The organism is Nitratireductor sp. XY-223, from assembly GCF_004959855.1.
Lineage (GTDB): Bacteria > Pseudomonadota > Alphaproteobacteria > Rhizobiales > Rhizobiaceae > Hoeflea_A.
Map to the genome: position 1 here is coordinate 113,870 of NZ_SPNT01000005.1, position 54,897 is coordinate 168,766.

Genomic DNA, 54,897 nt, shown 5'->3' on the forward strand with positions numbered 1-54,897 from the left:
GGGCTGACGACATCGAACGGCGTTCGGCTGTCGACAAGTTCACCGCCGATATACATTTTCTTAGACAGCATGACGCGGCTCCTCAAAACGGTCTTTCATCGCTGCGCAGATCGAGCCAGTCGCGCTCGAGCGGCGTGAGCTGCAGCGCGCCGGCTCTCGCCGAAGATGCAACCTGTTCCGGCGTCTCCGCTCCGTTGAGCGCGACCACCGGAAACGCCTGGCTGATCACATAGGCGAGCGCGATCTCGAACATGTTCATTCCACGCGCGGCACCGAACGCCTCGGCGCGCTTCTTGCGCTCGAAATTCGCATCCGAATAAAAGACCCGCACCAGATCCGCGTCACTCGTGTCCGCCCGATCGGCCCTGGCGAAAAAGCCACGACCGAGCGCAGACCACGCCACCAGGAGGAAGTTGCTGGCTGTGAACCAGTCGCGGTCTGCGTCATCGGTGACCACGGTATCCGGCCAGAAAGGCTCGTTGGCACGGGCAAGGGAGAAATTCGGTGAGGAGCTCATCATCGCGGCCTTGCCGTTTTCACGGGCGTAGTCGACGGCCTCCTGGATGCGGGCGGTCGTCCAGTTGGACGCGCCGTAGGCCTTCAGCCGGCCGGCACGCACCTCTTCGTCAAGCGCGTCGACCAGGGGGCCGACGGGACAGGACGGATCGTCCCTGTGAAACATCCAGATATCGAGATGGTCGGTCTTCAGACGTTCGAGCGAGCCGTCGATCGCCTTGTGCACCGATTCCGGATCGATCCTGGCGCCGCCCGCATGTAATGGCGCGCAATAACCGGGGATCAGACCTTTCGATGCGAGCACAATGCGTTCGCGGATGCCTGGACGGTCGGCGAGCCAGTCGCCGATCACCATTTCGGAGTAGCCGTGTTCCTCAACCGCGCCGTAGACCTCGGCCGTGTCCACATAGGTCCCGCCGTGCTCGACGAACGCATCCAGCAGACCGAAGTCCCTTTCCCTTGTATCGGGGTGGAAGATCATCGTGCCCATGCCGATCGCCGAGACCGGCTTGTTCAGGGATTTGATTTCGTAAGTCTTCATCAGAGCATCTCTCGACTAGCGGGAATGGCCGGAGCCGGCCCGCGAAATTGCATCTATGGAAACCGCCAGCAGCAGGATCGCACCGGAGAACATCAGCTTGTCGGCGGCACTTGCGCCGGAAAGATCGAGCCCGTTTCCGAGCGAGCCGATCACCAGCGCACCCAAAAGCGCGTTCCAGACACTACCGCGGCCGCCGAACAGGGATGTGCCGCCTATGACCGCGGCGCCGATCGCTTCGAGTAGCAGCGGACCGCCGGCAAAGGCGTTGAAAGAGACGGACGCATAGCGCGACGCGCCGACAATGCCGCCGACTGCCGCCATCAGCCCGACGATGGCAAACGCCGCAACGCGTATCTTCTGCACGGACATGCCGACCCGGCGGGCCGATTCCGTGTTGCCGCCGACGGCAAACAGGGAACGGCCGAACGGCGTCGAGGTGGTGATCCAGGCAAGGAGCGCGGTGAGACCCACCAGCAGGACGACGAGCAGCGGCACGCCGCGATAGGCGTTGAGCGTCGCGACCGCGGCGAATGCGAGGAGCGCAAAGAAAGCCACGCGGCTGACGGTCGCGGCGACCGGATCCAGCTCGAGCCCCATGGATTTGCGCCGGTTGTGACGGCGCCAGGCGATGAACGCGAACGCGGCAACGCACAGCGCGGCGAGCAGCCATCCGATCTCCGGCGGCAGGTTGATGGTGGTGATTCCGCGGACGAAGGGATCGCGCACGTTGATCGCGCCCTGGATGCCAAGGATCTTGAGCATCAGACCCTGAAAGCCCAGAAGGCCGGCCAGCGTGACAACGAAGGAGGGTATCCCGACATAGGCGACGAGCAGGCCCTGCAGGGAACTCAGCGTAATGCCCGCCGCGATCGCGACAAGGCAGGCCAGCGGCGCCGGAATGCCGGCGCTTGCGATGAGGACCGCCATCAGCGCGGCGCAGACACCGGATGTCGCCGCCACCGACAGGTCGATATCGCCAAGCAGCAGCACGACGGTGATGCCGACGGCCAGCGTACCGACGACGGCGCTTTGCATGAACAGGAAGTAGAAATTGCGGGCGCTGAGGAATGCCGGTTCGGTCACGCCGAAGTAGATCCAGATCGCGGCGAGCGCCAGCAGCACCGGGATGAAGGCGCCAAAGCGCGACTCCGGCAGTCCGCGGAACCAATCGATCAATCCGGTTGGACGCTCATGCGACACGGTCAGATATCCCATCGAAGCCTCTCGTCATTGCTACTACAATTTCATCGGGATTGGTGTCGGCCGTTTCATAGACCGCCACGTTGGATCCGTGGCGCAGGACCGTGATGCGGTCGCTGACCTCGAAAATGTCCCGCAGGTTATGCGAGATGTAGACGACCGCGTGGTTGGTCTCGCGCAGGCGCTTCACGACGTCCAGAACCTGCTTGGTCTGCGCCACGCCCAGCGCCGCCGTCGGCTCGTCGAGCAGGACCACGGTCGATTCCGCACCGACGGCGCGCGCGATCGCGATCGCCTGGCGCTGACCGCCCGACAGCCCGCCCACCTTCGACCGTATCGACTGCAGGGTCCGCACCTGAAGGCGCGCCACGGCGTCCTGGGCCCGCGCTTCCATCGCCAGGTCGTCGAGCGGGCGCAGCGCCCGGGGCAGGAAATTCCATCCCGGCCGCGTCGGCTCGTGACCGAGGAACAGATTGGCCGATACGTCGAGATTCTCGCACAGCGCCAGATCCTGGTAGACGATCTGGATGCCCAGATCCGTCGCGTCGTGCGGCGTGGCGATGTCCACCTCGGCGCCGTCCAGAAAAAAGTTTCCCTCGTCGGCCCGGATGGCGCCGGCAATGGTCTTCATCAGCGTCGACTTGCCGGCACCGTTGTCGCCGACAAGCGCCATGACCTCGCCGCGCCGGACCTCGAAATCGATGCCCCGTAAAGCCTCGACCCCGCCGAAGCGTTTCTTGATCTTGCGCACACTCAGGTGTGCGGCCTGCGGCGGGGCCGTCGGCCCCGCCCATTCGTTTCCGACTGACATCTTGCCACCTAGCTCTTGCAGAAATCGGTATCCGCAGCGGCACCCTGGCACACGTCATCCTTCGAAATCGAGGTGTCGTGCTCGATCACATAGGCGACGCCTTCCTCGCCGACAGCCGAATAGTGACCGACCGGCACAAACGGAACATCGCCGTCGGCGGCGTTCTTGACGGTGCCCTGGGTCAGGTCATCGACACCTTCGCCCTTGACCAGGCGTACCGTCACGCTCGCGGTCACGCCGGCCATGTCCTTGAACGGCCGCCAGCCGGTCTGCGTCTGCTCGCCAAGCAGGATCAGTTGCAGCGCCTGGACGGTCGCGTCGAGGCCCGAAACCGGCACCTTGCCGGCAAGGCCCTGCTCCGCCAGGGACGCAATCGCGGCGCCGGCATTGCCGTCATTGGACGACACGACGCCCTGTACGTTGTTGTTCAGCTTGGTGAGCGCCTGATCCATCGAGCGGCGCGCAATCGCCGGATCCCAGCCTTGCGTCCAGTTCTCGTAGCCGAGAACGCGTTCGCCGGAATCAAACAGCGGCTGCAGGATCTCAAGCTGGCCGTTATGGATAACAGCCGCGTTCGGGTCCGTGGGCGATCCCTTCAGGAGCACCAGCGTGTCGCCGGACTTGGTGTTCTCGACGACATGCTCGGCCTGGGACTTGCCCATGGCGCCGAGGTCAGCCTGTACCCAGAAACTGGTGTTCTTGGAGTGGATCATGCGATCATAGGCGATCGTCGGCACGCCCGCTTCGGCGGCACTGTCGGCAATAATCGCCGCACTCTCGCCGTCGATGGGAATGACGACAAGCACCTTGGCGCCGCGCGTCAGCGCCTGCTCGGCCTGGCGCTGCTGGGTCGCCGTGTCGTTGTTGGCATTGAAGACCTCGACCTCGATATTCGGCGCCGTCTCCTTCATGGCCTCGACGAAGAATCGCGCGTCCTGGCTCTCCCAGCGCGGGTTGACGTTCTCCGGCAGGAGCATGGCGACGAAATCGCCGGCAAATGCCTGCGCCGACAACGACAGGGCCGCGGCCATGGCCGCCAGTCCCACCCCGTATTTCAACGCTGATCTGCGAGAAGAATTGAGCATATGTACCTCCCTTGGTTGCCCAAAATTTTGGCAAAGCAAAGCCGTCGCCCCCATCCCGCGGGAACGCATTCATATCCTGTTGCTGTGCCGTTCTTCGGCGGGCGCTAGGGCCCGGCCATTGCGTTATGCCTCGTCCAGCATACCTCCCAGGCGGCGGCTGGCATCGCCCAGCAGCCGCTCCATGACACGTTCGGCACGCGCGCCGTCGCGCGCGGCGATCGCTTCGTAGACCTCCCGGTGAAACGGGATCGAATCCTCGTTTTCGCGCGGGTCCTTGTTGGTCAGGCGTATGCTGCTCAGCAGTGCCGAGAAGATCACGCCTTCCATGGCAACCAGAAACTCGTTCTGCGCCGCCCGCAATATCGAGCGGTGGAACAGGGCGTCGGCAATGACGAAATCCTCGGCGGAGCCTTTTTCCGCCTCCATGCGTTCGATGGCGGCCTCGATCTGCGCCAGTTCCTCTTCCGTTGCCCGTTCGGCGGCCCAGCGCGCCGCCTTGGGTTCGAACACCTGGCGTATCTCCATGAGTTGATGGAAAAAGTCGCCATTCGGCGGCGCCGACTGGTACCAGGCGAGCACGTCATCATCCAATAGGCCCCAACTGCTGCGCGCGCGGACCCTCGTGCCGATGCCGCGACGCACCTCAAGCAGGCCCTTGCCCACCAGGATCTTGACGGCATCTCGGATCACCGACCGGCTGACCTGGTAGCGCTCGGCCAGCGTGCCCTCGTCCTCGACCAGGTCGCCGGGGGCGTAGGTCTGCGAGACGATGCGACGCCCGATCTCGCGCGCCACCTGCGTTGAAAGGCTGGGCGCGAGACCCGCCACCTGCTTCAAATCGTAAAAGATCAATTCGCTCATGGGATGTAATCAAACATATGATGTTTACATAGTCAATATGTTTTGATCGGATTTTCACCGACCCGCCGTCAGGGCGGGTCGACCCGGGCGCAGAACCGATCTAGCTTCCGGAGCAAAGGAGGACCCCATGATCATCGTCACAGGAACAATTGAACTGGATCAATCGGACATCGCGCCGGCCGTTGCCGCCGCACGCGATGCCGTGGAAGAGACCGAGGCGGAAGACGGCTGCATCGTCTACCGGTTCTATCAGGACATCGGCGATCCGGCGCTGTTCCGCGTCTATGAGGAGTGGGAGAGCCAGGCGCATCTCGACCGGCACCTGAAAAGCGCGCATGTCGCCGCGTTCAATCAGAAACTGCGCGGGTTGCGCATCAAATCGCTGTCGATCAATGTCGTGGAGCCGAAATCCATCCGCCCGATCTAGCCGTGAAACGGTCTAGCGCACCGCGGCCATGGCCGTGACGGCGCCCTCGTCGAACAGGATGCGCAGCTGCGCCAGAACCGCATCGCGGAAGTTTTCATTTCCGGACAGATCGCCGAACACCGGCCGGAGATCGAGCATCGCATTGCCGAATGCCGGCACGTCCGGCAGTGTCATTTCGGCGATCCTGGAAAGTTCTTCGGCCATCGGGTCCTCGATCGCGTATGGGCTGCCGTCGCCCCTTTCTCCGCTCAGATGGCGGATCCAGGCTGCGACCGCCAGCGTCAGGCGCCCGTGCGGCCGCCCTTCCCCCATCCGGTCGCGGATCGTGCCGAGCAGCCGTTGCGGGATTTTCTGCGAGCCGTCCATGGCGATCTGCAGGGTCCGGTGCTTCAGCGCCGTGTTGGCGAAGCGTTCGAGGAGCGCGCGTGCATAGGCGGCAAGATCGACCCCCGGAACATCGAGCATCGGGGTGATCTCGTCGCGCATCATGGCCTCCAGGTAGGCGGCAAGAACGGGATCGGCGACCGCATCGGCGACCGTCTCGTAGCCGGCCTCGACGCCGAGATAGGCGAGCGCCGAATGGCTGCCGTTGAGCAGCCTGAGCTTCATCGCCTCGAACGGCCCGACATCGTTGGTCATGATCACGCCGGCCAGTTCCAGCGCCGGCCGGCCGGCGACAAACCGGTCCTCGACCACCCACTGGCTGAACGGTTCGGTGACAACGGGCCAGGCGTCCTCGTAGCCGGTCAGGGCGGCGATCTCAGCACGGTCGGCATCGGTCGTCGCCGGCACGATGCGGTCGACCATCGAGGAGGGAAAGGCGATGGTCTCGCCGATCCAGCGGGCGAGCGCCGGGTCGCGGGCCTCGGCAAAACGCGTGACCACGCGGGAAAGCGTGCCGCCATTGTCCGGCAGGTTGTCGCAACTCAGGACCGTGAGCGGCGGCATCCCCCGCTGCCGCCGCACCGAGAGCGCCGTTGCCAGAAGGCCGGGAACCGAGCCCGCGCCCCCGCCGCTCTCCAGGTCCGCGCGGATTTCGGGATGATCAAGATTGAGTTCGCCGGTCGCCGGATTGCGGCAATAGGCCTTCTCGGTGACGGTGAGCGTGACGATGCGGGTCTGCGGCGCTGCGATCGCCTCGATGACGGCAAGGTTGCCGGGTGGTGCGTGCAGAATATCGACGATCGCGCCGATGACGCGCGCACTGATTTCATCTCCCTGTCGGATGGCGAGCGTATAGAGGAAATCCTGCGGTGCCAGCGCCTCGCGCATGTCGCCGCGCCTGAGGCTGGCGCCGATGATCGCCCAGTCCGGCTCCTCGCCGAGCCGGTCGTCGATATAGACCGCCTGGTGGGCGCGATGGAACGCGCCGATGCCGAGGTGAACGATGCCGGGCGAAATCGCGCCGCGGTCGTAGTCGGGGGCCTTCGCCGGCCCCTTGCCGCTCTCGAGGGTCTTTGAGTTCAACCGGCCCATAGCAAATCATCCCCCGCCTTCGGATATCTCAACCGAACCCGTACGCTGCCTTCGGCAGACCATAGGCAAGGTCCCGGGCGATTTCATGGGCCTCATCCTCGCGCAGGCGGTGATCGGCGACACGCTCGGCAAGGAAGGCACAGTCGACGCGGCGCGCCATGTCGTGGCGGGCCGGAATGGAGGGGAACGCGCGGGTATCGTCGTTGAAGCCGACGGTGTTGTAGAAACCGGCTGTTTCCGTGGTCTGCTCGCGGAAGCGCCTCATGCCGTCCGGGCTGTCGAAGAACCACCAGGCCGGACCCAGCTTCAATGCCGGATAGGCGCCGGCAAGCGGCGCAAGCTCACGGCCGTAGGTCGTCTCGTCAAGCGTGAAGACGATCAGCGAAAGACCCGGCTCCATGCCGACGGCGTTGAGCAGCGGCCGCAGGGCCGTCACGTAGTCGGTGCGCGAGGGAATGTCGAACCCCTTGTCCCGGCCATGGCGCTCGAACACGGCGGCATTGTGATTGCGAACGGACCCCGGATGGATCTGCATGACCATGCCGTCCTCGACGCTCATCTTCGCCATTTCGGTCAGGAACTGGGCGCGGAACAGCGCGCGGTCAGCGGCGCTCGCACCGCCGGCGATCACCTTGTCGTAGAGCGCGATGCATTCCGCCGGCGGCAGGTCCGCCGTCTCGGCGCTCGGAAATCCGTGGTCGGTCGCCGTCGCACCGTGGTCTCGAAAAAAGGCGCGGCGCTGCCGGTGCGCATCGAGAAAGCCCTGCCAGCGCGTGATGCCGCTTCCGGTCAGGACGCCGAGCCTCTCGACGTCGCCCAGGAATTGCGGGTGATCGGGATCGCCCGTGCTGTCCGGCCGGTAGGTGGTCACAACCCGGCCGGTCCAGCCGCTCTCGGCAATGGCCCTATGGTGCGCCAGCGGATCGACGGCGCTTTCGGTGGTCGCCAGTACTTCGATCCCGAACCGTTCGAAAAGCGCCCGGGGTCGGAAGTCCTCCTGCGCCAGGCAGTCGCTGATGCGCCGGAAATAGACTTCGGCGCTGCCGGGTCCGAGCGGCTCCTCCATGCCGAAAAGTGTCTCGAATGTGTGGTCCAGCCAGAGCCGTGTCGGCGTGCCACGGAAGAGGTGGTAGTTCGAAGCGAACAGCCGCCACACCGCCTCGGCATCGACAGGCTCACCGGCGGCATCGAGCGGCGGCACGCCGAGGTCATCGAGTGAAATGCCCTGGCTGACGAGCATGCGCAGCACGTAATGATCGGGAATCACCAGCAGGGAAGCAGGATCGGAAAAATTCTCGTTCCCGGCAAACCATTGCGGATCGGTGTGACCGTGCGGACTGATGATCGGCAGATCCCTTACCGAGCCGTAGAGCGCGCGGGCAATGTCGCGGACTTTCGGGTCCGGCGGGAACAGCCGGTCCGGATGGTTGAGCGGCGGTCTCATCATTCGGCCTCGTCTTCCGGCACCCAGTCGGCACAGATCTGCAGCGAGCGGTCAAGCGGGAGCGAGACCCGCTCGCCGGAGCGCGCCGCGTGATAGATCGCGGCGACCAGTTCAATCGACCGCACGCCATCTTCAACCGTAACCAGATCCGCCGGCAGTCCGTTCAGGTGGTTGGACACTTCGAGGAACATTCCGGCAAAGCCCGTGGGACGCCCGGCGATCTCGGCATCGATCTCGGCAAGCGCTGCGTCCACCGCGTCCTGCCGCTGCGGATCGCGCGCCGTGAAGCTCCAGTCCTCCGCTCCGGGCGCGTAGGGATTGCGCCTGCTTTCCGCCGTCAGCGCATCGAAGATCAGACGCAGGCGCGAGGAATCCGTGGCGCCGCCGAGCGTGACCGAGGACGTCACAAGCCCGCCGGAATCCGTTGCCATTGCGATCGCGGCGCAGTCTTCGGTCTCGATATCGTTGACCCGCGTGTCGAGCAGTGACGTCACTTCCGTTACCGGACCGAAAAACCGGGTGACAAGATCGTGGATGTGGATTGCGTGGCCGAGTACTGCGCCGCCGCGCTCGCTTTGCCAGCGGCCGCGCCAGGGCACGGCGTAATATTCGGCGCCGCGGTTCCAATGGGTCTCAAGTGTCGCGACGAGCGGTTTTCCGCAAAGGCCCCTGTCCTGAAGGCCGGCAAGCTGGTAAAGCGCGCGCCCGTAACGGTACTGGAACACCGGCGCGAAGAGCAGTCCGGCCCGCTCCGCGGCCGCCATCAGTTCGTCGGCCTCCGCGACACTCCCGGCCACCGGTTTTTCGCAGATCACGTGCTTGCCGGCGGCCAGCGCCATCAGCGCCACCGGCCCGTGCAGGTGCGGCGGCAGGCAGATGTCGACAATGTCGATCTTCCGGTCGTCCATCACCGCGTCGATCCCGGAAACGGCACCGCAACCGGGTGCGAGCGCCGCGAGCTGCTCGGCCCGTTCCAGTTCCCTGTCGCAGACGGTCTGCACTGTGAACAGCTCAGGCAGCGCGCGGTAGCCCAGCATATGTTCGCGGCCGATGCCGGCGCCGAGGATCGCAACGCTGTGCATCATTCGCCTTCCCGAAGGTGCCCCAGCCGGGCGGCCAAGGCCTGCGCCCTGATCGCCAGCTCCATCACCTTGAAGCAATGCGCCTGGCCCATGGCTGTCTCCGTGCGGTCCCGCACATCATGGGCGAGGTTTCCGAAATAGGGCAACGGCGCGGCGGACGCATCGATGTGCTCGCACGTGGTGCCGTTGACGAGAAAGAGATGATCGGTCCCGGGGCGGCCGGCGACGTCGACATATTTGCGCAGCTCGATATAGCCCTCGGTGCCGAGGATTGTCAGCCGGCCGTCGCCCCAGGTGGGCAGGCCATCGGGCGTATACCAGTCGACACGGATATAGCCCTGCCCCTTGTCGCTGCGCAGCAGGACTTCGCCGAAATCCTGCAGGCCGGGATCGCCCGGATTGGCGAAATTGCCAATGCTCGCCGACACGATCTCGGCGTCGGTCGAACCGGTGAAGAACAGGAACTGATCGATCTGGTGCGAGGCGATGTCGCACAGGATGCCGCCATACTGGCTGTCATCGAAAAACCAGCCGGGCCGTGTCGCCCGGTTGAGCCGGTGCGGACCGAGGCCAACGGTCTGGACCACCGTTCCGATGGCGCCGGCGCTAACAAGCTCTGCCGCTTTGGAAACGGCGGGCACCTCGAACCGCTCGGAAAAGTCGATCGACCAAATCCGGCCCGTTTCGGCCGCGGTTTCACGGATCGCTTCGAGCTGTTCCAGCGTCGTGCAGCCGGGCTTGTCGGTCATCACGTCCTTGCCGGCACGCATGGACTCGATCGCGAGAGCGGCCCGCCGCGCCGGGATGTCGGCGATCAGCACGAGATCGATTTCGGGGTCATCGAGCAGGATGCGGCGATCCTCGGCCCGGGGAATGTCCGGAAACCGCTTGACGAAACCCTCGACCGGCTGCGGATTGCCCTTCGTCCACCAGCCCTTGCAGGTGCAGCCGAGCGCTAGCATGCCTGCGAGTTGGCCGTAGATGTGCCGGTGGTCGACGCCGATGACGGCGAGTTTCAGATCGTGCATCAAAACCTCAGTCAGGAGTGTTTGCGTTGACTTTAACGGCGCGCCCCTCGTGCGACGATTGAATCAGGGCATCGATCAGATAGTGGACGCGCAGCGCATCGCGGCCCGTGACGGCCGGTTCGCGCCCGGATTTTGCCGCCGCGACGAAATCGCGGATGAGATCGCGGTGCCAATCGTGCGGAAACGCCATCGGATCGGCGCCGCCGCCGGTTCCGGCCGCCTCGCCGACGGTCTCGACACGGCCGTCACGCCAATTGAGGGTCAGCGTGCCCGATTGCAGATGGGCGCTCGCCTCCTTGCAATCGATGGTGATCGATTCAGCGCCGCCCGGATAAGCGGCCGTGGTCGCCATGAGCGAACCCGCGGCGCCGTTCTCGAAGCGCATGCCGCCGGCGACGAAATCCTCCGCCTCCATGCTGTGAAACGGGGTCGTTACGGCGACGGCCTGGACCTCATTGACAGGGCCGGCGATGCTCAGCATCAGGTCGAGCGTGTGGATCGCCTGGCTGATGAGGACGCCGCCGCCGTCGCGCGCATAGGTGCCGCGTCCAGGCTCGTCGTAATAGGCCTGCTCGCGCCACCAGGGCACCGATACCCGGACCAGACCGACGGCGCCCAGGACGCCGCTGTCGATCCGCTCCTTCAGGGCGATCGATGCCTGGCGGAAGCGGTGCTGGAAGACAATGCCGAGCCGGACGCCATTTTGCTCGCAGATTGTGACGATCTCCCGTGCCGCCAGGCTCGTCCGCTCCACGGGCTTTTCCATCAGGATGTGCTTGCCGGCTTCCGCAAACCGGCGCACGAGTTCGATCCGTTCGCTTGGCGGTGTGATCAGGATGACCGCGTTGAGCGTCGGGTCGTCGGCGAGCGTGTCCACTGATTCCGCACCCGGAAATCCGTATTCTTCGGCAAAGGCGGCGCGTTTTTCGGGGTTGCGCGAAAAGACGCCGCGCACTTCAAGCGACGGCCGGAGATCGACAAGCGCCCTGGCATGGGGCGCCGCCGCCATGCCCGTGCCGATGACGCCGATGCCGAATGGGTCATCGGTCATTGCGGAATTCCGTTGGCGATCACCCTGCCGTCGCCATCGAACAGGTGCATGGCGGCGCGGTCGAAGCGCAGATGGATCTCCTGACCGCGATGCACCGGAAGCTGACCGAGCTGATGCACCGTCAATTGCGGCATGCCTTCGGGCGTGCAGTAGAGATAGGTCTCGCCGCCGAGCTGCTCGGAAAGATCCACCGTGGCGGCGATGTCGGCATCCTTCTCGTCGACGATCTCGATATGCTCCGGCCGGGCGCCGAAGGTGATCTTGTCGCTCCTGGTGATGCGGATGGACGAGGATATGGCAATCCGCTGCGGCCCGGTCACCAGTTCGATGCGGCCGTCGGACGCCTCGGCCGCCGCGTCGACGAGATTCATGCGCGGCGAGCCGATGAAGCCGGCGACAAAGGTGTTTTGCGGACGGTTGTAGAGGTCGAGCGGCGCGCCGACCTGCTCAATGCGGCCGGCATTGAGCACCACGATCGTATTGGCCAGCGTCATCGCCTCGACCTGGTCGTGCGTCACATAGATCATGGTGCCGCCGAGCTTGGCGTGCAGGCCGGCGAGTTCCTTGCGCATGGCGACGCGCAGTTCCGCGTCGAGATTCGACAGCGGCTCGTCGAACAGGAAGGCCTTGGGATCGCGCACGATGGCGCGGCCGATGGCGACGCGCTGCCGCTGGCCGCCGGAGAGCGCCTTCGGCCGGCGCTTGAGATAGGGCGTGATCTGCAGCATGGACGCCGCATCATTGACGCGCTTTTCTATCTCCTCGCGTGGCATTTTCGAGTTCTCCAGCCCGAAGGCCATGTTCTTGTAGACGCTCATATGCGGGTAAAGCGCGTAGGACTGGAACACCATGGCCAGACCGCGCTCGGAGGCGGGCTGGGCGTTGACGACATCGCCGTCGATCACCACGTCACCGGACGTTACGCCCTCCAGGCCCGCAATGATGCGCAGCAGCGTCGATTTCCCGCAACCGGAGGGGCCGACAAAAACGACGAACTTGCCGCTGTCGATGCTCAGATCGATGCCGTGGATGACCTCGACATCGCCATAGGCCTTGCGGACGTCCTTGAGGATGATTTCGGTCACTTGCCTTCCCTTTCCTCACCGCTATCTGCTGCGTGCCATGGCGGCCTGGCTCGGCTCCGCGCGCTGCAGGCGCTGGGGCGGCAAGCCGCGCAATATCAGTTTTACATCGTCCAGCATCATGTCACGGATGCGCGCGTAGGACGCCTCGAGCCCGCCCGCCAGATGCGCCGAGAACAGGATGTTACCGGCCCGACGCATCGGATCGCCGTCTGCAACAGGCTCCTGCGGGAACACATCGATGGCGGCGCGGAACCGGCCCTTCGACGCCATGTCGACGAAGCCGTCGAATGCGACAACTTCCGCGCGGGACGCAAGGACCACGCTGGCATCCCCTGGTATCAGGGCAAGCTTCGCCTCGTCGAGAAAGCCCTCGTTCTCGCTGGTGACGCCGGCGAGAATGAACAGAAACCGGCTTTCGGAAAGGACGGCATCGAGCCCGACGGGCCGGACGTTCTGCGTTTCCAGGAACCGGTCCGAGAGCCACGGGTCATGCACCGAGATTCGACGGGTGAAGGGCCGCAGGAGCGGCACCAGCGTCCGGCCCAGATTGCCGTAGCCGATAAGCCCCACCGGAGCGTCAAAAAGGCTGTAGGCGGCGCCGTTGCCGGCGATGCCGTACTGCTCGCCGCCCTCGCGGAAGCGCCGGTCTGCCGCCGGCAGGCCGCGAGCCAGCGCGATCGCCTGGCACAGGCAGTACTCGGCCACAGCCGGCGCCATCGCCGGTGCCGCCGACAGCACGTGAATGCCGCGCCGCTGGGCCTCGGCATAGTCGATATTCGGCTCCCAGTTGGCCTTTACGTTGACAATTGCCTTGAGGTTCGGGGCCCGCTCGAGCCGCTCTTTCGGCATGGCCGTCTGGCCGACGATGATCGCGACCTCGCCGAGCACGCTTTCCACCAGATCGTCCGGCGCGCGCGCTCCGAAATGGGTGACGAGGCGCGCCTCGCGCGCCAGTTCCTCGGCGACGTCCCCGGTGAAGACCATGGCCTCGGTGCGCGGATGGGGATCGAACAGGATCAGCGGCTTGCCGGGACTCATTTCATACCCGTCGAAGCAATGCCGGTGGTGATGAAGCGCTGCAGGAAGGCAAAGACGAGCGCCACCGGAATGAGCGTGACGACGGTCATCGCCAGCACGTAGTGCCACTGCACGTCGAGCTCGCCCTGGAAGGCGTTGAGGCCGATCTGCAGCGTATAGACCTCGCTGCGGTTGAGAACGACCAGCGGCCACAGAAAATCGTTCCAGCGCCACATCACGGAGAAGATCGCCAGCACGGCAATCGCCGGCAACGAGAGCGGCAGGACAATGCGCCAGTAGATCGCCCACTCGCTGGCCTTGTCCATGCGCGCCGCCTCGATGAGGTCGCGCGGCAGGGTCAGCATGTACTGGCGCAGCAGGAACACGCCGGTCGGCGTCGCGGCGCCCGGCAGGATGACCGCCCACAGCGTGTTGACCATATTGAGCTGGGTGACGACCAGATAGGCCGGAACCAGGATGATGGTGATCGGGATCATCAGCGTGCCGATGACGAACAGCATGACGGCGTTGCGGCCCTTGAACTCGTAGATGGCCAGCCCGAAGGCGGCCATGGAGTTGATCAGCAGCGTGATCAGCGTCGCGACCACCGTCACGATAACGGAATTGTTGAGATAGGTCAGGAAGTTGAAGCGCTCGAGCGGCTTGGTGTAGTTCTCCCAGGCAACGCGGAACTCGCGGATCGGCTCGCGGCTGGCGATCGGCACCCTTATCGAGGTTTCCGGATCGTTCGGATCGACCATCTGGGCAATGATGCCGATGCGGCGGATCTGCGCCAGTTCACGCACGGTCCCGTCTTCCATCGTCACCTTGTAGAGCGGCAGCGGCTTGTCGTGGCCGTCGACCTCCACCTCAATCTGGCCAAGCGGCAGCAGGGTCGGCGGAAACTCCAGCAGGCCCGCCGGCGTCTTGAAGGAGGACAGCGCCAGCCACAGGACCGGTCCGAACATCAGGCACACACCGAATGCGAGATAGACATAGGTGAAGACGTCGGTCCAGTGCCAGGAAGCACCGCCTCGACGGGCCGTCAGCAAGCCGGCGATCGAGCGTCCAGATGCGGTCTGAGCGTCAGCCATGTCAGCCGTCCTCCTTGCGCCGCGTCACCGCGAGCTGCACCAGCGTCAGGACAAAGAGCACCACCCCGAGCACCACGGACGCCGCGGCGGCCAGCCCGAAATTCTGCACCTGGTTGGCGAAACCGGTGGTGTAGATGTATTGGACGATGAACTGCGTCGCCGTGCCGGGTCCGCCGCCGGTCAGGACGAAGACCTCGTCGAAGATCTGCACCGCCTTGATGAGCGCAAGGACAATGACGACGAGAAGATTGGGCCACAGCAGCGGCAGGGTGATGCGCCAGAACACGCGCTCGCGCTTGGTGCCGTCCATTTCCGCCGCTTCATAGAGATCGGGCGGGATCGCCTGCAGCCCGGCCAGCAAAATGAGCGTGTAGAAGCCCATATGGGCCCAGATCGAAACGAAGATCGCCCAGAACATCGACCAGGTCGGATCGACGAAAAACAGGATGCGCTCGAAGCCGATCGAGGTAAGGCCCGCATTGAGCACGCCGTCACGCAGGAGGATCCATTTCCAGATCAGGGCGACGACGACCGGCGACAGCAGGACCGGGAAGAAGAATGCGGCGCGGAAGAAGCCGCGGCCGCGGATCTCGCGATTGAGGATCAGGGCCGTCACGAGCGAGAACAGCACCATGAAGGCAACCTGGAAGAATACGAAGGTTATTGTGTTGTAGATGCCGCGCCAGAACCGGTCCTCGCGGCAGCTCTGTGGATCCAGGTAGCTGCCGCAATCGGCGAGGTAGGAATATTGCTCGCCGCCGACATAGGGCCGCTCGTTCAGGAAAAGTTCGTCGCCGCCGGTGACCGAGAACGCGAAATTGATGATCAGCGGCACGATGACGAATATGCCGAAGAAGGCGAGGTTCGGCAGCAGGAAAATATAGGGCATGCGGCCAATGCCGAGGATGCGCTGCAGCGCCCTGAACGGTGTCTCGAGCAGTCCGAACAGCACGCGCATCGGCCATGCTGCGACCGCGTTGAATCGTTCGCCGAACGTCGGATTGTCAATTTCGGCCGGAGATTGATGCGCCATGGGACTTGTTCGGAACCGTTGGTATTCTCTTGCCTCCGGGCGCCTGGAGGATGCGCCCGGAGTGCATTGTTCGATCACATATTACACAGTGATCAGCCGCCGCGTTCCTTTTCGGCGATCTGCTGCTCGACATCCTGGGTCATGCGGTCATAGGCCTCGTCAAGTGTCAGCTCGCCGACAATCGCCTCGCCGAGGCGCGAGATCAGCGCGTTGAACATGACGCGGTTGTAGACGTAACCCTGCAGATCGAAGGCGGTCGGGGAAATGCCCGGCACCGCCGCAGCGAAGGTCTCGAGCGCATGCTTGGCGCGCGGATCGTCCGTGTGGAACTCGACGCCGTTGGCGGCAAGGCCGAGATGGCCCGGAATGAACAGCGTCTTGCCGTAGAACTCGTTGAGAACCTCCTCGCTGGAAAGGAAGTCCATCAGCTTGCCGACTTCCTCCGGATGCTCGGATGTCTTCAACGCCACGAGCGCTGCACCGCCAGGCATGCCTGTGCAGGCCGCCGGACCGCAGGGCGCCGGAACCGCCCACCAGTCGAAGGCGTCGCCGATCTTGTCGGCGAATTGCGGAATCTGCCAGGAGCCGCTCATATACATGGCGACCTGGGCGTTGGCGAAGTCTTCGTTGGCGCCGAGATACTGGGAACCCGACACGGAACCCCAGAGCTCCTTGGGCATGGTGCCGTCCTGGTGCCAGTCATAGAGCTTGCCGGCCATGGTTTTCAGCCCGTCGTCCACCAGTGCCGGATTGCCGTCGGCGTCAAACATCTTGGCGCCCATCGAGATCGCCGGCCCGGACACGCGGTGGCCCGAGCGGTCCCACGCCATCGGGATCGGAATCTCCAGCTTGTCCGCCACCTCGCGAACCGCCACGGCCCAGTCGTCCCAGGTCGCGCCGTCGCCCGGCAGTTCGACCCCGGCCTGCTCGAAAAGCGTCTTGTTGACATAAGGCCCGGTCACCGTGAGCTGAGTCATGAAGCCGGAAATGGCACTGTCGTCGCCCGGCTGGCGCAGCCACTTGAGGAACGGGCCGAAATTGGTTTCCCAATAGGCCGGATCGGAGACATGCGGACGCAGGTCCAGGTAGTGCTCGGACAGACCGCCAAGGTCGGTCACGCGAGCCATATCAGGCCCCTCGCCCGCCGCGAGCTGCACCGGCAGACTTTCCAGAATGGCTTTGTAGGGAACGACGTCGAGGGTGACCTTCACATCCGGATTGACGGCCTCGTAGCGGTCGAGGATGCCGCGCATGACCTCGCCCTCATTGCCGTCATTGTACCAGGTTATGCGCAGTTCGGTTTCAGCCAGCGCCGTGCCGACCATCAGCCCCATGGCCGCGGTGCCGAGCACAAGAAGTCTGTTCAGTCTGCTGATCATTTTGATTACCTCCCAATTGCTACTTGTATACTAGTAAACATCACCTGCCTGAGCAAGTTAAATTCTCCCGGTTCAGGATTCCGGCGCGCCCGTTTCCAGGGTTTCGAGAGCAGAATTCACGTGATCGCGCATCACCGCCGCCGCATCGCCCGCGTCACCGCGGCGGATGGCCTCGAGAAGCTGGACATGATCATCGTAGGCGCGCATGGACCGGCCACTGATCGACGACATGAGGTGCAGCCGCTGGCGGTCTATATGGGCCTTGACCGACTGAACCATCTGCCAGGCCTTGGGCACATCCGCCATCTGCGCGAGCATCCGGTGAAACTCCTCGTCATAGCGGAAGAACGTCAGGTAATCGTCGCGCTCGCCGGCCGCTTTCTGCGCGGCGAGAACCGGCGCCAGGGCGGCCTCGTCGATCCCCGTCTCGGCCAGCCGGCGCGCCACGGCCGCCTCGATCGCCGCGCGGATGAAGATCGCCTCGCGAACCCGGGCGGCGTCATGCGGGGCGACGACGGAACCCACCTGCGGCTTGACGATGATCAGCCCTTCGCCGGCAAGGTCCTGGATGGCGGCGCGCAACGGTGTGCGGCTGATGTCGCAGATGCGTGCCACCTCCTTCTCGCTGAGCGCCGTCCCCGGCGGAAAGCGGTTGTCGATAATGCGGCTTCGCAGGGCTTCGTAAATCTGCGGGCCGATGGAGCGCGTGCGGTCGATGACAACGCCCTTCAAGGCCGCCTGGACATCGAAGGCGGAGGCTTCAGGAGTCAAGCGCGGCATGAAGCGCCTCCTGCCTGCCGCCCGCCGAAAATCCATCCGTCGTCCGCCCGTCTGCCGCCTGCTGCGCATAGGTCAGCCCGTGGATGACGCCGCGCAGTTCCGCCAGTCCCTTGAGCCGGCCGATCGCCGGATATCCGGGCTGCGCGCCGCGTTGCAGGTCGTCGAGTATGTCCTGGCCGTGGTCCGGTCGCATCGGGATCCGGTGATCGGAGCGGCCCTCTTCGCGGCGGCGCCTTTCCTCGGCAAGAAGCCCGGAAATCACGGCGACCATGTCGGTATCGCCGGCCAGGTGTTCGTCCTCGAAAAAGGAGCACGGAACACCGTCGGTCTCGCGCGTGACGTTGCGCAGATGCACGAAGTGGATGCGGCGGGCGAACTCCGCCACCATGGCCGCGATGTCGTTGTCGGGACGCGCACCGAGCGAGCCGGTGCAGAAGGTCAGCCCCGCGGCGGGGCTGTCGACGGCGGACAGCAGGGTGCGGAAGTCCCTGGCGGTCGACATCACCCTCGGCAGGCCGAGGAGCGGGAACGGCGGATCGTCCGGATGGCAGCATAGGCGCATGTCGAGGCGTTCCGCCTGCGGCACGATCTCGGACAGGAAATCGATGTGGGTGCGGCGCAACCGCTCCGCGTCGATGGACGCGTAGTCGGCCAGCCGCTCGCGCAGGCTATCGAGCGTCCAGTGCTCGGCCGCGCCCGGCAGGCCGGCAGTCACGTTTGCCGCCAGGCGTCGTTTCTGCGCCTCGGTCATCACCGAAAAGCGCCGTTCCGCCAGTTTCCGCAGCGTTTCCGTGTAGTCGTTTTCGGCCCCGGAACGGCTGAGAATATGAAGGTCGAAGGCGGTGAAGTCGACCAGATCGAAGCGCATGGACGTTCCGCCATGCGCCATCGGTGCGGCGAGATCCGTGCGGGTCCAGTCAAGCACCGGCATGAAATTGTAGCAGACGGTGCGAATGCCGGCTTCCGCGAGATTTGCCAGGCTGGTGCGGTAACGTTCGATATCGCCGCGCCAGTCGCCCGACATCGTCTTGATCGCTTCGGAAACGGGCAGGCTCTCGACGACCTCCCATGAAAGACCGGTGGCGGTGCCGTCAGGGTGGGTCGCCACTTCCCGCTGGCGGGCGGCGATGTCCGCGGCTGGCCATTCAGTGCCCGGAGGAAGGTGGTGCAAGGCCGTGACGATGGCTTCGGCGCCGGCCTGGCGCGCATCGCCGATGGTCACCCTGTCGACCGGTCCGAACCAACGCCACGTCTGCCTCATTTCAATCTCCCAATGGGAGACATATACTAGTATACAAGTAAGCGGGCAAGCCTGATATGGTTCCGGGGGAGACAATAGCTGTGACAAAATCCGGCGTGGATCGCAAGACGATGTGGCGGCTGCTCGGTTACCCGGGCGGCCCGCCGCCCGGCAACGGTGGCCAGACGCGCGACATACGGCATGAACCGGATTTCACGGCCGAGGACATCGTGATCGGGTCCGGCGGTGCTGCCGTTCCCGGCACGCTTTTGCGACCGCGCGACGCCGCCGGACCGCTCCCGGCGGTCCTCTACTGCCACGCCCATGGAAACCGTCACGATATCGGCCGGCACGAACTCACCGAGAGCCGTGCGGCACTTTTGGACGCCTACGGGCCAGTGCTTGCGGCTAACGGCTTTGCCGTTCTTTGCATCGACATGCCGGGATTCGGCAGCCGTCAGGCCGAAGGCACCGAAACCGCGCTTTCCAAGGCCGCGCTCTGGCAGGGCGGGACGCTTCTTGGACGGATGCTCGCCGACCTCAGCACGGCAATCGATTACCTCGCCGCGCGCGCCGACGTGGATGCCGCCCGCATTGCCACGCTCGGCCTTTCGATGGGCGCCACCCATGCCTACCTGCTGGCCGCCCTCGACGAACGGATAGCGGCCTGCGCGCATCTGTGCGCCTTTTCCAACATGCGCCCGCTCATCGAAAGCGGCGCGCACGATCTGCATGGCCCGTACATGACGGTGCCCGGTTTGCTGGAGATCTGCGACCTTGGAGATATCGCAGCCCTTGTCGCCCCGCGTCCGCAACTTGTGTGTTGCGGCAAAGCCGATCCGCTGACCCCGCCCGAGGCGCTCGATCCGGCAATCGACACGCTGCGCCGCGCCTATCTCCAGTCCGATGCTGCGGACCACCTGGAGATCGTCATATCGGAAGAAACCGGCCACACGGAAACCGCCGCCATGCGGGACGCGGTGCTGCGGTTCCTGTTAAAGCGGCTGCAAGATGCATCGATCCGGCGGGATTGACACTGCCGTGCGTTCCGCGCCCGAACGCCCTGCAAGACCGCGCCCAATACTTTGACAAAGCACGAATATCGCTCCAATGTTGCATCATGGGTGACGTATCTTCTCATGATTGCAAGGGAACCCGGCGCAAGACCTCCGTCGGATTCACGCTCGAGACCAGGGGGCCGCAAAGGTTCACGGAACCAGGCTGCCGCAACATCGGCGCCTACCAGGAGGACGGAGCGCTCTTCGAGCTGAACGACGCGTTCGGCTGGATCGAACACAAGCCCGAACCGGGGGACGGCAGCGTATAAACGTCAGCGCACGATCGGCGGGGACATGGCAGACAACGATCAAAGGCAGGTCAATTACCAGCAGCGCTATCCGAAGAGCTGGGCGCTGCTGCAGCTGGTCAATGAATCGGGCAGCCAGTTGCAGAATTACTGGATCGCACTTTTGTCGCTCGGCTCGGTCCTTGTCGCCATGATCGCCGGCATCACCGATCACGACATGTTCCTCGGCTCACCCGTAAAGGTGCCGCTGGTTTCGGCGGAACTGCCGCTCAACGGCTTCGCCATCGCCGCACCGCTGCTGATCCTATTCCTGCATGCCTTCGTGCTGGCGAAATACCGGCTGTTGATGGATACGCTCAACAGGCTGCGCAGCCTCGAGCGGCATCGGGGCAATTACGACGAAGACAAGCACCCCGGCGCGCTCGAGCACTACATGGGCACATCCGTGCTCTTGAGGGGCCTGGCCTATCGCGGCCCGGTGGCCCTGACACCGGCCGGCATAACAAGCTTTATCGCCGGATTCTCGATTTACCTTCTGCCGCTGCTTGTTCTGTTCCTGATTCAGGGGTGGTTCCTGAGGTATCAAAGCACTGTCATCAATTTCTTGTTGTTCGTCATAATCCTTTTGGACGTGTTGCTGTGCATCTACTATTTTTTTTCCGAGCCGGGAAAACGCCTCTACAAAATCGTTTCCTATGTCGTACTGACACTCTCGTTCCTCACGATTCCGGTATTGTATCTGCACATCAACTACACGGGCATGCGGCCTTACGAGTGCGTGCTTGTTTCAAGCGTGAATAACGACACTTCGGGAGGAGGCGTTCCTAAAGGCAAGGTGGCGGACGATAATTCGGACGCCTCTTGGTTATGGAAACAGGCTAATTTTGCCAGATTCTGGCTGATGTCGCTCAATCCGTCGAACCGGAATTTTGTTGACGAAGAGCTACTTAATGATGTGCGGGGATACGATCCACCGTCACTGTTGCTTGGCAGGCGAAACTTTGCCGGCGCAAATCTGTCCTATGCGAATTTGCAGGGTGTCAATCTGCAAAATTCAAACATGAGGGGTGCGTTCCTTTTGCGCGCGCGCCTGGACGATGCAACAACAATAGATGCGGATTTCAGTCACACCTGCCTCAAGGAAGCGACATTTGTACGGTCGCAAATGGATCCCACAGACCTTCAGCACGCACGGCTCATGCGCGCCGATTTAACTGGTGCTGACCTAAAGGAAGCAGATCTCAGCGATGCAGATCTTACCGAGGCTCATCTCGATGGCGCAAATCTCAAGCTTGCGAATTTGTATGATGCCGACCTTTCGAGAACACGCTTGATCGGCGCTTCGCTCAAGGACGCCAATCTGGAAAAGGTAACCGATGACCAGACCTCCTTTCTGGCTGCAGATATTCGTAGGGCAAAGGGCAAGTCAGATTTGAGCAACGGTCTGGGTGAACACGTTGATTACAAGGTTCTCCGACGGCACATGTGCTTATCCGGCACCTATCCGTACGTGGCTTCTCAAATTATTCATAGCGGCCTACTGGAAAGCTCACTCAGTGAAGAATTGAGCAGCAAAACAGCTAAATTCATACTGGAGCACCGTTGTACATCAATATGCCCTGGCGCCCGTCAGTTGGAGCGGACGACACTATCCCACCTCTGGAGAATCGCGTCAAAACGACCGGATAATTTCAGTTATTTGATTAGCTACAGCGACCACGAAATGCCAGACCTCTTCGTCGACTGCAAAGTACTCCGCGCCTATTTCAAACTCGATGCGAAGAAGGATGACAAGGCCACCGAAGAAAAAGGCGACGACTAGGCTGTGAACAGATCGGGCCGACGACGCATTTCCTGCACAAAGGGCGATTGGCACCGGGTTCGCGGCGGTGTAAAAGGCAGCCACCGATAAGGCGGACGCAGCGCTAGCCGGACGCGGACATCGGGCCGTCAGTCACGTTAAACCACAACATCCCGTTCGGACCTGCCGATGAACCAGGGCATAACCGAAAGCAAACCCTCGCCGCTGGGCGGCCTCGGATTCGCCGTGCTGGGCTTCGGGCTTTTCGCCACCCACGACGCGATCATCAAGGCGCTTGGCGAGACCTACCCGGTTTTCCAGATCATCTTCTTCGCCATGCTCTTTGCTTTCGTGCCGATGTCGACGATCATCCTGGCGGACCGGGCGGTCGACAATTTCAGGCCGCACCACCCGTGGCTGATCCTGATGCGCTCGGTGCTGACGATCATCGCCATGTCGAGCGCCTTCTATGCCTTCGTCAACCTGCCTTTGGCCGAGGTCTACGCGCTGCTCTTCGCGGCGCCGCTGCTGATCACCGCCTTTTCGGTGCCGCTGCTCGGCGAAGTGGTGCGGGCGCGGCGCTGGGCCGCGGTCGGGATCGGCCTCATCGGCGTTCTCATCGTGCTGCGCCCGGGCGTCACGGAATTGTCGCCGGGCCACCTGGCGGCGCTGACCGCGGCGGTCGCCTCGGCGCTTGCCGCGATCGTGGTGCGCAAGATCGGCAGCGAGGAACGCTCGGCGGTGCTGATCCTCTATCCCATGCTGGTCTCGCTGATCGCCATGGCCACCACGCTGCCGGCCGTCTACGTGCCGGTGGACCTGCCGGACCTCGGCCTGATGGCCGCCATCGGGCTGATATCGGTGCTGGCGCAGCTGTGCATCATCTCCGCCTATCGCTCGGCGCCGGCAGCAGTGATCGCGCCGACGCAATACAGCCAGATCCTGTGGGCAACGGCCTATGGCGCTTTCTTCTTCCTGGAGCGGCCTGACATGTATGTCGCCATCGGATCGGCCGTCATCATCCTTTCCGGCCTCTTCGTCGTGTGGCGCGAGAGCCGCGAGAACGTCTCGCGGCGCAATCCGGTCCTGAACAACCCCAATCCGCGTTTCGACACCGGCCCCTCGCCCAAGCCGAAAGCCGAAACGGACTGAGGGTCGTTTGACTGGAACGGATATTTGCCGCATAGAGCCGGCCATCCGATCCATCCCGAAACCGCCCGGCAATCGCGCATGAAACCGTTTCTGATCCTGCAACTGCGCCCCGAGGAAGAGGCTTCCGACGACGAGTTCCGCGCCATGCTGGAAAAGGGCGGCCTCGAGGAAGGCCGCACACAAAGGGTGCGCCTGGAGCGGGAGGACCTGCCGGAAACCGACCTTGGTGCCTATGCCGGGGTGATCGTCGGCGGCGGGCCGGGCTGCGTCTCCGATCGGGAAGACCAGAAGTCGGCTGTCGAAAAGCGCATCGAAGACGCGGTGATGTCGCTGATGCCGGCGGTCACGGCCAACGACGTGCCGTTTCTCGGCTGCTGCTACGGCATCGGCATCCTAGCGCACCATCTCGGCGCGCAGGTGTCGAAGGACCGGTACAGCGAGCCGGTCTCGGTGGCGCGCGCGACCCTGACCGAGGCGGGACGCGCCGACCCGCTGCTTGCCGGGATCAGCGAACCGTTCGACGCGTTCGTCGGCCACAAGGAGGCGGTGCAGGAACTGCCGCCGGGCTGCGCCCATCTGGTGACCGGCAAGGCCTGCCCCTTCCAGATGATCCGGTACGGCAAGAACGTCTACGCGACGCAGTTCCATCCGGAAGCCGACGGGGACGTCTTTGCCCTGCGCATCAGGATCTACCGCGACAAGGGCTATTTCGCGCCGCAGGACGCGAAACGCCTGACGGCGGAGGCGCGGCTCGGCAACCCGGGCGCCGGCGCGGCGATCCTCAGGAATTTCGTGCGACGTTACGGGTAGGCATACCGCCTGCCCAGCTTCTCTCTAGATCAGGCTGTTCGCCCAGACCGCGGTGTCGGTGTCGCAGCGCATCTTGGCCAGCAGCCACATGCCGACGGCGGCCATCATGGCCGACAGGCTGTAGGCGGCGGCGATGCCGAGAACGCCGATGACCGGGTAGAGCGCGAAGGCCAGTGCGACCGACAGTGCGACGCCGACCGCCAGCAGCGCCAGGATATCGCCCTGGCGTTCGTGCGAGGCAAGAACGGTAATGGACGGGCCGAATATCGCCCGCACCACGGCAGCCGAGCAGACGACCAAGAGGACCATGCCGTACTGGCTGAAAGCCGGATCGAACAGTCCAAGCAGACGCTCGGCGGCAACGAACAGGCCGGCGATGGCTACAGCGATATAGGCCGTTGCGACACCGTTCAGGCGGCCGATAAGGCGTTTGGCCTGTGTCGTGTCCCGTTTGGCGCAGGCCTGGAATATCTTCGGCTGCAGCACGACATAAAGCGCGCGAATGCCGAAGCCGATCAGCACCCGGATCCGGAAACACACATGCAGCAGCGCGATTTCCAGGGGCGCGGCGAACAGCGCGCAAGCGAGCAGCAAGATCTCGATCTGGTAGTCCCAGCAAAGCGTTATCCCGAGCCACGAGCGCGACCGGCGCGACCACTCGCGGCGGGGTGCTTCTTCCGGTGCGGAATCCTTCGACGGCGCAACCATTTCCGGCCGCAGCGCCCGGAACTGGATCGCCGTCGCCGCAACGGCGCCTATTCCGATGGCGACGAGAATCGGTGCAAAGGACTGGCTCTGGAAGACCGCCACCGATGCAAGCAGCACAGCGAGGGTGACGAACGGCTTGACCAGGCCGTCGGACAGTTGCCCGCTGAACGGCCTTTGCAGACCGATGAGCACGCCACCGTGAAACTTGTTCAATGCCATGACCGGGGCGAGTGCCAGGACCGCTATGGCGGCCGGCCTCGTGTACTCCGATGCGTGCCCCGTCAGATAGGCCGCCACCACGAAGAGCAGGGCGAACAGGGTTGTGAGCACGCAGGATCGCGAGATGACGTGGCGGCCGTGGGCAATGAAGTCTCGGATCGCCGACCGGTTCGGGAAGGCCGACTGCCTGGCGACCTCGACCGGCGCCAGCGACTGCAGGCCAAGAGGAATCGCGACTGCGGCGAGGTTTGCGACCGAAATGCAAACGGCATAGATCGCCAGATTGTCGGTCCCGAATTGCCGCGCGATGACGATCGTCAGGGCAAAGGTCGCCAGTGCGCCCAGCAATCGCGCCACGGTCAGGCCCGAGATCTTTGTCAGCAGTGCAATCATAGGGGCTACTTCGAAAACGCCGGCAGGAACCGATGCAGCTGTTTCTGCGCCTGGAACTTCAGCAGGCGGCTCTTCAGCGCCGCTTTGCCGAAAGTGATCTGCAGGGCGTCCGATCCCTTGCCGAAATAGGGCGGGATATCCGATACCACGCCGGCCTTGCCGGTCAGGCCGCGCTTGAACTGGTGCAGGCTGCAATGCTCGGACGTCGCGCCGCCAAGATCGTACCAGCGGATGCGCGACGTGCCGCACAGGCGCTTGACGATTTCCCACTGCATGAAATAGCCCGCGCGCAACGCGTTGCCGCGCTTGTTGGTGGCCCCGTAGAGGTAGATCGACCGCTCGCCGCTCATGTCGATCGCGGCGGCGGCAACGGGTTCGTCCTTGTCGAAGACGATCGCGAATTCGGGCCGCAGCGCCTTGGTGTCCGAGACCGCAATCTGCTCCAGGGAATCAACGGGGCTCGAATCGTAGAAATTCTTCCGGGACATCATCTGCCGGAAGACGGGTTGGAAAAGGGCCGCGCCTTCGCTGCCCTGGTACCACTCGAACCTCAGGTCCTGCTTCTGGGACTTGCGAAGGTTGTAGCGCCATTTCTGATTGAGGCTCGCCATCGCCTGATCGGCCGGCATGTCGACATCGACGAAATACCGTTCCGGCGCCGGCGGCTGGTAGACGGCCTCAAAACCCTGGTCGCGAAACAGCTCGCTTTCCATTGCCGAGTATTCGGGATCCGAACGCGGAATGACCAGCATATAGCCCTTCTGGCGGGAAACCAGTTCATCGGTGAGCGCCCTGACTATGTGCGACAGGTTGGCCGGGTCGGGTTCCCGATGCGCGGGCCGCCACAGAGGTCCCCACCGCAGGATCGAAAGCCTGGCGAGATTCGCGGGGGCTTTCACGGTTCGAACGACGGCGCCGCCGATTATCCGGTTCTGCCGTTCGACGGCGAGAAACTGCAGCGCGCCGGCCGGCCAGCGCGCCATGTTGAAGCAGGCCGTTTGCTCGTGAACGATGTCCCGATACTCGGCAAACTGCTCGTCCCAGAGCGCCGGGTCCAGGCGGCGCACCACACAATCGTTCGCAGCCGCCGCGGTCGCCACGGGATCCGGACGGACGAATTCGGGTGTCATCGGAAATGCGGAATCGAAAATCATGTCAGGTTTCTCCGGCCGCCCCGATGAATGAGATTCCCGGGCGTGCTTTCGGTATGAGGCGCAGAAGATACGGTCTGCGCCCGTCATGCCGGCGCAACCGGGTGACATGGCCGATGCCCGGGATCACATCCAGAAGATTGACTATACCGGGCAGCGGATCGCGGGCGTTGAACATGACATCGACGTCGGTCCGAACAACGTTCCGGATGATCCTTCCAAGCCACTTGACGGCCTGCCCGGGGCCCAGCACTCCCCGAAGCAATTCCGACTTGAAACCTTCGAGATCTCCGGCGATCCAGGAATAGCGGACACCGGCCCGTCCAAACCGGATATCTCCATCCGCACCGTCCACCAGAAATTCGGCCAGTTCCAGCCCGCAATGCTCCGGGATCACATGGTTGCCTGCGATGCGCGGATTGATTTCCAGCAGATGGATTTCATCGCGCTCCTCATCGACGAGGTACTGAATGCAGCCGATTCCCGTGTAATCCAGTTCGGAGACCAGTTTCTTCGAGTAGTTCAGGATCTCGTCTTCGGGCGGTATCGTCCTGCCTTCCACCGCCAGGCCCGATCCGTCCCGGCGGTCGGTTCTTTCGATGATGGCATGGAGGTACCGGCCAATCCGGCCGGACTCCGCGGCAAAATAACAATTGTGCCGGATGCCGCCGACCTTGCGCTGCAGCAGCAGCGAGCGCTGTTCCGCAGGCCAGGTCGCGAACCACCGCTCGCGGTCCCGGTCCGACCGCAGCGTCACGGCCTTGTGGCCGAACAGCCTGTTGGCAGAATTCTCGGGGCGCACCACGCATGGATAGGACAATTCGGCAAGCGCGCCGCGAAGTCCGTCCAGCGTATCGACCAGGCGGAACGGTGCCACCGGTATGCCCGCTGCGCGAGCGATGCCCAGCAGGGCGACCTTGTCCAGGCAGGTCTGTGCCAATTGCGCGTCGACCATCGCTGTGCGCACGCGTCCCGGCAGATCGGCCTGGTGCCTTGCGAAAAAGCGCACGAACGCCTCCTCGACCGGCACCACGAGATCGATCTCCGGGCGGCGATTGAGCAAATCCGTCAGGGCGGACAGGAACCTTTTTGTGTCGGCGACTTTCGGATGATCCCACATTTCGGAAACGAAGCGGGAGAATTCGGCGCAATGATCGCAGCCTTCGCTTCCGGCGATGACGTGAATATCCCTGCGGAAGAACATCTCGGCCAGCGGCAGGGTCGGCCGGTAGTTGCCCAGCAGCAGAACAGCCGAACGCCGCGAACGCGTGTTCGCGCCCGGTTGCTGCAAATCGGATCGTAGTGGTGCGGGGTGGATCACGTATCCAGGCTCCCCGCTGACTTTCGACCCTTGTCGATTGCCTGGTCGCCTTCGGCCGACGATCCGGTGACCGCGGTCACTGCGGCAATCAACATCTTGCGATAGCGGGGATCGAGCTTCGCGAATCCGGATTTCATGACCGGGCGCAAAACGGACTTCCAGGTGGCGCAATAGGCCAATCCCAGAAGCGAGGCCGGGATGTGCGAAGACTGAATCCGGCAGGCCGTGTTGGTCCAGTGTGCCTTGTAGTCGGCCGGTTCACCGAGGAAATCGTAGACATGCACCCCGGCCTCGTGTGCCCATTTTTGCGAGTACTCCATCTGCACCTTGCCGGGGGAGTACTTGCGGAACGACCAGTCGAACGCGCCGAGATACACGTAGTAGTGCTTGCCCTGACACAGGCCTATCTCGATCGCGATCGGCTTGTCGTCGAGGTAGAGACCGTGCGCCACGGCGCCGTTGGCGAATTCATCGGACGTGTTCAGATCACCGGAAAGCTCGCCGAGGAACCGGACGGTCGACGGGGCGGACAGGGTCTGTGCATTGCGGCCGGTCTGGCGCAGCCACTCGTTCTTCATTTCGAGCGCGCGGCTGATCAGGTATTTGTATTCGGCGCTTCCTCCAGAGTGCACCCGATACTCGAGCTCGCCCATGCGCATGAGCTTGTTGCGGCGCTGATTGCGTTGCCGGCGCGTCTTCTTGGGCAGCGCGTCGAGATACGAGGTCATATCCTCACGCTTGCCGATATCGAGGATCGCCGACTCCTTGTGGAATATTTCAGAGATGCCGCGTTGCTTGGTCAATGCTTGAAGCATCGAGCCGTCCGGTATCGCGTCGAGGGCCGCGGCATCGACCTTGGCGAACTTGATGGCATCCCTCAGCGCCCTGGTGACCAGTCGCCTTGAAATGGCGCTGCGGTCGACAACGACGTTGCTGTATTGGCCGAGCGGCGAGGACAGGCTCACAAGCAGCCGTACGCCGATCCGCGAACGGACTTTCATGGCCGGCCAGACAAGGACGGCTTCGCCGTTTTTCCTCACGACGAAGACCAGCGGTTCAGCCGGCCGGTCCATCGTGTTGTGAAGGTGGCTGCGGATCCATGTCAGGCACCAGTCCGCGGTCTGGAACGCTATGAACAGTTCCCCGCATCGCTGTTCGAGTTCCCGCCACTCCTTCTGGAACCCGTCGAGTTCCGTCCGCGTTTTAAGACATTCCAGGGAGTAGCTGTCGTGATCAAACTCATATCCGGCCACTATGCTGGCACTGGGATGTCGTTCGGCCGCTCTCATCACTTCAACACCATTCGTTCGCTAGAAATACCGCTGTGCAGCGCGTCACGGGACATGCCGCCATGCCCGTAATGTACCATTTCAGCGTATTTCCTTAAACTTGGTATCGAATTGTTGGTTAATGACAGTCGGTTGATTCAGCAGCACTTTTTCGACCGGCAAACCGGCCGGAAACGACTACGCGTCAATGTCCAACAGGGTTTCGTGTATCCACTGATCGGGCCCGATGCTGAGCCAGTTGCCTCGCCGGCCGTGAACGAAAACCCGGTCGCCCTTGTTGTAAACCTCGACGATGTCGAACTGCATGCCGGGCCCGGTGCGGCAGTTCGTATCGATCGTGTTGACGGTGGCCCGGCGGACGGGGTGCGTGTTGCGGCTGTAAACCCAGTGGCTTTTGCTGTTTGAGACGCGATACCACCGGTCACGCTCCTCGAACACCCGCAGGATCGCGCCGAGCCCGACCCGGTCAACGATCTTGGCATCGGAAGCAGCCTCGGCGCGGATCGGCAGCCAGTCGGCGTCGACGTGGATCCATTTCACGACACCGACCGGTCCGGAACGCGCGCCCCCGAGCGCGGCCCGAACGCCGGGCAGAAAATGCTCCTTGAAATCCGGCAGCTTGTTGCCGCCGATAAAGGCGGTTCCCGGACAGCTTTTCACGCCATCGACGCCGAATTTCTTGTTTCCGTTGCTGTCGTACCAATGGTGATAGACGATGTTGTCCTCGGAAGGCTCGCCGAGGCCGAAACGTTCCAGCAATGCAGCGGTCACGCGGAATATCGCCTGTTTCTGTTCGTCGAGCATGACATCGCCGCCGGCGTCGAAATTGCCCAGGTTCTCGATGCAGACGGCCCCGGAATTGGCGCCGTAGATGCAGGCGGGCGAGCGGTTGAGCGGTCGTCCGGTCATCACCGTTCCGTCCGGGAAAATGGTGAAATGCTGACCGATGTCGCTCCAGCCGTTGGTGTCGACATGGTGTCTCTTCATGCTGCGCTGAAGCTCGAAATGATTGTTGCCGCCGAAGCCGCTGTAACGCGGTTTCCAGGTGTGGTGCTGCTGGACCCGGTCGAGCGTGCGCGCCACGGAAATCCCGCCAATCCAGGAAAGAAACTCCTGAACCGAGAATTTGGTGAATCCGTATTTCGTTTCCATGAATGGTTCCCCTTAGGTCAATGGCAGCCGGACATCGATCTCCGGCGCCGGTGCTTCAGGCCGCCGGTTGATTTTCTGCGTCCGTGGCCTTGACCGGATCAATGAATTCGATGATCTGCTCGTTCTTGCCCGGCGGTGTCAGGTATCCGACCGCGACAGTGAGCAGCACGGTGATTGCACCGATGACCTCCGCCGAAATCTCAGGCCCGCCGGTGCGCTCATTGAGCGCCACGAGTATCTGGACCACGGCGGCCGCCAGCGTCGCGGCGGTGACCTTCGCGGCCGGCAGGTTGGAACCCATCCGACGGAATGCCCCCGGCGCTCCGGCCAGGGAGCCTCGCACTGTTGCGTCTTCGCCGGGTTTGCTTCCCTGAGCACTCGCACTCTGTTGATCCAGTTTGGGTGTGATCTTGTTCATTTTCTCTCTCCGTATGACATGATGTGTGCTGACAGTTTGCCCAATTGGCCGTGCACCGCCGGTGACATCGGAAGATGCGAGGGACGGGCCCTCGCCGCCCAGTAGAGGCTGCCCTGGCTGCTGCTCATCTCGAACTCGGCTGCGCCCATATTGCGGATCGCCAGGTCGGCGACGGAGGCGAAACGGATGTTCAGCCGTTCCAGCACGCTGGTCATCCTGCAGGCGATGGCATTTGCTGTCCCGGGAGACGGGGCTTTATCGCCGGCAAAATGCAATCCGACCGCCTCGCCCGTTTCCCCGTCACACCAGGACGAGCCGCTGTCGCCGGCCAACGACAGCGCGTGCTCGTCCTGGAGGTCCGGGTCCGCCGGCACGAGCTTGAAGCCGTTGATACCCCGACGCCGGACTATCCCGGGCTCGACTTCGTAATCCAGGAAATAAATGCCTTCGCCGTCGACCCTCGCCCGCGTCTGACCGGTCGAGCGTCCCGATTTGACGAGAATTTCACCGAGGTCCGGGTCCCGTGCGGATTCCGGCGTGGTAAAAGTCCCGTATATGTAAGGCGCCCAGAACCGCATACCCGTAAGATGGGCGATCGCGGCGTCGCCGTGCTCATCGAGCATGGATCTTCCGAGTGCCGCGACGGAGTCGACGGGCGACCGGCCTCCGTCACCGGTGCCGGGTTGCAGGATCTCGTCGCCGATGACCGCCGCCGGACCCGCCAGGACGTGCCAACTGCTCAGCAATGCGGGCCGGTTTTCCGCCTTGTCGATGACGATGGCGGCAATCGTTCCGGCGGCGGCGTCTCTGCGCCCGACCGAAACGCCGCCGAGCAGAACCGGATGACGCCTCTGGTGATCGGCCGGCACCGTCGCAAGATGCGGATGGTAATCCGCGGCAATGACATCGATTGGTACGCCATCGATCCGGCGGGGGATTACGGCTTCTGCCGCCAAAGCGGAAACCGGCCTCTTTTCCCTGACGTGAACACGGACGACGACCTCCCTTGTCGGGCGGCCGCCCTTCCATCGATACCCGATGTCAATCCCGGTCACATCGGGACGATCGGCAAACGTCCGCCTCGTGGAATCGCAGGCCGCATCAAGCGTCATACGCGAAAAACTGTGTGTATCCGACATGGTCTCCTCCGTCCGTCAGAACGTCAACCGGTCGAAACCGCGTTGTTGCGTTCAAAGACTTCCGAAGTGACCGTGAATTGATCGTGACTTTTAATAGCGGTCGGACCGGAGCCGCGGAATCACGGTGTCGAACCGTCCGGATTCGCCGATGTCGTATCGTCACCGGGCAAGGACCGGACCGCATTGATTTTCCGGTTGACCAGCTCCGTGAACCGGATGAGCGGCTGGTGATAGTGCACGGTGATATCAACAGCCGAGATTTGAAAGGAAGGACACCCGATAGAAGTCCGGATTTCGTCGATCAGACTTTCGACCCGGTCCTGCCAGCCCTGTCGGGAAATGGATTTCGCCGGAACCCAGCTTGCGGGATCCGGAGCCTGAAGAATGTGCTTGCCTATGAGCGCGTCAATATCCATTGCGATTGCTACAGCTACCCCTGATTTGCCTTACATGGTTGTTTTTTAATGGAACAAGACATGCGCCAACTGCTGTGAATTTACCGTGATAGGCCAATCCGGCATGGCCATTGCTCTCCATCCTGAATTTTGAATCACGGAGGATTCACGCCTAGGCTGTGTAATGTGCCGTAGCGTCATGCTGATTAAGGGGGGCGAGTATGAGCAGTCACGGATCAAGGGAATTTGGAGCGCACGAAGACGGGGTTGAAGGCCCGACCAAGGAGGACGCCCAGCGCCGTGCGGAACGGGCCCGGGAAGCACCCAACACCGCGAACCGGCCGGATCACTTTCGCAACATATTCTCCAATGGCGAACTGCCGCTCGATGAACTGACCTGGGGCATCCGCGGCCGCGAAGATCCGCAATATGCTGCTCATCAGGCGTCCACCAGGGACCTGCTCCGCAAACTCGCCAGGCGCATGGGCGAGCACCGGCCGTCGGATGACGATTTCAACGATGACATCCCGGCCGGTTACACCTATTTCGGCCAGCTTGTCGCCCATGACATGGTCTTTTCGACCCTGCCGTTCCGCTCCACGGGCACCTTCCCGCGTCCGAGCCGGAACATTCGCGGCGACCGTCTGATCCTCGACACGATCTATGGCGGCGGACCCGATGCGACACCGATATGTTACGCACTGTCGAAATACACGACCGAAACGCCCGAAAAGCTGAGACTCGGAAGGATAGTTCCTCCTGAAAAGCAGAAAAAGAATGACGGGCAAAAGGACATCGAGGCCGTCAAGGAAAACGACACCAAAGCTGCCGAAGACGCTGGTACCAAAACAGCGGAGGAATCAGATACCACAACCAAGAAAGAAAAAGACCTTCCTCCCCTGCGAGACATCGCCCGGGTCGATTGTATCTCGACAAACGACGATCGGTTAAAGCAAGGCAGCGCACAGCTTCGCACGGCGCTGGTGGCGGATGCCAGAAACGACGACAATCTGTTCCTGTCGCAGTTCCTGGCGCTGATGCACCAGTTCCACAACTCGGTCTGCGCCGCAATCGACGACGTCAATGCAAGCGGCGACGCGCCAGGCGGCAAACCACTGAAGAATGGCTACGACAAGTACATCGTCGCCAGGAGGCTGGTCACCGCCGCCTACAGAAACATCATGGTGAATGATTACCTGCGCAAGATCCTGAATCCCGAGGTGCGCCGTCATTATCTTTCGGTGCTTTCGGGTAGGGGCCGGTTCCTGGATGATCCGGGCGATGCGCGCATGCCGCTTGAATTTTCCCACGCGGCATTCCGGTTCGGCCATTCCATGGTGCGCGGCGAGTATTCGATTAACAACGTCGGCAATATCGGTGGCCCGGCAATTGGGTCCTTGTTCCTGAAACAGGCGCTCAATGCTTCCTCAGGCGGTAAAAGCCCGAGCAAATTACCGCTTCTAAAGGGTTGGCTGATCGCATGGTCACACTTCTTCGCCTTTGACAAGGACCAGCTCAGCAAACTGAATATTGAGGACGTGTCCGCAATCGCGAACCCACAACCGAGCCGAAAAATCATTCCGTCCTTCGTCCCCGATTTCGAGGCGATCTTCCCCGAAGGTAAGAATTCTAGTCACGATCTGGCGTTCAGGGATCTGGTCCGCTCGATCGAGGCCGGCAGCCGCTCCGTCGGATCGCTTGTCGAAATCATCAAACAGAACATGCCGGAATCGGTTTGGAAAAATGCACCTGCGATGTGGGCGTCGGGAAGCACAAGCCATGGCCTCAAGCATGAGATTGCACAGTGGCTACAACAGGGAAAAACGGAGTTCACGGCAGATGAGATCGAGCGCATCTCCGCCGATCCGCCACTGCTCTTCTTCATTCTGTTCGAGGCCCAGCAGGGCGGCGGAAACCGACTCGGCCTGATCGGCTCCGTGATTGTCGCCGAGGTCTTGTTTCAGTCCCTAGCGTCAACATCGGACCTCATTGAGGGAGACGAACCGGCCCGGGCCTGGGCCGGCAAGATCTTCCACGACTTCGAGATGAAGGAGGTCTGGGAAATCGTCGCCTTCATCCACAAGCGCTACGAGTACAGAAATGGCGAACCAAAGTTTATTTGAGGCCGCACGACCCAACCGAACCAAACAGGAGAAAGCAATGCCTGCAGAACGTGTACAGCCATTGAAGCACAAAGACCTGGGAGAATTGATCGTAGAATGGGCGAAAAACCCAGGATCGCGCCCGGCGACCAACGACAATGGGGAAATCCTCGATGTGGACCAATTCCGCAAGGATGTTGCCCATCTCGTCAAAATTCCGGAGCAAATCAAACGGATCGTATTCGTTCAGCCGCTCAAAACCGGTGCCGAGGAATTCGAGTACTACATCCGTCTGCCGCTCGAAGAACTGGTGATGACGTCCGTCCAGAAGGCGAAAGATCATGACGTATCAGCGCAAAATGACACGGACGACCCGTATCCCGTTCCGGATTTCTACGAAATATTCCTGAACACGGCTCCGGACGACAGGAACCACGAAGCGATGCTCTATCGGAGGATCGCCGACTACACATTCGCGCACTGCCACTGACGCATCCAGCGGTCCTCTAGCCATCAGTACCTGCAAGCCGCAGTCCGTCTTGCAGGTGCTTTTGAGTCTGGGCTTCGCGAATGGGGAAAGCCTGCATGATCCACTGGAAGGCCGCTGCCGGCGAAAACGGCTTCTTCGAGTACCAGTTCTGCGCGAGCATGTTCTGCCAGCTGTCCAGTTCGTTGCGGGCGGCAGCGTCCTCGCCGAGCAGTGCGTGCGCGGCCGCCTTCCACGCCGGCAGATAGGGCAGCGCGTCCCCGGCCCTTTCGGTCGCCGCCACGCAGCCCTGATAATCACCGAGCATGAACCGGACACCTGCCTGGTACCCCCACGCCGGCATGATCGGATTTGAATCGGCCTGCAGCGCCCGGTCGGCATAAAGCCGTGCCTTGTCGAACTCGCCGCAATAGGCCAGTCCCAGCGCGACCGAATTCATCGTCCACGGCTCGTTTTCATTCAGCTGGATGGCCAGATCGTAGTTGAGCACCGCCTGGTTGAATTTTCCCGACATCGCATTGCACCAGGCAAGGCTCAACTGGGCGCGCGAATCGTACGGATCCAGCTCGACCGCCCGTGTCGCGTGCTGAAGGGCGCGCGCGGTGCGTTCGGGAGACCGCATGGACCCGCAATAGACGAGGTGGTGGGTGTTCTCCAGCGAAACCATGCTGTGCAGCGCCGGAACGAATGTCGGCGCGCGATCGACCACCTGCTGGATGATGTGCCGCGCCGCCTGGTGGGATTCAGGCCGCCATTTGTGGATCAGCGCCTGGCCCTGGAGATAAAGGTCATAAACGTCGAAATTCAGGTCCTCGCCGTGGACGACATTGGCAAGCCGGTCGGCCGAGATGAACAGGTTGATCGACGTGGCGATCTTCCGGATGAGCTTCCGTCTCTTGTTGATGGCCTCGTCTATCGGGCTCTTTATCTCCTCGCTCCAGATATAGCTGTTCCGGAGCTTGTCCTTCAGCGTCAGAATGATCGACATGTTTTTCCGGGAGCCGACGTCGTACTCGGCGAACACGCCCTCGATCAGGTATTTCGGGCCGCCGCCGAACTGCGTGGCATCTTCGTCCCGGTTGGAAAGGTCCAGGATCGACCATTCCCGGAAACGCACCAGCGATGCGACCAGTTCGTGCCGGAATCCGTCGATCAGATAGCTGTCGCCCCTCGGTCCGCTGCTGGCGAACGCCGACACCCCGATTGTCGGCATGGTCGCCGGCTGCTTCGGGGACGGCATCGCGACCATCGAATTGTAGTCGCTTCCGGTCCCGGCGCCGCCGGTTCGGGGTGTGGCTGCGCCGAACGCGCCGGATTTGACATCGGCGATCAACGCCTGCGTCTCTTCGTCCGGCTCCATGTCATATTCTTCGGCGAGCAGTTCCCAGAGCTCGTTGTAGCAGCGCAGGGCCGCCGCCATGTTTCCCTCGCCGGCGAAACTGCGGATGAGAAAGCGGCGCGCCTCCTCATGCGACGGGTCGATATTGACGAGCGCCTTGGCGGCGGCAATGGCCGTGTCGGCGCGGTCTTCCTTCAGCAGCGCCTGGGCGCAATCGACCATGAGATCGTGCCAGCTGCGGCGAATGACCTGCAGCCAGTTGGTGAAGGCATGGTCGAGGCTTTCGAAGCCGTAGAGGATCCTGTCCGGCGTGGCGCCGCTGAACAGCAGTGTCTCGGGAACAGCGGCACGCTTTAGCTCGTCCACGAACGCAACGACATCGATTGTAAGGCCGCTTTTGTCGAGGCCGACGTTTTGCCTGTCGGTGTAGAACCCGTCAAAATCCAGTGCCGTCAGTACATTGCGCAGCTGCTTCAGGCACTGGCGCAGTGACGCGCGCGCCTGCTCCTCGCTCTTGCGGCTCCACAACAGTCCGGCCAGGCGTTCGCGGGTCTCGGTTCCGGAATCGCTGAACGCGAGATAGGCCAGTATGGCGCAGGCTTTTTTGTTGGGGATTCGAACAGGGCGGCCCTCGGCATCCAGAAGGGAAAAGCCTCCGGTCACCGCCATTTTCAGACGCGTTTCAACAGCCCCAACATGACCTGCTGTCAGCATTGGCCGGGCCCCCGAAATGTTCAATCAAATATTTTTAACGCCCCAGTTGATTGGTGATATTATTATCCATGGTTGTAAATTAATCAAATGAGCGAGGGCCTGTTTTCCAGTTCCCCGGGGTCTCGATCATTGGCCTTGAGCGCCGCCGCCAGGCGCGGTGAAACCCACTCCCGGTTGGATGCCTGAAGACCCGGAACAAGGACCCGGACAACGGGAATTTCCAACTTCGGCCTGGTCAGATCCACCCTGTAGGATCTGTAGCCCCGGTTCGTCAGCGTCGACAACACGGCCTCAAGCGTGCTGCCTTCAGCCGCCTCGCCCGACGACGCCGAGCCGATGCCGCCTTCCAGTTCCGGAAACGCGGAGACCGCGAGCCGCTCGAAACGCTCGATCCATTTTTGATCCTTGTCCGAAAGCGCGCCCCTGCCCCGGCTGCGCATCCGCGCGAGGGAAATCTCGTGCGCCAGCTCCATCTGGCACATTTCCAGGAATGCGCCCGCCATCGCGGTCGCCAGCGACGGGTGGGCCTTGAAGCCGGCGACGATGCCGCGGCCCTCGGCATCCGACGAAAGCGCGGCCACAACGGGTATTTGCAGGTCGCTCGTCAGCTCCAGGAGCCACCATCTGCGCGGCTGGTCGCCGCGGACTTTCTCAGCAAGCGCCGTAAACTGCGGATGGTTCTTGCCGTTTGTATCGATGCGGCGGGCGGCGTTGCCGCCATACCACCACAGGACGAGCGCGTCGCGTTCAACGACCTCCAGCAGCGCCGACAGGGCGGCCTCGTCCAAGGTCGCACCGGCGCTGATGCCGGTGCTTTCGGCAGCCCGCCGGCCCCGGCGCAGGGCCTCCGGCCTCCTCAAGACAATCTCGCAGGGAAACAGGGCGCCTTCACCGTCCGGCAGAGACCGGGCTTCAACCCACTGGACATCGCCAGGCCGAAGGTCTCCGGGAGCGCCAAGGCCGGACAGCGCCCAGTCCAATTCCGCTTGCGTCAGTCCATGGGCCGATGGGGGCGGGACAATCAGCGGGTCGTCTTCACGTTCGCAGAACGACAGATACTCCGCCGCCTCGCCGATGCAGCTTTCGAAGGCCCGGCGCCGGTCCAGTCCGCGGCCGGCCATCCCGACATTCCCGTTCGTATCCCTTATGCCGTACCTTTCCGGTGAGACCATTGCACCGAAGAAACGGACACCCGGCGCGTAAGGCAGCGGTAATTCGAAGACGTCGTCGAGACCGGCGGCCAGCGACAGCAGCGCGCAGCGGTTTGCTTTCGTTTCGGGATCGCCGGCGGTTGAACCCAGTTGCCCGGAGCCACCGTCGGCCCGCACATATCCAAGGTCCAGCAGCAGATCCCTCGCGGGTCCCGGATCCACGTCGGCATCCGACCGGATCGGCCCATGGCGATGGTCGCCGGCCGCAATGCGATCGAGCAGCGCGCCGGCGGCGCTGAAAGGATACATAAGCAGGTTCCCCCCGAATGCCGTCTCCCCGGTGTCAGAGCACCGGCATCATGTAACCAGCCCCCGGCGCGGCAGTCAAAACCAGGCCGGCCGACGCCTGCGGGAACAGAGAGCACTGTTTACCGCCATAGGCGCACCAGCAGCCGCAACGCCGTTGTCGCTATGTCCGTCTCGGGAATGTCCTTCCTGAGACAGGGGTGACATTTCATTCCGGACACATGGGTTACACTTTTGGCCCTTTGCGGGGAGAGCAAGGGTGCCTTGGAAGGAGTGTAAGGTCATGGATGAACGGCTCAAATTCATCGCACGCTTGCTGGACGGTGAGAAGATGGCGGTGCTGTGTCGGGAGTTCGGGATTTCGCGCAAGACCGGCTACAAGCTTCGCGATCGATATCGCGATTGCGGCGCCAAGGGCCTGACCGATCGTTCCCGACGTCCGTACCGTCAGGCCAATCAGCTGCCGATGCAGATCGAGAAGACGATCGTTCGGCTCAAGCGGGAGCGGCCGAGCTGGGGCGCGCCGAAGATCCGCGAGAAGTTGCGGCGGGGTTACCCGGATGTTCATACACCGGCGATCAGCACCGTGCATGCGGTTCTCGACCGCAACGGCCTGGTCAAGCGCAGAAAGCGGCGTCGCAACAAGGCAAGGGGCACGACGCTTTCGACCGGCGTCAAGCCGAATGATTTGTGGTGCGCCGACTACAAAGGCGAGTTCATGCTCGCCGACCGGCGCTACTGCTATCCGTTGACCATCAGCGATCATGCCAGCCGCTATCTCATCGCCTGCGAGGCTCTGCACACGACCAAGGAGATTTATGCCTTCACGGTTTTCGAACGGGTTTTCAAAGAGTTCGGCATGCCCAAGTCGATCCGAACCGACAATGGTGTCCCGTTCTCAAGCCCCAATGCGCTGTTCAACCTGTCGAGGCTCTCCGTCTGGTGGTTAAGACTGGGCATTGAGATCGAGCGCATCAAACCGGGCCATCCCGAACAGAACGGCCGCCACGAGCGCATGCATCTGACGCTCAAGCTGGAGACTACAAAGCCGGCCGGACAGAACTTCCTCCAACAGCAAGCCAAGTTCGACGACTTCATCGATTGCTACAACAACGAACGGCCGCACCAGGCCCTGGATATGCAATATCCGACGGAACGATATTCACCATCACCGAGGACTTATCGCGGCTTGCCTGACATCGACTATCCGTTCCACGACAAGGCCGTCACGGTGACCCCATGCGGCCGCATCTGCTTCAACCGCCGAAAGATCAATCTCAGCCAGGTCTTCGCAGGGCAGACCGTCGGAATCAAGCAGACCGACGATCATATTTGGCTGGTCAGCTTCCTGGACCATGATCTGGGGTACTTTGACGATGAGACATGCAGACTGGAACCACTCAAGAACCCATTCGGGGCAAAAGTGTTACCAATGTCTCCGGTATAAACTGTTACCTATGTGACCGGAACGGACCAAGGGATCGTGGTGCCCAGGGGCGGAATCGAACCACCGACACGCGGATTTTCAGTCCGCTGCTCTACCAACTGAGCTACCTGGGCGTCGCCTCGAAATGACCTTGGAGCGTTGGCGGCTCCGGTCAGGCGAGCCGGGTTATAGCACGTCCTTTTGCCGTGTCCAGACGATTTCACGCCAATGTCATAGATTTTTGGCGAGCATCGGCCGGAGCCGAAATCAGGGCGCTAGTCGCCGTCCTCGGAGGGTTTGAGATTCTCCTCCTCCTCGGCCACCGGAATGGCGTAGGCGCCGCTCAGCCAGCGCCCCAGATCGACGTTGCGGCAGCGTTCGGAACAGAACGGGTAGCTCTTGCGCGACGACGGCCGTCCGCATTCGGGGCACGGGCGCGTGCGGCGCAGCGGCTCGACATTGTCCTTTTCGCTCATTGCGCGGCGCTCCGTTCCGGCGCCAGCCAGCCGGCATGCACGTCATAGCCCTCACCGGTCAGCAGGTTGACCGTCTCGAGCAGCGGCAGGCCGACCACGTTGCTGTAGGAGCCCACCAGCTTGGCGATGAATGTGCCGGCAAGGCCCTGGATAGCATAACCGCCGGCCTTGTTGCGCCATTCGCCGGAGGCCAGGTAGCTTTCGACCTCCATGCGCGACAGCCGCTTGAAGCGCACCCGCGTCTCGACCACCCGCTGGCGCAGGCCGTCATTGGGCGTGACGAGGCAAATGCCCGTATAGACCCGATGGGTGCGGCCGGAGAGCCGGTAGAGCGCGCTGGAGGCCTCGTTGACGAGCTCGGTCTTGTCGAGCACCCGACGGCCGATGGCGACCACCGTGTCGGCGGACAGGATGAACCGGTTCGGCCATTGCGGATCGCCCTTGAGCGCCTTGCGCGCCGCGTCCGCCTTCTCGCGCGACAGGCGGCGGGCCAGGGTGCGCGGATGCTCGGCCCTGCGGGGCGTCTCGTCGACATCGGTGGGCATGAGGTGGTCGGGCTCGATGCCGGCCTGCCTCAGCAGTTCGAGCCTGCGCGGCGAGCCTGAGGCCAGTATGAGCTTGTGCGGCAGGACCATCTAGACCATTTCACGGTTAGATTGACGCGGAAGCAAGCCGGTCTTACTTGAACCGGTAGGTGATGCGGCCCTTGGTCAGATCGTAGGGCGTCATCTCGACAAGCACCTTGTCGCCGGCAAGCACGCGGATGCGGTTCTTGCGCATGCGGCCTGCGGTGTGGGCGATGATTTCATGCTCGTTTTCCAGTTTCACCCGGAACGTCGCATTGGGCAGCAGTTCGGTCACGACGCCCGGAAATTCGAGGACTTCTTCCTTAGCCATAAAGTCAATGTCATCCTGTTACAGTACACGGGCGGCCGTGCCGCCCCGGTTGCGCGGGAACCTACACAATCGCCCGCGGTTTGTGAACACAATTGCGCGCGGGTCTTTCAATTCTTGTGTCTTCGGCGGCATTTTCGGTGCGATGCGGTCACAAGTCGCGCCCGAAGCGCTTTTTCAGCATCATGTCGATGTGATCGCGCACGCTGCGATAGGCGGCGACGATCTGGTCGCGGGTGCCGGTGGCGACCGTCGGGTCCGGCGTAGGCCAATAGACCGCCTCGACGGCGCTCGATCGGGTCATCTCGAGGGCCCGGTGATGGGCCTCCGGCGCCAGCGAGACGATAAGGTCGAAATAATCGTCCTCCAGCTCGTCGAAGGTGCGCGGCTGGCGGCGGCCGAGGTCGAGGCCCACCTCCTCCAGCACCACATCGACGAACGGGTCGCGCTCGCCGGGCCGCACGCCGGCGGAAGCGATGAAGGTGCCGCGCGGCAGGTAGCGGTGGGCGAGCAGCTCGGCCATCGGCGAACGGATGGCGTTCATGCCGCACATGAAAAGGACCGAAGACGGGGCGCCGCCCGGTTTGTCTGCCTCAATGTCGGGTTCCGCCGCCAAGTTCAGCCGCGCCAGTGCAGCACGCAGACCAGCGTGAACAGCCGGCGGGCGGTGTCGAAATCGATGGTGATCTTGCCGCCGAGACGGTCCATCAGCGTCTGCGAGCCTTCGTTGTGGACACCGCGGCGGCCCATGTCGATGGCCTCGATCTGGCTGGGCGTCGAGGAGCGGATCGCCTCGTAGTAGCTCTCGCAGATCATGAAGTAGTCCTTGACGATGCGGCGGAACGGCGTCAGCGACAGGATATGGGTGGCGACCTGCTCGCCGTCTTCCGTGGTGATATGGAAGACGAGCTTGGAATCGACCAGCGAGAGCTTGAGTTTGTAGGGCCCGCCGTCGTGGCCGACCGGCTCGAAACTGTTCTCCTCGATGAGATCGAAGATGGCGACGGCACGCTCGTGCTCGACATCGGGCGTCGAACGGCCGATGGAATCATCGAGCGTTACGTCCGAAAGCCTGAATGCACCGGCGTCAGCCATGGCAAAGCGTGCTCCTGAACCGCTGCCGGCCTCCCGCCCGGACTGTGCGGCGCTATCGGGCCAGCATCTTCAAGCGCAGCCCGGCCAAATCCTATTTGTTCATCCGAATTGCAACAGAGCGGGCATGGGCGTCAAGGCCCTCGGCCTTCGCAAGCGCCACCGCCGCCGGCCCGAGTTTGGCGAGCTGGTCGGCATCGAGCCGCAGCACCGAGGTGCGCTTGACATAGTCGAGCACCGAAAGGCCGGAGGAAAAGCGCGCCGAGCGGGCGGTCGGCAGCACGTGGTTGGAGCCGCCGACATAGTCGCCGATGACCTCGGGCGTGTGGCGGCCGATAAAGACGGCGCCGGCATTGCGGACCTGCGGCAGCAGCGCGTCGGGGTCGTCGACGGCCAGTTCCAGGTGCTCCGGCGCCAGGCGGTTGACCAGCGGCATGGCGGAGACAAAATCCGGAACGATGATCGTGGCGCCGTAATCGCGCCAGCTGGCGCCGGCGATCTCCGCGCGGCTGAGGGTCTTGAGCTGGCTTGCCACCGCCGCCTCGACGGCGTCGGCGAATGCTTCGCTGTCGGTAATCAGGATCGACTGCGCCGCCTCGTCGTGCTCGGCCTGGGCGAGCAGGTCGGCGGCGATCCAGTCGGGATTGTTGTTTTCATCGGCCAGCACCAGCACTTCCGACGGGCCCGCGATCATGTCGATGCCGACGGTGCCGAAGACCTGTTTCTTGGCGGCTGCGACATAGGCATTGCCCGGCCCGACGATCTTGGCGACCGGCGCGATGGTCTGCGTGCCGAAAGCGAGCGCCGCGACCGCCTGGGCGCCGCCGATGCGGTAAATCTCAGAGACGCCCGCGAGCTTCGCCGCGACAAGCACCAGCGGGTTGAGTTCGCCATCCAGGCACGGCACCGCCATGACGATGCGCTCGACACCGGCGACGCGGGCCGGCACGGCATTCATCAGCACCGAACTCGGATAGCTCGCAAGCCCGCCCGGCACGTAAAGGCCGACCGCCTCGATCGCCGTCCAGCGCGAGCCGAGGCCGACGCCGAGCGCATCCTCGTAGAAATCGTCCTTCGGCATCTGCCTTGCGTGGTGGCTTTGGATGCGGTCATGGGCGAGCTTCAAGGCGTCCAGCGTTGTCGCATCGACCTTGTCCATCGCCGCGTCGATCTCGGCTGCCGGGACGGCGATGCCCGCCTCGCCGAGGTCGAGCCGGTCGAATTTCTGCGTATAGTCGATCAGCGCCGCGTCGCCCCGCGCCTGAACATCGGCAATGATTTTTGCAACCACGTCGGCGACATCCTGCGAGACCTCGCGCTTCATGGCGAGAAGCGCGTCGAACGCTTCGGCAAAGCCGCTGTCATTCAGGTTCAGTCTGCGGGCCAATGGTGTTCTCCCGGTGCCGCTTGGCTTGGATGAGACGGCGTCACACGTCAGAAAGAGGATGCGCCGGACGGAACCCGGTTTCCCAGGCGGCGCCGAGATCGCTCAGTTGCGCCTCGACACATTCGACATCGAACTCGACCGCCGCGTCGCCGGAGAAGATCAATTCGATGCGGCCGGCGGGTTCCTGCTCGCCGGGCACGAAATTGACCGTCAGGAGCGAAAGCACCGCATCGTCGTCGCTGCGGCGGAAGCCGCGCGAGCGCACCGCGCCGACGCGGTTGAAATGCAGCGCCGTGCGACGGCGCTCGTAGCTGCGCTTGCTCCTGCCGCCCGATTCCTCCCACACGAAGCGGTTGCCGACCAGCGCGAACTGCTTATCGCGGGCGCTGTAGTCGAAGTCGGCGGGCTTGAACACCGCGTCCTGCATATAGGCTGAGATGATGGACAGGTCTTCCTTGTCCAGCGCCACGAGTTTCAAGAGTTCCATGAACGGCCCTTTGCCTGCCGCCAACCCACGGGCGGTTTTCTCAGCAGGTTAGATAATCATTGTTGCCGGAAGGCGCAATTGCCTTGTCGGCGCGCCGGTCAGGAACTGAGGCGCTCCACGGTTGCGCCGCAGCGCGTCAGCTTTTCCTCCAGCCGCTCGAAGCCGCGGTCGAGATGGTAGACCCGGTTGACGACCGTCTCGCCCTCGGCCGCAAGTGCGGCGATGACCAGCGACACGGAGGCGCGCAGATCCGTCGCCATCACCTGTGCGCCCTTCAGCTGATCGACGCCGCGCACCGTCGCCGTCTGGCCCGACAGCGCGATGTCGGCACCGAGCCGCGCCAGCTCCTGCACGTGCATGAAGCGGTTCTCGAAGATCGTCTCGGTGATGTGCGAGGTGCCCTTGGCCTTGGTCATCAGCGCCATGAACTGCGCCTGCAGGTCGGTCGGAAAGCCGGGGAACGGGTCGGTGGTGACGTCCACCGGCTCGAGGCCGGCACCGTTGCGGCGCACATGGATGCCGGAATTCGTCGCGTTGACCTCGGCGCCGGCGGCGCGCAGCGTGTCGAGCGCGCTTTCAAGCAGGCTCGCGCTGGTGTCCTCCAGCATCACGTCGCCGCCGGCCATCGCCACGGCCATGGCGTAGGTGCCGGTTTCGATGCGGTCGGGCAGCACCCGGTGGCGGGCGCCCGTGAGCGAGCCGACGCCCTCGACGATAATGGTGGGCGAACCGGCGCCGGAGATGCGCGCGCCCATGGCGTTGAGGCACTTGGCGAGGTTCTCAACCTCCGGCTCGCAGGCCGCGTTGTGGATCTCGACCGTGCCGTCGGCGAGCGTCGCCGCCATCATCAGCACATGGGTGGCGCCGACGGAGACTTTCGGAAATGTGTAGCTGCCGGCCCTGATGCCCTTCGGCGCGCGGGCATTGACATAGCCGCCGTCGATGTCGATCTCGACGCCGAGCGCTTTCAGCCCGTCTATGAAAAGGTCGACCGGGCGCGTGCCGATGGCGCAGCCGCCGGGCAGCGAGACGCGCGCCTCGCCCATGCGGGCGATCAGCGGGCCGATGACCCAGAAGCTGGCGCGCATCTTGGAGACGAGCTCATAGGGCGCGGTCGTGTCGACGATCTCGCGGGCGGTGAAATGGATGGTGCGCGAATAGCCGCGGTCCTGCGCCTGGCGGCGGCCGTTCACCGAATAGTCGACTCCGTGATTGCCGAGGATGCGGATGAGCTGCTCGACATCGGCGAGATGCGGCACGTTTTCCAGCGTCAGCGTATCATCGGTCATCAGCGAGGCGATCATCAGCGGCAGCGCCGCGTTCTTGGCGCCGGAGATCGGGATGACGCCGTTGAGGCTCTCGCCGCCGACAATTCTGATACGATCCATGCACATCCCGGGCGCGGTGCCCGCCTCTCTTCTTTTTCCTTGCACGACAGCTTGCGTGGCTAAGGCCGCTTGTCCCCGTGGCTCGCCGGCAGGCCAGCCGCCTCGTCCATGGCGCCCTTGCGGCGGGCGCGGGTCTGGCCCTTGCGGCGCTGCAGGTTGGCGCGCAGCTCGGCCGCCAGCCGCTCCTTGCGCTTGTCGGCCGGGGATTTACGCGTGGCGCTGTCGTCTGATTGTCCCATCGCCCCGACATACCCCATTCGCCGCAGAGTGGCAAAGGGCAATTATAGGGCCAAAATCGGGCAATGGCGGGCATTTGTGCCGCAATGGTTTACGCGGGGGTTTGAAGCGTCACGCGGCGTGCGCGCAAAAAACCTGCGCGGACGGCGCGCATTGGTCCTTGCGTCGATTGTGATCCTATGGCAATAGGCAGCCCGGTTCGCCGCGAACCTTTTTTAAGCTGCCGTAGCTCAGGGGTAGAGCACTCCCTTGGTAAGGGAGAGGTCGAGAGTTCAAATCTCTCCGGCAGCACCATGATTTCGAGAGATTTTGATAGTTTGTGTCGTCGATCCGATGGTCGGGTATCACATTACTTTACTTTCCTTACCGCTGTGTTCGGTGTCCGTTGCAAAAAAGCGATGAACTCCTGAAGACGCAATCATGGGAGGCTTAATTCGGTTTTGAGTAAACAGTCACTGTAACGGAAGGTGATACGGGCGGCTTCACACACAAATCAACACGCAATAAGTTCATCTGTTAGTTGAGATTGAAGAATCGGACAATGAGAGCGGATGGAAAGAGATTTGCAAAATTCACCAGAAGAAATGGCCAAATACACCAAACTGCTTCTGGACTCTAAGACGACATCCCCAGTTGTATTCCAGCCAAACTTATCAGAACATCTTGGTCGAGTCATTTCGAGCCGATTTTCGGATGACAGCTATAATATTGAAGCAGAAATTTATTCTGAATTCTCAAAAAGTGTCGAAAGCGCATATTTCGCCAGCTTTGAATTGGACGAAGGTAGATTTTTTCCGTTTTCAATATCCTATGTCCCACAAAGCGAGATCGGTGCAACTGAGACACTATTCGATCAACCTTTGGAACTGAGTGCAAAGAGCGTCTCCAAGCTTGCTCCTGCCTTAGTTTCCTCTCGACGAAATATTATAATTTCATATATCAATGAAAAGAATTTCATTGTTGGTATCGGAGTAAAGACAAACAAATTTCTTGAGCTGAGTTCGATTAGACCAGGAACTTTATCTGTTAAATATTATGTTGAAAATCAAATTGGCCCATACAACTTAGCTTTTCTTGGTAGAAATGATGTTTATTTTAACCCTGGTATTTTGACCGATCATCTGGGAGCTCTTGTTTCACATGATAAAGGCGGATTTAACGCAGCAAGAGCCGAATTTGCATTCGAAGTTCTACGAAGAATTTACTCGTTTCAACGTGGTGGTATACTTATTATAGTTGATGAGCAGGAGGATTGGGCACAATCGATTTCTTCGGGAAACTTATTCGACATGAATTCGCAAATGGAATTTGGCAAATTGTCGGAGTCACTGGTTGGCAGGGATATTGATGCTGCGATCAGTACCGGATATTCAAATGACGTTGCGTCTTTGTCACGTGTTGATGGCGCGACCATAGTCGATAGAGATTTTCGTGTTCTCGCCTTTGGCGCAAAACTCAAAGCCAAATCTGCCAAATATAGTGTTCATAGATATACTGAGTTTCCACCCGGATTACAGCATGGGTCTGTTAATTGGGGCACGCCAGGAAAACCGAAACCAATCAGTGAGGTGGGGGGAATGCGGCATCGATCTTCAGCGCAATTCATTCATGACAATAAGAATGCTCTAGCACTTACAATTTCCGAAGATGGTCCGATAAGCTGGTTTTTTTGGCACAAACCAAGAAATATGGTTGCGAGGATTAAGAACGCAGAAGCCTTCATTGTATGATATGTCTGCTTCTAATCCAAAGCCAGTAATTTGAGAAGCACGATAAGAGTGCTCGCCTGATCCGGCCGAAGCTGCAGTGGAGCAATATGGCGCGTTCGGCGCAAATACCTTCGACGATCGATTCCTCCAGCGCCTCGACAAGTTCGTTCTTGAATGGTTCTCGCGCAGACTTTGTTGCCGGAACCCGGATCAATTGACGATGCAGGAAGAATAAGGACAAGATTCCTCGATGAACGGCCTTGCAATCCGGAATATGCAGCACCGTCAGGGTCATATCGCGCCGAGGAATCAGCAATGCCATTTCTTGCCGCCGTTTGGGAATTTTGCACCTTCATCCTTGAAGTCCTGGGGATCGCGGCGTCCCTGGTGCTTTTGTGGCGGGAGCGGAAGCATCGGCGAAAGATGGCGTTCGGCAACCGGACGTCAGCAGCGAAACGCGATTCCGACCTTGTCGTCCGGTTGTGCGTCCTTCTGTTCGCGGTCAGCGCGACGTCCATGGTGTCGCGCCTTTTCTAGCGCGCCGGTTCACGGTCCTTAGTCCGGCATCACTCCAATGTCTTCATATATGCGATCAGGTTGCTGGCCTGATCCGGGTCGAAGCTGAACTGCGGCATGCTCGGGTGGCCGGTGACGATGCCTTCGACCAGCGCTTCTTCAAGGGCCTCGACGGGGTAGTTCTCGTGCAGCGTGCGAAACGGCGGGGCAATGGAGAGCGGGCTCGGGCCGACCTTGTCGATCGAATGACACTCGGCGCAATAGGTGGCTGCGATAACGCGGCCGCGCTGCACGTCTGGCGCGACCTGCGCCATCGACAATCCGGCCGTGGCCACCAGGGCGGCGGTCGCGAAGAAGCAAAATCTGATCATGCGAATCGAATTCCCCGTTGCGAGTCCAGAATGGCATGAAGCCGGCGCTTGATCGACGTGACAAAATGTCGGCATTTGCGGATCGCGGTGACTTCATGCTCAATGCGCAGCATCCTTCTTGATTCCGTCATGGCAGGAACCCCGCTTTGAAAATCCGCGCTTTCGCCCTTGTCCTTTTGTCCGGCCCGACCGTCTATGTCGTCCAGTTGCTGATCTTCGTCCTGCGCTTCGGGCGGATCGACGCCGACACGGTGCTGCAGGGGCTGATCTTCGTGCCGGCGGGGTGGCTGATGGCGCTGCCGGTGGCGTTCTTCCTCGGCCGGCTGCCGCGTCGCTCGCAGCGGCTGTGGCTGTGGGGGTTCGCGGCGGTCGCCCTGCCCGTCTCGCTGTTCGGCATGATGATGGGCGGGCTGTTCGGGCTCGTCGGCGTCATCGCCTACGGTGTCCTGCCGATGCTCGCCGCCGCGACGGTGGGCTATGTCCTCATCCGGCTGGTCAGCCGGTCTTAGGCCGCAATTACCTGAAACAGCGCCGGCTACTGCTGGAAAGCCTTCACGATGGCGCCGATCGCGATCAGCAGTCCCGCCAACCCGAGCACCGGGCCCTTGTCGTGTTCGACCACCCTCAAGAGGACGAAGCGGAAGGCATGCAGCGCGACCCAGAGGAAGCAAAACACCAGCATCGCGCCCCAAATGATCAAGAAGAGTATCATGAAAAAGTAGGTCGGAATGAACGCGACGTTCAGTATGACGCCTTGCCAGCTCAAGACCGAAACGCCGTTAACGACAATCATCTGTTCGATGAGAAAATAGAACAACGGGAACAAGACAAACGTCATAAATCCGTAAAGAAGGCCGAATGCGGCGAAAGTCTTGAGCACGAGGAGCCACAGGCGCCCGTCGCTGGCAAACCAGCGCATCGCCACGTGCCAGGGGCGCCTTAACAACACCGCGGCCGCCGCAAAAAACGCGATGACCGCGAATGTGGACGCAAATACGTAAACGCCATCACCATCCTCGAACTCGGCGCCCCCTAACAATGCGAAGAGCAGCATGGCCAGGAAGATCACCACAAAGAGACCGTGCGATACGAAGCAGGCCCAATAGGCAAACCTGCGGTTGCCCAGACCGGCAACGATGTCGCGCACCCGAATGCCCTCAAGTCTTTCCCAGAGATTTTTGCCGGCCGTTTGCAGCCATTCGCGCTGACGCGCGAGCAACGCCCAGTCCGCCAGCTTGAGCACGCCGACCACGGCGCCCGTGTAGATTGCTATCCAAGCCGCGAAATCTTGCATCTACTGCCGAATGAAAGTTTTGCCCGTCAATCGTGCGGTAAAGCTATGGGCCCGGCGGGCGGTTGTAAAGCAATGCCGGTATCACCTGTGGGTAATACATGGTCTCTTGTTGATCATGCGGTTCAGGCGTCCTCTTCCGCCGGTTCCCCGGTGGCGCGCCGGCGGGCAATGAGCGGCCGAAGCACGCCGGGCCGCGATGGCGACCCATGTCCGGCTCCGCCACAGAGGATCGGTGCTGAAAGCGTTGTCGATCGCCGGGCGATGTATCTGTGTGCATTGCGGCCAATGGCGGCAGTATTTATCGGCAAAATCGAAAACCGAAATCAAATGAATGCATATCTAAACTTGTATCACCTCGTATTTTTAAATCATAGATTTCAATCGAAATTTCGGCCTTTAGGCTGCTTTCTTGTCATTGCGGCGACAATTCTTAATAATGCGCATCTTATATTTGGGGATGCACGCCGATAGAGCGGCTGGGGATTCATTTTTAGGCAGTTTTAGGGGTTGCCCCGTTTGCAACAACTCCGACCCCGGCGGGCGGATTGCGTATTCTGGCGCGCAACCGTCGACACCGGATGTGACCAGTGTTCGGTGCAAGGCAGCGCATCAAGAGAAGGCAGGAAACCCGAAGCAATGCTTATGCGCATTCGCGAGGCGGCGACAAACAGGATCATCTCCTCCAGGAGAGACCGAATGACGTCTCCACCCCTGTTGAATGCGAGCTTCGGACGTACCGGCTCTTCGATGGTGTATCGGGCGACGGCCGACGGTCTGGCCCGTCTCCAGTTCGGGCGCCTTGCTCTCATTCCCGATGTGCGCCGTTCGGTCCGCAAGGCGGCCTGGAAACTGGGACAAGAGCGGCTGCAGCGCGGCTACGTATACAAGACCCACGATATGCCCGGCGGATTGAACCAGACCGACGCGCGGATCGTGTTTATCTTCGGAAGCGCGGTCGATGCGGCCCTGTCGGTCTATAACCTTCGGCAGCACGCAGGCCGGGAATGGGTTGAGCAACACCTTGACCACCTGAACGCGTCGGGGCCGTTCGAGGAATTGTTCGAACGCGACATAATGCGCATTGCAGAGCAACTGCAGGCATGGACGACGAGCACAACTTTGGAGGTCCTGTGCCTTCGCTATGAGACGATCTGGGACAATCAGGGCGCACTTTCGGACTTTGCGGGTTTTCCGGTGCGCTTGCCCGGTCGTCGCGAGAGATCGGCCAGGACCGTGTCGCCGGACCTTCGAAGAAAGGCCGAGCAACTGTACGGCGAACTGGACAGAACCATCGAAGAATTGCCCGACGCCTTTATTGCCGGAGCGATCTAGTTCCCCTTACGCCCCTTTAGCCAGGCATTGAATTCGTCGCGCAGCGCGCCCTCGTCCTGCCGGAACAAAAACACCTTGTCGACGGGATCATAAGGATGATCGGCGTTGACGGCGCACAGGCCGGAATCCTTGCCTTGCAGGTAAAGCGCCTCGATGGAATCGGTGAACATGACGTCGGCGCGGCCGGCGCGCAGGTAGTCGAAGGGCTGGTGATTGTCCGGAACGATGATCAGCGTGGCGTTCCTGATATTGGCGAGGGCGAATTTCTCGTTGGTGCCGCCGCGGTTCTCGACGACGGTGACGCCCGCCTTGTCGATATCGGCAAGCGTTGCGAAGCGCTGCTCGTCGCCGCAGCGCACCAGCGGCACCTTGCCGGAATGCTCGACCGGCGCCGACGCAAGGGCGACCTTCAGCCGCGCGTCGGTCTTCGAAATGCCGCCGGCGGCCATCTGGTATTCGCCGCCCGTCAGGCCCTGCATCAGCGTCGGCCAGGTGGTGCCGACGAAGCGGATCTCGTAGCCGCGGTCCCTGGCGAAGGCCTCGACAAGGTCAATGGCGCTGCCCTCGTAGCTCTGCGTCTTCGTGTCGTACCAGGTGAGCGGCCTGTAATCGCCCGTCGTTCCGACCTTCAGGACCGGATCGGCGAAAGCGACGCCGAGCGCGGCAAAGGTGGCAAACAGCGCGAAGGCAATCCGTGGAACCGATTTCATGGAGCCGGGCCTTTCCTGTTCAAAACGTGACCGGCCCCTACTCGTCGACGATCGTCTTCACGGCCGGATCGCACAGCATGTAGGTCTGCAGAATGGTCACCGCAAATCCGTCCTCGTTGAACTGGTCGGTGAATTCGACGTCCTGCATCAGCGGGTTCTGGTTGACCAGATAGCAGGTCCAGGGTTTTTCCTCGGGCGGCTCATCCCTTTCGTTCTTGACGGCCGGCTCCATCAGAAATTCAAGCCGCGTGGGCGTCACCGCCTGGACACCGAATTCATCCAGCGTGAAGACCGCCGGCGGATTGGGCAGCACTTGCGGCGTCACCTTGTAGATCAATGTCGGGAAGGGGAACTTGTCGCCCGGCTGACGGCGCTCGTTCAGCACTTTCGAGCGTACGGGATCGCACAGATATCTGGGTTCCTTGACGGTCGTGCGCACCTCGTTCTCGGGATGGAACTGGTCGGTCAGGTCGACAACGATGTTGCGGGGGCTGCCCTCGACGCCGTAACAGGTCAGGGGAAACCAGTTCGGATGCTTTGCCGGCAACTGGTTGCGGCTGTGTTTCTTGTGCACCGGCTCGCAGACGAAGTTGAGCGTGCGGATATTGAGGCCGATTTCAGTGCCGAACTGTGCGGTGACGTGGTGCATGGCCGACACGCCGACCTCGGTCCGGGCGACATAACACAGGAAGCGGACCTCGCTTATGGGCGTCTCCTCGGGCGGTCTTTCGCAGGCCGTCAGTCCGGCGGTCAGGCTTAGAGCGAGCACAAGGGTCAGCAGCCTGCCGCGTCCGCGCGTCATCGATGAAAGCATCGCACCATCCTTTGCCGCGAAAGAGTAGCGCAGGACGGGGATGCAACCAAAGGATTTGTGCGGGTTTCGCGTCCGGGGTCAGACGACCGTCACCCGCAGCGGCTCCAGGCCCTCGACGGTGACTTCCAGGGCGTCGCCCCTTTGGACCGGGCCGACGCCGGCGGGCGTTCCCGACAGGATGACGTCGCCGGAGGCAAGCTCGAAATAGTCCGAGAGATAGGCGATCATCTCCGGCACCTTCCAGATCATCTGGTTGAGGTCCCCCTCCTGGCGCGTCTCGCCGTTGACTTTCAGCACAATGCGGCCGCTGTCCGGATGGCCGACGCTTGAGACCGGCTGCAGCGGGCCGATCGGCGCCGACCGCTCGAACGCCTTGCCAATCTCCCAGGGCCGGCCCATCTTCTTCGCCTCGCCCTGCAGGTCGCGGCGCGTCATGTCGAGCGCCGGCGCGTAGCCGAAGACATGGCTCAGCGCGTCGCCGACGGAGATGTTCGTGCCGCCCGATTTCAGCGCCACGGCGAGTTCCGCCTCGTGGTGCACGTCGGACGTCTTCGGCGGATAGGGAAATTCGCCGGACGGATCCAGATTGTCCGGGTTCTTCTGGAAAAAGAACGGCGGCTCCCGGTCGGGATCATGTCCCATCTCGACCGCGTGGGCGGCGTAGTTGCGGCCGATGCAGTAGACGCGGCGCACCGGAAAGCGGCCGTCGCCGGCCACCGGGATCGAAACCGGCGTCGGCGCCGCAATCGCAAAATCGGACATGAAAACCTCCCCAGAAACTGTTTGTTCTGAATTCACATATGGCAATTGCTCGCTGAAATCAATCACAACCAATCCAGTTTTAGTTGACTTTTCACGATCAATCGCCAATGATCTTGCCAATTGGTCGCGTATTTCGACATATTGGTCAACCAAAGCTGGAGCATCGCGTGTTCGAAGGAACCCATAACTCCGACGGAGCCGACGCGCTTTCGGAATTGCGCAACTACATCGCCGACAGCGGGCTGAAGCCCGGCCAGCGCCTGCCCGCCGAACGGGTGCTGACGACCGAGCTCGGCATCACGCGCAACACGCTGCGCAAGGCGCTCGACACGCTGGAACGCGAGGGCACGATCTGGCGGCATGTCGGCAAGGGCACCTTCGTTGCGGCAACGGGCGATGACCTCGACCAGATGACCCGCTCGCCCATAGAGATCGGCAAGCAATTGACGCCCTTCAAGATGATGCGCGCGCGTTTGACCATCGAACCGGCGATCGCCCGCGAGGCGGCCATCAACGCCTCCGGCGAGGCGCTCGTGCACATGGACCGGGCCATGGAACGCGCCCACACCGCGACAAGCTGGAAGGCTTACGAGGTGCAGGATGACGAGTTCCATCGGGCCGTGGCGGAGGCCAGCGACAACTTGCTTCTTCTATCGATATTCGACCAGCTGAACCTGGTGCGCCGGGCCGTCGCCTGGGGCAGCGTCACGCGCCAGTCGCCAGGCCCGGCGGACGATCATCCAAGCTTTTCGGAACACAAGGAGATTGCGGCGGCGATCCGCAACCGCGACCCGATGGCCGCACAGGAGGCGATGCGCAAGCATCTGCGCTCCGTTGCCGGGCGGCTTTTCGGGGAGATCTGACGGTTGGCGGATCGGGAGGAACAGAGCGCACGGGAAAGGAGAACCGCGCGGCACAGACGGATTTCATAATCAATTTCGCAGGGAGGAAATAATGAGAAGTCTCATCAGGAAAATCACCGGTTTCGCGGTGGCTCTGCCCGTTGCGGCGGGCCTCATGCTGTCGTCCGCGCAGGCCGAAAAATTGAAGATCGCGCTCGCCGAAACGCCGTCCGACGAATTGGCGGCATTCTTCGTCGCCCTTGACCGCGCCAGGGCCAACGGCCTCGATTACGAGTGGACGGCGTTCTCCGACGAGGAGCTTGCCATCCAGGCGGTCCTGAGCGGCCAGATGAATATCGGTTTCGGAACGCCCTACGCGGCGATGCAGCGCTCCAAGGCGCCGATCCGCATCATCTTCCAGCTCTCGAAACTGAAGTTCTTTCCCGTCACCACCAAGAAATTCAGCGATCTGAAGGATCTCGACGGCCAGCCGATTCTGCTGCATTCGCGCGGCGGCGGCACGGATTCCATCGCCAATGTGATCGAGGACAAGGTCGGCATCACCTTCGGCAAGCGCTCCTATGTGCCGGGCTCGGCCAACCGTGTCGTCGCGCTGGTCGGCGGCCAGACCGATGCGACGATCATCGACCTTGCCAA

59 protein-coding genes and 2 tRNA genes (2 of these 61 only partly in view) are annotated in these 54,897 nt (G+C 62.2%); 16 read left to right on the forward strand and 45 right to left on the reverse strand.

Annotated features, from left to right (window positions below):
- The 6 genes from E4M07_RS17835 to E4M07_RS17860 form a co-directional block, all read right to left on the reverse strand.
- Positions 1–71, reverse strand: the start of a protein-coding gene (locus E4M07_RS17835) for an aldehyde dehydrogenase family protein (protein WP_136659742.1). 1,375 nt of this gene lie to the left of the window's left edge; 71 of the gene's 1,446 nt are visible here — the first part of the coding sequence; its start codon is at positions 69–71; the stop codon falls past the left edge of the window.
- Positions 72–82: 11 nt separating this feature from the next.
- Positions 83–1,057, reverse strand: a complete 975-nt coding sequence (locus E4M07_RS17840; RefSeq protein WP_136659743.1) for an aldo/keto reductase — start codon at positions 1,055–1,057, stop codon at positions 83–85.
- Between the two features lie 15 nt (positions 1,058–1,072).
- Positions 1,073–2,272, reverse strand: coding sequence for an ABC transporter permease (locus E4M07_RS17845; protein WP_136659744.1), 1,200 nt, complete (start codon positions 2,270–2,272; stop codon positions 1,073–1,075).
- Positions 2,247–3,068 carry an ATP-binding cassette domain-containing protein gene (locus tag E4M07_RS17850; RefSeq protein WP_136659745.1) on the reverse strand — a complete coding sequence of 274 codons (822 nt, stop codon included), beginning with the start codon at positions 3,066–3,068 and terminating at the stop codon, positions 2,247–2,249. Before E4M07_RS17850 ends, E4M07_RS17845 begins: the two co-directional genes overlap by 26 nt.
- An 8-nt stretch (positions 3,069–3,076) precedes the next feature.
- Complete coding sequence (locus tag E4M07_RS17855) at positions 3,077–4,153, reverse strand: sugar ABC transporter substrate-binding protein (RefSeq protein ID WP_136659746.1); 1,077 nt, start codon at positions 4,151–4,153, stop codon at positions 3,077–3,079.
- A 123-nt stretch (positions 4,154–4,276) separates the two neighbouring features.
- Positions 4,277–5,014: a FadR/GntR family transcriptional regulator gene (locus E4M07_RS17860; RefSeq protein ID WP_136659747.1), complete on the reverse strand. Its 738-nt coding sequence runs from the start codon at positions 5,012–5,014 to the stop codon at positions 4,277–4,279.
- Positions 5,015–5,141: 127 nt separating this feature from the next.
- Between E4M07_RS17860 and E4M07_RS17865 the strand changes: the two genes are divergently transcribed.
- Complete coding sequence (locus E4M07_RS17865; protein WP_136659748.1) at positions 5,142–5,441, forward strand: putative quinol monooxygenase; 300 nt, start codon at positions 5,142–5,144, stop codon at positions 5,439–5,441.
- A 12-nt stretch (positions 5,442–5,453) separates the two neighbouring features.
- Here E4M07_RS17865 and E4M07_RS17870 read toward each other — a convergent pair whose 3' ends face one another.
- From E4M07_RS17870 to uxuA, 12 genes are all read right to left on the reverse strand, one after another.
- Positions 5,454–6,917 carry a mannitol dehydrogenase family protein gene (locus tag E4M07_RS17870; RefSeq protein WP_136659749.1) on the reverse strand — a complete coding sequence of 488 codons (1,464 nt, stop codon included), beginning with the start codon at positions 6,915–6,917 and terminating at the stop codon, positions 5,454–5,456.
- A gap of 28 nt (positions 6,918–6,945) precedes the next feature.
- A complete protein-coding gene (uxaC, locus tag E4M07_RS17875; protein WP_136659998.1) occupies positions 6,946–8,361 on the reverse strand; it encodes a glucuronate isomerase in 1,416 nt (471 codons plus the stop codon).
- The gene (locus tag E4M07_RS17880) at positions 8,361–9,446 is read right to left on the reverse strand and encodes a Gfo/Idh/MocA family oxidoreductase (protein WP_246660496.1); all 1,086 of its coding nucleotides are present in this window, start codon (positions 9,444–9,446) and stop codon (positions 8,361–8,363) included. The genes uxaC and E4M07_RS17880 overlap by 1 nt, the downstream gene beginning before the upstream one ends.
- The gene (locus E4M07_RS17885; RefSeq protein WP_136659750.1) at positions 9,443–10,471 is read right to left on the reverse strand and encodes a Gfo/Idh/MocA family oxidoreductase; all 1,029 of its coding nucleotides are present in this window, start codon (positions 10,469–10,471) and stop codon (positions 9,443–9,445) included. Before E4M07_RS17885 ends, E4M07_RS17880 begins: the two co-directional genes overlap by 4 nt.
- A gap of 7 nt (positions 10,472–10,478) precedes the next feature.
- Entirely contained in the window at positions 10,479–11,522 is a 1,044-nt protein-coding gene (locus E4M07_RS17890; protein ID WP_136659751.1) for a Gfo/Idh/MocA family oxidoreductase, read from the reverse strand.
- A complete protein-coding gene (gene ugpC / locus E4M07_RS17895; protein ID WP_136659752.1) occupies positions 11,519–12,607 on the reverse strand; it encodes a sn-glycerol-3-phosphate ABC transporter ATP-binding protein UgpC in 1,089 nt (362 codons plus the stop codon). Before ugpC ends, E4M07_RS17890 begins: the two co-directional genes overlap by 4 nt.
- Before the next feature lie 21 nt (positions 12,608–12,628).
- Positions 12,629–13,645, reverse strand: coding sequence for an NAD(P)-dependent oxidoreductase (locus E4M07_RS17900; protein WP_136659753.1), 1,017 nt, complete (start codon positions 13,643–13,645; stop codon positions 12,629–12,631).
- Entirely contained in the window at positions 13,642–14,718 is a 1,077-nt protein-coding gene (locus E4M07_RS17905; protein WP_136659754.1) for a carbohydrate ABC transporter permease, read from the reverse strand. The genes E4M07_RS17900 and E4M07_RS17905 overlap by 4 nt, the downstream gene beginning before the upstream one ends.
- A 1-nt stretch (position 14,719) precedes the next feature.
- Positions 14,720–15,676 (reverse strand): sugar ABC transporter permease, encoded by a 957-nt coding sequence (locus tag E4M07_RS17910; RefSeq protein WP_246660512.1) that lies wholly within the window; start codon positions 15,674–15,676, stop codon positions 14,720–14,722.
- Positions 15,677–15,843: 167 nt separating this feature from the next.
- Positions 15,844–17,130 carry an ABC transporter substrate-binding protein gene (locus E4M07_RS17915; protein ID WP_136659756.1) on the reverse strand — a complete coding sequence of 429 codons (1,287 nt, stop codon included), beginning with the start codon at positions 17,128–17,130 and terminating at the stop codon, positions 15,844–15,846.
- A 72-nt stretch (positions 17,131–17,202) separates the two neighbouring features.
- Complete coding sequence (locus E4M07_RS17920) at positions 17,203–17,910, reverse strand: GntR family transcriptional regulator (RefSeq protein ID WP_169054271.1); 708 nt, start codon at positions 17,908–17,910, stop codon at positions 17,203–17,205.
- Positions 17,891–19,171, reverse strand: coding sequence for a mannonate dehydratase (uxuA, locus tag E4M07_RS17925; RefSeq protein ID WP_136659758.1), 1,281 nt, complete (start codon positions 19,169–19,171; stop codon positions 17,891–17,893). Before uxuA ends, E4M07_RS17920 begins: the two co-directional genes overlap by 20 nt.
- 80 nt (positions 19,172–19,251) lie before the next feature.
- Between uxuA and E4M07_RS17930 the strand changes: the two genes are divergently transcribed.
- The 5 genes from E4M07_RS17930 (at position 19,252) to E4M07_RS17950 (ending at position 24,219) form a co-directional block, all read left to right on the forward strand.
- The gene (locus tag E4M07_RS17930; protein ID WP_169054272.1) at positions 19,252–20,184 is read left to right on the forward strand and encodes an alpha/beta fold hydrolase; all 933 of its coding nucleotides are present in this window, start codon (positions 19,252–19,254) and stop codon (positions 20,182–20,184) included.
- 86 nt (positions 20,185–20,270) lie between these two features.
- Entirely contained in the window at positions 20,271–20,477 is a 207-nt protein-coding gene (locus tag E4M07_RS17935) for a hypothetical protein (protein ID WP_136659760.1), read from the forward strand.
- A gap of 25 nt (positions 20,478–20,502) precedes the next feature.
- The gene (locus E4M07_RS17940; RefSeq protein WP_136659761.1) at positions 20,503–22,278 is read left to right on the forward strand and encodes a pentapeptide repeat-containing protein; all 1,776 of its coding nucleotides are present in this window, start codon (positions 20,503–20,505) and stop codon (positions 22,276–22,278) included.
- A gap of 168 nt (positions 22,279–22,446) precedes the next feature.
- Complete coding sequence (locus tag E4M07_RS17945) at positions 22,447–23,409, forward strand: DMT family transporter (protein ID WP_136659762.1); 963 nt, start codon at positions 22,447–22,449, stop codon at positions 23,407–23,409.
- A 78-nt stretch (positions 23,410–23,487) separates the two neighbouring features.
- Complete coding sequence (locus tag E4M07_RS17950) at positions 23,488–24,219, forward strand: glutamine amidotransferase (RefSeq protein ID WP_136659763.1); 732 nt, start codon at positions 23,488–23,490, stop codon at positions 24,217–24,219.
- Positions 24,220–24,243: 24 nt separating this feature from the next.
- Here the strand turns inward: E4M07_RS17950 and E4M07_RS17955 are convergent, their stop codons facing one another.
- The 9 genes from E4M07_RS17955 to E4M07_RS29135 all read right to left on the reverse strand — a co-directional run bounded on the left by E4M07_RS17955 (position 24,244) and on the right by E4M07_RS29135 (position 32,970).
- A complete protein-coding gene (locus tag E4M07_RS17955; protein ID WP_136659764.1) occupies positions 24,244–25,539 on the reverse strand; it encodes a hypothetical protein in 1,296 nt (431 codons plus the stop codon).
- Between the two features lie 5 nt (positions 25,540–25,544).
- Positions 25,545–26,693: a GNAT family N-acetyltransferase gene (locus E4M07_RS17960; RefSeq protein ID WP_169054273.1), complete on the reverse strand. Its 1,149-nt coding sequence runs from the start codon at positions 26,691–26,693 to the stop codon at positions 25,545–25,547.
- A gap of 1 nt (position 26,694) precedes the next feature.
- On the reverse strand, positions 26,695–28,011 hold the full coding sequence (locus E4M07_RS17965; RefSeq protein ID WP_136659766.1) for an ATP-grasp domain-containing protein: 1,317 nt from the start codon (positions 28,009–28,011) through the stop codon (positions 26,695–26,697).
- Positions 28,008–29,300 carry a GNAT family N-acetyltransferase gene (locus tag E4M07_RS17970; protein WP_136659767.1) on the reverse strand — a complete coding sequence of 431 codons (1,293 nt, stop codon included), beginning with the start codon at positions 29,298–29,300 and terminating at the stop codon, positions 28,008–28,010. The genes E4M07_RS17965 and E4M07_RS17970 overlap by 4 nt, the downstream gene beginning before the upstream one ends.
- Before the next feature lie 177 nt (positions 29,301–29,477).
- Complete coding sequence (locus tag E4M07_RS17975) at positions 29,478–30,452, reverse strand: SH3 domain-containing protein (protein WP_136659768.1); 975 nt, start codon at positions 30,450–30,452, stop codon at positions 29,478–29,480.
- Between the two features lie 55 nt (positions 30,453–30,507).
- Positions 30,508–30,870, reverse strand: coding sequence for a hypothetical protein (locus tag E4M07_RS17980; RefSeq protein ID WP_136659769.1), 363 nt, complete (start codon positions 30,868–30,870; stop codon positions 30,508–30,510).
- Positions 30,867–32,009 (reverse strand): hypothetical protein, encoded by a 1,143-nt coding sequence (locus tag E4M07_RS17985; protein ID WP_136659770.1) that lies wholly within the window; start codon positions 32,007–32,009, stop codon positions 30,867–30,869. Before E4M07_RS17985 ends, E4M07_RS17980 begins: the two co-directional genes overlap by 4 nt.
- A 119-nt stretch (positions 32,010–32,128) precedes the next feature.
- Positions 32,129–32,425 (reverse strand): hypothetical protein, encoded by a 297-nt coding sequence (locus E4M07_RS17990; protein ID WP_136659771.1) that lies wholly within the window; start codon positions 32,423–32,425, stop codon positions 32,129–32,131.
- Positions 32,426–32,640: 215 nt separating this feature from the next.
- The gene (locus tag E4M07_RS29135; RefSeq protein WP_169054274.1) at positions 32,641–32,970 is read right to left on the reverse strand and encodes a hypothetical protein; all 330 of its coding nucleotides are present in this window, start codon (positions 32,968–32,970) and stop codon (positions 32,641–32,643) included.
- 3 nt (positions 32,971–32,973) lie between these two features.
- Here E4M07_RS29135 and E4M07_RS17995 point away from each other — a divergent pair, with 3 nt between their 5' ends.
- Together E4M07_RS17995 and E4M07_RS18000 are read left to right on the forward strand one after the other, a co-directional pair.
- Positions 32,974–34,527 (forward strand): peroxidase family protein, encoded by a 1,554-nt coding sequence (locus E4M07_RS17995; protein WP_169054275.1) that lies wholly within the window; start codon positions 32,974–32,976, stop codon positions 34,525–34,527.
- Positions 34,505–34,996, forward strand: a complete 492-nt coding sequence (locus E4M07_RS18000; protein ID WP_136659773.1) for a hypothetical protein — start codon at positions 34,505–34,507, stop codon at positions 34,994–34,996. The genes E4M07_RS17995 and E4M07_RS18000 overlap by 23 nt, the downstream gene beginning before the upstream one ends.
- A 16-nt stretch (positions 34,997–35,012) precedes the next feature.
- Here the strand turns inward: E4M07_RS18000 and E4M07_RS18005 are convergent, their stop codons facing one another.
- On the reverse strand, positions 35,013–37,046 hold the full coding sequence (locus tag E4M07_RS18005) for a BTAD domain-containing putative transcriptional regulator (protein WP_136659774.1): 2,034 nt from the start codon (positions 37,044–37,046) through the stop codon (positions 35,013–35,015).
- Positions 37,047–37,129: 83 nt separating this feature from the next.
- Positions 37,130–38,506, reverse strand: coding sequence for a YcaO-like family protein (locus E4M07_RS18010; protein WP_136659775.1), 1,377 nt, complete (start codon positions 38,504–38,506; stop codon positions 37,130–37,132).
- A gap of 280 nt (positions 38,507–38,786) precedes the next feature.
- On the opposite strand from E4M07_RS18010, the gene E4M07_RS18015 reads away from it, so the two are divergent.
- Positions 38,787–39,950: an IS481 family transposase gene (locus E4M07_RS18015; RefSeq protein ID WP_136659776.1), complete on the forward strand. Its 1,164-nt coding sequence runs from the start codon at positions 38,787–38,789 to the stop codon at positions 39,948–39,950.
- 37 nt (positions 39,951–39,987) lie between these two features.
- On the opposite strand, the gene E4M07_RS18020 is transcribed toward E4M07_RS18015, so the two are convergent.
- From E4M07_RS18020 to E4M07_RS18065, 10 genes are all read right to left on the reverse strand, one after another.
- Positions 39,988–40,063, reverse strand: a tRNA-Phe gene (locus E4M07_RS18020).
- Between the two features lie 141 nt (positions 40,064–40,204).
- A complete protein-coding gene (yacG, locus tag E4M07_RS18025) occupies positions 40,205–40,405 on the reverse strand; it encodes a DNA gyrase inhibitor YacG (protein WP_136659777.1) in 201 nt (66 codons plus the stop codon).
- A complete protein-coding gene (locus tag E4M07_RS18030; RefSeq protein ID WP_136659778.1) occupies positions 40,402–41,040 on the reverse strand; it encodes a Maf-like protein in 639 nt (212 codons plus the stop codon). Before E4M07_RS18030 ends, yacG begins: the two co-directional genes overlap by 4 nt.
- A gap of 43 nt (positions 41,041–41,083) precedes the next feature.
- Positions 41,084–41,302 (reverse strand): translation initiation factor IF-1, encoded by a 219-nt coding sequence (gene infA, locus E4M07_RS18035; RefSeq protein WP_004435948.1) that lies wholly within the window; start codon positions 41,300–41,302, stop codon positions 41,084–41,086.
- A gap of 148 nt (positions 41,303–41,450) precedes the next feature.
- Entirely contained in the window at positions 41,451–41,852 is a 402-nt protein-coding gene (locus E4M07_RS18040) for a low molecular weight phosphatase family protein (protein WP_136660000.1), read from the reverse strand.
- Between the two features lie 65 nt (positions 41,853–41,917).
- On the reverse strand, positions 41,918–42,394 hold the full coding sequence (locus E4M07_RS18045) for a UPF0262 family protein (protein WP_136659779.1): 477 nt from the start codon (positions 42,392–42,394) through the stop codon (positions 41,918–41,920).
- Positions 42,395–42,485: 91 nt separating this feature from the next.
- Positions 42,486–43,778 carry a histidinol dehydrogenase gene (gene hisD, locus E4M07_RS18050; protein ID WP_136659780.1) on the reverse strand — a complete coding sequence of 431 codons (1,293 nt, stop codon included), beginning with the start codon at positions 43,776–43,778 and terminating at the stop codon, positions 42,486–42,488.
- Between the two features lie 40 nt (positions 43,779–43,818).
- Positions 43,819–44,265, reverse strand: coding sequence for a DUF2948 family protein (locus E4M07_RS18055; protein ID WP_136659781.1), 447 nt, complete (start codon positions 44,263–44,265; stop codon positions 43,819–43,821).
- A 98-nt stretch (positions 44,266–44,363) separates the two neighbouring features.
- On the reverse strand, positions 44,364–45,653 hold the full coding sequence (murA, locus tag E4M07_RS18060; RefSeq protein WP_136659782.1) for a UDP-N-acetylglucosamine 1-carboxyvinyltransferase: 1,290 nt from the start codon (positions 45,651–45,653) through the stop codon (positions 44,364–44,366).
- 59 nt (positions 45,654–45,712) lie between these two features.
- The gene (locus E4M07_RS18065; RefSeq protein WP_136659783.1) at positions 45,713–45,892 is read right to left on the reverse strand and encodes a hypothetical protein; all 180 of its coding nucleotides are present in this window, start codon (positions 45,890–45,892) and stop codon (positions 45,713–45,715) included.
- Between the two features lie 217 nt (positions 45,893–46,109).
- On the opposite strand from E4M07_RS18065, the gene E4M07_RS18070 reads away from it, so the two are divergent.
- Both E4M07_RS18070 and E4M07_RS18075 read left to right on the forward strand, forming a co-directional pair.
- Positions 46,110–46,184 (forward strand) — tRNA-Thr (locus tag E4M07_RS18070).
- A 257-nt stretch (positions 46,185–46,441) separates the two neighbouring features.
- Positions 46,442–47,620 (forward strand): putative sensor domain DACNV-containing protein, encoded by a 1,179-nt coding sequence (locus tag E4M07_RS18075; protein WP_136659784.1) that lies wholly within the window; start codon positions 46,442–46,444, stop codon positions 47,618–47,620.
- On the opposite strand, the gene E4M07_RS18080 is transcribed toward E4M07_RS18075, so the two are convergent.
- Positions 47,610–47,921, reverse strand: a complete 312-nt coding sequence (locus E4M07_RS18080; protein ID WP_136659785.1) for a hypothetical protein — start codon at positions 47,919–47,921, stop codon at positions 47,610–47,612. The genes E4M07_RS18075 and E4M07_RS18080 overlap by 11 nt on opposite strands.
- On the opposite strand from E4M07_RS18080, the gene E4M07_RS18085 reads away from it, so the two are divergent.
- A complete protein-coding gene (locus E4M07_RS18085; RefSeq protein WP_136659786.1) occupies positions 47,915–48,136 on the forward strand; it encodes a hypothetical protein in 222 nt (73 codons plus the stop codon). The genes E4M07_RS18080 and E4M07_RS18085 overlap by 7 nt on opposite strands.
- 29 nt (positions 48,137–48,165) lie before the next feature.
- On the opposite strand, the gene E4M07_RS18090 is transcribed toward E4M07_RS18085, so the two are convergent.
- Positions 48,166–48,429, reverse strand: a complete 264-nt coding sequence (locus E4M07_RS18090) for a cytochrome c (RefSeq protein ID WP_246660513.1) — start codon at positions 48,427–48,429, stop codon at positions 48,166–48,168.
- Positions 48,430–48,632: 203 nt separating this feature from the next.
- On the opposite strand from E4M07_RS18090, the gene E4M07_RS18095 reads away from it, so the two are divergent.
- Positions 48,633–48,995 (forward strand): hypothetical protein, encoded by a 363-nt coding sequence (locus tag E4M07_RS18095; protein WP_136659788.1) that lies wholly within the window; start codon positions 48,633–48,635, stop codon positions 48,993–48,995.
- A gap of 26 nt (positions 48,996–49,021) precedes the next feature.
- On the opposite strand, the gene E4M07_RS18100 is transcribed toward E4M07_RS18095, so the two are convergent.
- On the reverse strand, positions 49,022–49,780 hold the full coding sequence (locus E4M07_RS18100) for a hypothetical protein (protein WP_136659789.1): 759 nt from the start codon (positions 49,778–49,780) through the stop codon (positions 49,022–49,024).
- A 696-nt stretch (positions 49,781–50,476) separates the two neighbouring features.
- Between E4M07_RS18100 and E4M07_RS18105 the strand changes: the two genes are divergently transcribed.
- Positions 50,477–51,112 (forward strand): hypothetical protein, encoded by a 636-nt coding sequence (locus tag E4M07_RS18105; RefSeq protein WP_136659790.1) that lies wholly within the window; start codon positions 50,477–50,479, stop codon positions 51,110–51,112.
- Here the strand turns inward: E4M07_RS18105 and E4M07_RS18110 are convergent.
- From E4M07_RS18110 to E4M07_RS18120, 3 genes are all read right to left on the reverse strand, one after another.
- Positions 51,109–51,822, reverse strand: a complete 714-nt coding sequence (locus E4M07_RS18110; RefSeq protein ID WP_136659791.1) for a transporter substrate-binding domain-containing protein — start codon at positions 51,820–51,822, stop codon at positions 51,109–51,111. The genes E4M07_RS18105 and E4M07_RS18110 overlap by 4 nt on opposite strands.
- A 37-nt stretch (positions 51,823–51,859) precedes the next feature.
- Entirely contained in the window at positions 51,860–52,636 is a 777-nt protein-coding gene (locus tag E4M07_RS18115) for a hypothetical protein (RefSeq protein WP_136659792.1), read from the reverse strand.
- Positions 52,637–52,714: 78 nt separating this feature from the next.
- Complete coding sequence (locus E4M07_RS18120) at positions 52,715–53,398, reverse strand: fumarylacetoacetate hydrolase family protein (RefSeq protein WP_136659793.1); 684 nt, start codon at positions 53,396–53,398, stop codon at positions 52,715–52,717.
- Between the two features lie 167 nt (positions 53,399–53,565).
- On the opposite strand from E4M07_RS18120, the gene E4M07_RS18125 reads away from it, so the two are divergent.
- Together E4M07_RS18125 and E4M07_RS18130 are read left to right on the forward strand one after the other, a co-directional pair.
- Positions 53,566–54,261 carry an FCD domain-containing protein gene (locus E4M07_RS18125; RefSeq protein ID WP_246660497.1) on the forward strand — a complete coding sequence of 232 codons (696 nt, stop codon included), beginning with the start codon at positions 53,566–53,568 and terminating at the stop codon, positions 54,259–54,261.
- Between the two features lie 91 nt (positions 54,262–54,352).
- Positions 54,353–54,897 carry the 5' portion of an ABC transporter substrate-binding protein gene (locus E4M07_RS18130; protein WP_169054276.1) on the forward strand. The gene runs 433 nt beyond the window's last position, so 545 of the gene's 978 nt are visible here — the first part of the coding sequence; its start codon is at positions 54,353–54,355; its stop codon lies off the right edge, out of view.

What these genes read in the sequence shown, in the direction of transcription:
- E4M07_RS17840 (WP_136659743.1), bottom strand. Translation starts at nt 1,057, where the DNA reads ATGAAGACTTACGAAATCAAATCCCTGAACAAGCCGGTCTCGGCGATC.
- E4M07_RS17845 (WP_136659744.1), bottom strand. Translation starts at nt 2,272, where the DNA reads ATGGGATATCTGACCGTGTCGCATGAGCGTCCAACCGGATTGATCGAT.
- E4M07_RS17850 (WP_136659745.1), bottom strand. Translation starts at nt 3,068, where the DNA reads ATGTCAGTCGGAAACGAATGGGCGGGGCCGACGGCCCCGCCGCAGGCC.
- E4M07_RS17855 (WP_136659746.1), bottom strand. Translation starts at nt 4,153, where the DNA reads ATGCTCAATTCTTCTCGCAGATCAGCGTTGAAATACGGGGTGGGACTG.
- E4M07_RS17860 (WP_136659747.1), bottom strand. Translation starts at nt 5,014, where the DNA reads ATGAGCGAATTGATCTTTTACGATTTGAAGCAGGTGGCGGGTCTCGCG.
- E4M07_RS17865 (WP_136659748.1), top strand. Translation starts at nt 5,142, where the DNA reads ATGATCATCGTCACAGGAACAATTGAACTGGATCAATCGGACATCGCG.
- E4M07_RS17870 (WP_136659749.1), bottom strand. Translation starts at nt 6,917, where the DNA reads ATGGGCCGGTTGAACTCAAAGACCCTCGAGAGCGGCAAGGGGCCGGCG.
- uxaC (WP_136659998.1), bottom strand. Translation starts at nt 8,361, where the DNA reads ATGAGACCGCCGCTCAACCATCCGGACCGGCTGTTCCCGCCGGACCCG.
- E4M07_RS17880 (WP_246660496.1), bottom strand. Translation starts at nt 9,446, where the DNA reads ATGATGCACAGCGTTGCGATCCTCGGCGCCGGCATCGGCCGCGAACAT.
- E4M07_RS17885 (WP_136659750.1), bottom strand. Translation starts at nt 10,471, where the DNA reads ATGCACGATCTGAAACTCGCCGTCATCGGCGTCGACCACCGGCACATC.
- E4M07_RS17890 (WP_136659751.1), bottom strand. Translation starts at nt 11,522, where the DNA reads ATGACCGATGACCCATTCGGCATCGGCGTCATCGGCACGGGCATGGCG.
- E4M07_RS17900 (WP_136659753.1), bottom strand. Translation starts at nt 13,645, where the DNA reads ATGAGTCCCGGCAAGCCGCTGATCCTGTTCGATCCCCATCCGCGCACC.
- E4M07_RS17905 (WP_136659754.1), bottom strand. Translation starts at nt 14,718, where the DNA reads ATGGCTGACGCTCAGACCGCATCTGGACGCTCGATCGCCGGCTTGCTG.
- E4M07_RS17910 (WP_246660512.1), bottom strand. Translation starts at nt 15,676, where the DNA reads ATGCGCGTGCTGTTCGGACTGCTCGAGACACCGTTCAGGGCGCTGCAG.
- E4M07_RS17915 (WP_136659756.1), bottom strand. Translation starts at nt 17,130, where the DNA reads ATGATCAGCAGACTGAACAGACTTCTTGTGCTCGGCACCGCGGCCATG.
- E4M07_RS17920 (WP_169054271.1), bottom strand. Translation starts at nt 17,910, where the DNA reads ATGCCGCGCTTGACTCCTGAAGCCTCCGCCTTCGATGTCCAGGCGGCC.
- uxuA (WP_136659758.1), bottom strand. Translation starts at nt 19,171, where the DNA reads ATGAGGCAGACGTGGCGTTGGTTCGGACCGGTCGACAGGGTGACCATC.
- E4M07_RS17935 (WP_136659760.1), top strand. Translation starts at nt 20,271, where the DNA reads ATGGGTGACGTATCTTCTCATGATTGCAAGGGAACCCGGCGCAAGACC.
- E4M07_RS17940 (WP_136659761.1), top strand. Translation starts at nt 20,503, where the DNA reads ATGGCAGACAACGATCAAAGGCAGGTCAATTACCAGCAGCGCTATCCG.
- E4M07_RS17945 (WP_136659762.1), top strand. Translation starts at nt 22,447, where the DNA reads ATGAACCAGGGCATAACCGAAAGCAAACCCTCGCCGCTGGGCGGCCTC.
- E4M07_RS17950 (WP_136659763.1), top strand. Translation starts at nt 23,488, where the DNA reads ATGAAACCGTTTCTGATCCTGCAACTGCGCCCCGAGGAAGAGGCTTCC.
- E4M07_RS17955 (WP_136659764.1), bottom strand. Translation starts at nt 25,539, where the DNA reads ATGATTGCACTGCTGACAAAGATCTCGGGCCTGACCGTGGCGCGATTG.
- E4M07_RS17960 (WP_169054273.1), bottom strand. Translation starts at nt 26,693, where the DNA reads ATGATTTTCGATTCCGCATTTCCGATGACACCCGAATTCGTCCGTCCG.
- E4M07_RS17970 (WP_136659767.1), bottom strand. Translation starts at nt 29,300, where the DNA reads ATGAGAGCGGCCGAACGACATCCCAGTGCCAGCATAGTGGCCGGATAT.
- E4M07_RS17975 (WP_136659768.1), bottom strand. Translation starts at nt 30,452, where the DNA reads ATGGAAACGAAATACGGATTCACCAAATTCTCGGTTCAGGAGTTTCTT.
- E4M07_RS17980 (WP_136659769.1), bottom strand. Translation starts at nt 30,870, where the DNA reads ATGAACAAGATCACACCCAAACTGGATCAACAGAGTGCGAGTGCTCAG.
- E4M07_RS17985 (WP_136659770.1), bottom strand. Translation starts at nt 32,009, where the DNA reads ATGTCGGATACACACAGTTTTTCGCGTATGACGCTTGATGCGGCCTGC.
- E4M07_RS17990 (WP_136659771.1), bottom strand. Translation starts at nt 32,425, where the DNA reads ATGGATATTGACGCGCTCATAGGCAAGCACATTCTTCAGGCTCCGGAT.
- E4M07_RS29135 (WP_169054274.1), bottom strand. Translation starts at nt 32,970, where the DNA reads ATGGGCGACAAGCTGGCCGAAATAGGTGTAACCGGCCGGGATGTCATC.
- E4M07_RS17995 (WP_169054275.1), top strand. Translation starts at nt 32,974, where the DNA reads ATGGTCTTTTCGACCCTGCCGTTCCGCTCCACGGGCACCTTCCCGCGT.
- E4M07_RS18000 (WP_136659773.1), top strand. Translation starts at nt 34,505, where the DNA reads ATGGCGAACCAAAGTTTATTTGAGGCCGCACGACCCAACCGAACCAAA.
- E4M07_RS18005 (WP_136659774.1), bottom strand. Translation starts at nt 37,046, where the DNA reads ATGCTGACAGCAGGTCATGTTGGGGCTGTTGAAACGCGTCTGAAAATG.
- E4M07_RS18010 (WP_136659775.1), bottom strand. Translation starts at nt 38,506, where the DNA reads ATGTATCCTTTCAGCGCCGCCGGCGCGCTGCTCGATCGCATTGCGGCC.
- E4M07_RS18015 (WP_136659776.1), top strand. Translation starts at nt 38,787, where the DNA reads ATGGATGAACGGCTCAAATTCATCGCACGCTTGCTGGACGGTGAGAAG.
- yacG (WP_136659777.1), bottom strand. Translation starts at nt 40,405, where the DNA reads ATGAGCGAAAAGGACAATGTCGAGCCGCTGCGCCGCACGCGCCCGTGC.
- E4M07_RS18030 (WP_136659778.1), bottom strand. Translation starts at nt 41,040, where the DNA reads ATGGTCCTGCCGCACAAGCTCATACTGGCCTCAGGCTCGCCGCGCAGG.
- infA (WP_004435948.1), bottom strand. Translation starts at nt 41,302, where the DNA reads ATGGCTAAGGAAGAAGTCCTCGAATTTCCGGGCGTCGTGACCGAACTG.
- E4M07_RS18040 (WP_136660000.1), bottom strand. Translation starts at nt 41,852, where the DNA reads ATGTGCGGCATGAACGCCATCCGTTCGCCGATGGCCGAGCTGCTCGCC.
- E4M07_RS18045 (WP_136659779.1), bottom strand. Translation starts at nt 42,394, where the DNA reads ATGGCTGACGCCGGTGCATTCAGGCTTTCGGACGTAACGCTCGATGAT.
- E4M07_RS18055 (WP_136659781.1), bottom strand. Translation starts at nt 44,265, where the DNA reads ATGGAACTCTTGAAACTCGTGGCGCTGGACAAGGAAGACCTGTCCATC.
- murA (WP_136659782.1), bottom strand. Translation starts at nt 45,653, where the DNA reads ATGGATCGTATCAGAATTGTCGGCGGCGAGAGCCTCAACGGCGTCATC.
- E4M07_RS18065 (WP_136659783.1), bottom strand. Translation starts at nt 45,892, where the DNA reads ATGGGACAATCAGACGACAGCGCCACGCGTAAATCCCCGGCCGACAAG.
- E4M07_RS18075 (WP_136659784.1), top strand. Translation starts at nt 46,442, where the DNA reads ATGGAAAGAGATTTGCAAAATTCACCAGAAGAAATGGCCAAATACACC.
- E4M07_RS18085 (WP_136659786.1), top strand. Translation starts at nt 47,915, where the DNA reads ATGCCATTTCTTGCCGCCGTTTGGGAATTTTGCACCTTCATCCTTGAA.
- E4M07_RS18080 (WP_136659785.1), bottom strand. Translation starts at nt 47,921, where the DNA reads ATGGCATTGCTGATTCCTCGGCGCGATATGACCCTGACGGTGCTGCAT.
- E4M07_RS18090 (WP_246660513.1), bottom strand. Translation starts at nt 48,429, where the DNA reads ATGGCGCAGGTCGCGCCAGACGTGCAGCGCGGCCGCGTTATCGCAGCC.
- E4M07_RS18100 (WP_136659789.1), bottom strand. Translation starts at nt 49,780, where the DNA reads ATGCAAGATTTCGCGGCTTGGATAGCAATCTACACGGGCGCCGTGGTC.
- E4M07_RS18105 (WP_136659790.1), top strand. Translation starts at nt 50,477, where the DNA reads ATGACGTCTCCACCCCTGTTGAATGCGAGCTTCGGACGTACCGGCTCT.
- E4M07_RS18110 (WP_136659791.1), bottom strand. Translation starts at nt 51,822, where the DNA reads ATGAAATCGGTTCCACGGATTGCCTTCGCGCTGTTTGCCACCTTTGCC.
- E4M07_RS18115 (WP_136659792.1), bottom strand. Translation starts at nt 52,636, where the DNA reads ATGCTTTCATCGATGACGCGCGGACGCGGCAGGCTGCTGACCCTTGTG.
- E4M07_RS18120 (WP_136659793.1), bottom strand. Translation starts at nt 53,398, where the DNA reads ATGTCCGATTTTGCGATTGCGGCGCCGACGCCGGTTTCGATCCCGGTG.